This is a genomic window from Pseudoclavibacter sp. VKM Ac-2867, assembly GCF_015351275.1.
Taxonomy (GTDB): Bacteria; Actinomycetota; Actinomycetes; order Actinomycetales; family Microbacteriaceae; genus Pseudoclavibacter.
Genome location: NZ_JADKSL010000002.1, coordinates 1 through 57671, shown reverse-complemented (window position 1 = coordinate 57671; position 57671 = coordinate 1). Strand labels below are relative to the sequence as shown.

General features: G+C 69.5%; 51 protein-coding genes and 2 tRNA genes (1 of these 53 running past the window's edge). 26 read left to right on the top strand and 27 right to left on the bottom strand.

Going from position 1 to position 57671, the window contains the following annotated elements; translation table 11 throughout:
- The 12 genes from ITJ67_RS03280 to serS form a co-directional block, all read right to left on the bottom strand.
- A protein-coding gene (locus ITJ67_RS03280) for an ABC transporter substrate-binding protein (protein WP_194676733.1) crosses the window boundary here: on the bottom strand, positions 1-590 show its beginning. It extends 1069 nt beyond the left edge of the window; 590 of the gene's 1659 nt are visible here — the first part of the coding sequence; its start codon is at positions 588-590; the stop codon falls past the left edge of the window.
- A gap of 121 nt (positions 591-711) precedes the next feature.
- Complete coding sequence (locus ITJ67_RS03275) at positions 712-2154, bottom strand: FAD-binding oxidoreductase (RefSeq protein WP_194676732.1); 1443 nt, start codon at positions 2152-2154, stop codon at positions 712-714.
- Between the two features lie 504 nt (positions 2155-2658).
- Positions 2659-4071 carry a glycoside hydrolase family 1 protein gene (locus tag ITJ67_RS03270; RefSeq protein WP_194676731.1) on the bottom strand — a complete coding sequence of 471 codons (1413 nt, stop codon included), beginning with the start codon at positions 4069-4071 and terminating at the stop codon, positions 2659-2661.
- Positions 4072-4131: 60 nt separating this feature from the next.
- A complete protein-coding gene (locus ITJ67_RS03265; RefSeq protein ID WP_194676730.1) occupies positions 4132-5991 on the bottom strand; it encodes a beta-glucoside-specific PTS transporter subunit IIABC in 1860 nt (619 codons plus the stop codon).
- A gap of 187 nt (positions 5992-6178) precedes the next feature.
- The gene (locus ITJ67_RS03260) at positions 6179-7096 is read right to left on the bottom strand and encodes a PRD domain-containing protein (RefSeq protein ID WP_194676729.1); all 918 of its coding nucleotides are present in this window, start codon (positions 7094-7096) and stop codon (positions 6179-6181) included.
- A gap of 168 nt (positions 7097-7264) precedes the next feature.
- Positions 7265-7354: transfer RNA gene (locus tag ITJ67_RS03255), tRNA-Ser, on the bottom strand.
- A 229-nt stretch (positions 7355-7583) separates the two neighbouring features.
- On the bottom strand, positions 7584-8501 hold the full coding sequence (locus ITJ67_RS03250) for an LCP family protein (RefSeq protein ID WP_194676728.1): 918 nt from the start codon (positions 8499-8501) through the stop codon (positions 7584-7586).
- A gap of 488 nt (positions 8502-8989) precedes the next feature.
- Positions 8990-10339: an LCP family protein gene (locus ITJ67_RS03245; protein WP_194676727.1), complete on the bottom strand. Its 1350-nt coding sequence runs from the start codon at positions 10337-10339 to the stop codon at positions 8990-8992.
- Between the two features lie 29 nt (positions 10340-10368).
- A tRNA-Ser gene (locus ITJ67_RS03240) sits at positions 10369-10456 on the bottom strand.
- Positions 10457-10556: 100 nt separating this feature from the next.
- Positions 10557-12011 (bottom strand): LssY C-terminal domain-containing protein, encoded by a 1455-nt coding sequence (locus ITJ67_RS03235; RefSeq protein WP_194676726.1) that lies wholly within the window; start codon positions 12009-12011, stop codon positions 10557-10559.
- An 8-nt stretch (positions 12012-12019) separates the two neighbouring features.
- Entirely contained in the window at positions 12020-12856 is an 837-nt protein-coding gene (locus ITJ67_RS03230) for an HAD family hydrolase (protein WP_236558485.1), read from the bottom strand.
- On the bottom strand, positions 12853-14118 hold the full coding sequence (gene serS, locus ITJ67_RS03225; RefSeq protein WP_194676725.1) for a serine--tRNA ligase: 1266 nt from the start codon (positions 14116-14118) through the stop codon (positions 12853-12855). The genes ITJ67_RS03230 and serS overlap by 4 nt, the downstream gene beginning before the upstream one ends.
- An 85-nt stretch (positions 14119-14203) precedes the next feature.
- On the opposite strand from serS, the gene ITJ67_RS03220 reads away from it, so the two are divergent.
- The 3 genes from ITJ67_RS03220 (at position 14204) to ITJ67_RS03210 (ending at position 16243) form a co-directional block, all read left to right on the top strand.
- Positions 14204-15370: a diacylglycerol/lipid kinase family protein gene (locus ITJ67_RS03220; RefSeq protein WP_160072943.1), complete on the top strand. Its 1167-nt coding sequence runs from the start codon at positions 14204-14206 to the stop codon at positions 15368-15370.
- Positions 15371-15535: 165 nt separating this feature from the next.
- Positions 15536-15784, top strand: coding sequence for a helix-turn-helix domain-containing protein (locus tag ITJ67_RS03215; RefSeq protein ID WP_160072941.1), 249 nt, complete (start codon positions 15536-15538; stop codon positions 15782-15784).
- A 144-nt stretch (positions 15785-15928) separates the two neighbouring features.
- Positions 15929-16243, top strand: a complete 315-nt coding sequence (locus ITJ67_RS03210) for a DUF6907 domain-containing protein (RefSeq protein WP_194676724.1) — start codon at positions 15929-15931, stop codon at positions 16241-16243.
- On the opposite strand, the gene ITJ67_RS03205 is transcribed toward ITJ67_RS03210, so the two are convergent.
- On the bottom strand, positions 16240-16545 hold the full coding sequence (locus ITJ67_RS03205; RefSeq protein ID WP_194676723.1) for a hypothetical protein: 306 nt from the start codon (positions 16543-16545) through the stop codon (positions 16240-16242). The genes ITJ67_RS03210 and ITJ67_RS03205 overlap by 4 nt on opposite strands.
- Positions 16546-16796: 251 nt before the next feature.
- Between ITJ67_RS03205 and ITJ67_RS03200 the strand changes: the two genes are divergently transcribed.
- Positions 16797-17120: a DUF6907 domain-containing protein gene (locus ITJ67_RS03200; RefSeq protein ID WP_160072935.1), complete on the top strand. Its 324-nt coding sequence runs from the start codon at positions 16797-16799 to the stop codon at positions 17118-17120.
- Here the strand turns inward: ITJ67_RS03200 and pheA are convergent.
- Complete coding sequence (gene pheA, locus ITJ67_RS03195) at positions 17117-18064, bottom strand: prephenate dehydratase (protein WP_160072933.1); 948 nt, start codon at positions 18062-18064, stop codon at positions 17117-17119. The two genes, ITJ67_RS03200 and pheA, sit on opposite strands and share 4 nt — an antisense overlap.
- A gap of 67 nt (positions 18065-18131) precedes the next feature.
- On the opposite strand from pheA, the gene pgm reads away from it, so the two are divergent.
- On the top strand, positions 18132-19760 hold the full coding sequence (pgm, locus tag ITJ67_RS03190; RefSeq protein WP_160072931.1) for a phosphoglucomutase (alpha-D-glucose-1,6-bisphosphate-dependent): 1629 nt from the start codon (positions 18132-18134) through the stop codon (positions 19758-19760).
- Between the two features lie 104 nt (positions 19761-19864).
- Here pgm and ITJ67_RS03185 read toward each other — a convergent pair whose 3' ends face one another.
- The gene (locus ITJ67_RS03185) at positions 19865-22372 is read right to left on the bottom strand and encodes a zinc ribbon domain-containing protein (RefSeq protein ID WP_194676722.1); all 2508 of its coding nucleotides are present in this window, start codon (positions 22370-22372) and stop codon (positions 19865-19867) included.
- Positions 22373-22441: 69 nt separating this feature from the next.
- Positions 22442-23374: a M15 family metallopeptidase gene (locus tag ITJ67_RS20130; protein ID WP_194676721.1), complete on the bottom strand. Its 933-nt coding sequence runs from the start codon at positions 23372-23374 to the stop codon at positions 22442-22444.
- A 147-nt stretch (positions 23375-23521) separates the two neighbouring features.
- Here ITJ67_RS20130 and ITJ67_RS03175 point away from each other — a divergent pair, with 147 nt between their 5' ends.
- Positions 23522-23809, top strand: coding sequence for a GNAT family N-acetyltransferase (locus tag ITJ67_RS03175; protein WP_160072925.1), 288 nt, complete (start codon positions 23522-23524; stop codon positions 23807-23809).
- 948 nt (positions 23810-24757) lie between these two features.
- On the opposite strand, the gene eccCa is transcribed toward ITJ67_RS03175, so the two are convergent.
- The 5 genes from eccCa to ITJ67_RS03150 all read right to left on the bottom strand — a co-directional run bounded on the left by eccCa (position 24758) and on the right by ITJ67_RS03150 (position 32430).
- Entirely contained in the window at positions 24758-28729 is a 3972-nt protein-coding gene (gene eccCa, locus ITJ67_RS20125; protein WP_194676720.1) for a type VII secretion protein EccCa, read from the bottom strand.
- The gene (locus tag ITJ67_RS03165; protein WP_194676719.1) at positions 28726-29736 is read right to left on the bottom strand and encodes a hypothetical protein; all 1011 of its coding nucleotides are present in this window, start codon (positions 29734-29736) and stop codon (positions 28726-28728) included. The genes eccCa and ITJ67_RS03165 overlap by 4 nt, the downstream gene beginning before the upstream one ends.
- A 77-nt stretch (positions 29737-29813) precedes the next feature.
- Complete coding sequence (locus tag ITJ67_RS03160; protein WP_194676718.1) at positions 29814-31148, bottom strand: EsaB/YukD family protein; 1335 nt, start codon at positions 31146-31148, stop codon at positions 29814-29816.
- Positions 31149-31195: 47 nt separating this feature from the next.
- Positions 31196-31696, bottom strand: a complete 501-nt coding sequence (locus ITJ67_RS03155) for a hypothetical protein (RefSeq protein ID WP_194676717.1) — start codon at positions 31694-31696, stop codon at positions 31196-31198.
- Entirely contained in the window at positions 31693-32430 is a 738-nt protein-coding gene (locus ITJ67_RS03150) for an FHA domain-containing protein (RefSeq protein ID WP_160072917.1), read from the bottom strand. The genes ITJ67_RS03155 and ITJ67_RS03150 overlap by 4 nt, the downstream gene beginning before the upstream one ends.
- A 141-nt stretch (positions 32431-32571) precedes the next feature.
- Here ITJ67_RS03150 and ITJ67_RS03145 point away from each other — a divergent pair, with 141 nt between their 5' ends.
- Positions 32572-32919: a hypothetical protein gene (locus ITJ67_RS03145; RefSeq protein WP_160072915.1), complete on the top strand. Its 348-nt coding sequence runs from the start codon at positions 32572-32574 to the stop codon at positions 32917-32919.
- Positions 32920-32944: 25 nt separating this feature from the next.
- On the top strand, positions 32945-33253 hold the full coding sequence (locus tag ITJ67_RS03140) for a pore-forming ESAT-6 family protein (protein WP_160072913.1): 309 nt from the start codon (positions 32945-32947) through the stop codon (positions 33251-33253).
- 179 nt (positions 33254-33432) lie between these two features.
- On the opposite strand, the gene ITJ67_RS03135 is transcribed toward ITJ67_RS03140, so the two are convergent.
- From ITJ67_RS03135 to ITJ67_RS03115, 5 genes are read right to left on the bottom strand one after another with little or no spacing between them, the layout of a single operon-like run.
- Positions 33433-33939, bottom strand: coding sequence for a DUF6301 family protein (locus ITJ67_RS03135; RefSeq protein WP_194676716.1), 507 nt, complete (start codon positions 33937-33939; stop codon positions 33433-33435).
- A gap of 9 nt (positions 33940-33948) precedes the next feature.
- The gene (locus ITJ67_RS03130) at positions 33949-36459 is read right to left on the bottom strand and encodes a hypothetical protein (RefSeq protein ID WP_194676715.1); all 2511 of its coding nucleotides are present in this window, start codon (positions 36457-36459) and stop codon (positions 33949-33951) included.
- Positions 36456-36824, bottom strand: a complete 369-nt coding sequence (locus ITJ67_RS03125) for a DUF6507 family protein (RefSeq protein WP_160072907.1) — start codon at positions 36822-36824, stop codon at positions 36456-36458. The genes ITJ67_RS03130 and ITJ67_RS03125 overlap by 4 nt, the downstream gene beginning before the upstream one ends.
- 1 nt (position 36825) lies before the next feature.
- The gene (locus tag ITJ67_RS03120; RefSeq protein ID WP_194676714.1) at positions 36826-37161 is read right to left on the bottom strand and encodes a hypothetical protein; all 336 of its coding nucleotides are present in this window, start codon (positions 37159-37161) and stop codon (positions 36826-36828) included.
- Positions 37162-37163: 2 nt separating this feature from the next.
- Positions 37164-38261: a DUF6177 family protein gene (locus ITJ67_RS03115; protein WP_194676713.1), complete on the bottom strand. Its 1098-nt coding sequence runs from the start codon at positions 38259-38261 to the stop codon at positions 37164-37166.
- Positions 38262-38572: 311 nt separating this feature from the next.
- On the opposite strand from ITJ67_RS03115, the gene ITJ67_RS03110 reads away from it, so the two are divergent.
- The 18 genes from ITJ67_RS03110 to ITJ67_RS03025 are packed head-to-tail and all read left to right on the top strand — an operon-like array spanning position 38573 to position 56021.
- Entirely contained in the window at positions 38573-38872 is a 300-nt protein-coding gene (locus ITJ67_RS03110) for a phosphopantetheine-binding protein (RefSeq protein ID WP_160072901.1), read from the top strand.
- Between the two features lie 28 nt (positions 38873-38900).
- The gene (locus ITJ67_RS03105) at positions 38901-40115 is read left to right on the top strand and encodes a beta-ketoacyl-[acyl-carrier-protein] synthase family protein (protein WP_194676712.1); all 1215 of its coding nucleotides are present in this window, start codon (positions 38901-38903) and stop codon (positions 40113-40115) included.
- A complete protein-coding gene (locus tag ITJ67_RS03100) occupies positions 40112-41020 on the top strand; it encodes a hypothetical protein (protein WP_194676711.1) in 909 nt (302 codons plus the stop codon). Before ITJ67_RS03105 ends, ITJ67_RS03100 begins: the two co-directional genes overlap by 4 nt.
- The gene (locus tag ITJ67_RS03095) at positions 41017-42075 is read left to right on the top strand and encodes a DUF4872 domain-containing protein (protein WP_194676710.1); all 1059 of its coding nucleotides are present in this window, start codon (positions 41017-41019) and stop codon (positions 42073-42075) included. The genes ITJ67_RS03100 and ITJ67_RS03095 overlap by 4 nt, the downstream gene beginning before the upstream one ends.
- A complete protein-coding gene (locus ITJ67_RS03090) occupies positions 42072-42698 on the top strand; it encodes a 4'-phosphopantetheinyl transferase family protein (protein WP_194676709.1) in 627 nt (208 codons plus the stop codon). The genes ITJ67_RS03095 and ITJ67_RS03090 overlap by 4 nt, the downstream gene beginning before the upstream one ends.
- Positions 42695-43879 (top strand): ABC transporter permease, encoded by a 1185-nt coding sequence (locus ITJ67_RS03085; protein WP_194676708.1) that lies wholly within the window; start codon positions 42695-42697, stop codon positions 43877-43879. The genes ITJ67_RS03090 and ITJ67_RS03085 overlap by 4 nt, the downstream gene beginning before the upstream one ends.
- Positions 43876-44349, top strand: coding sequence for an acyl-CoA thioesterase (locus ITJ67_RS03080; RefSeq protein WP_194676707.1), 474 nt, complete (start codon positions 43876-43878; stop codon positions 44347-44349). The genes ITJ67_RS03085 and ITJ67_RS03080 overlap by 4 nt, the downstream gene beginning before the upstream one ends.
- Positions 44336-45781, top strand: a complete 1446-nt coding sequence (locus ITJ67_RS03075) for a phytoene desaturase family protein (RefSeq protein WP_194676706.1) — start codon at positions 44336-44338, stop codon at positions 45779-45781. The genes ITJ67_RS03080 and ITJ67_RS03075 overlap by 14 nt, the downstream gene beginning before the upstream one ends.
- On the top strand, positions 45778-46899 hold the full coding sequence (locus ITJ67_RS03070) for a beta-ketoacyl synthase N-terminal-like domain-containing protein (RefSeq protein ID WP_194676705.1): 1122 nt from the start codon (positions 45778-45780) through the stop codon (positions 46897-46899). Before ITJ67_RS03075 ends, ITJ67_RS03070 begins: the two co-directional genes overlap by 4 nt.
- Positions 46896-47657 carry a 3-oxoacyl-ACP reductase FabG gene (gene fabG / locus ITJ67_RS03065; RefSeq protein WP_194676704.1) on the top strand — a complete coding sequence of 254 codons (762 nt, stop codon included), beginning with the start codon at positions 46896-46898 and terminating at the stop codon, positions 47655-47657. Before ITJ67_RS03070 ends, fabG begins: the two co-directional genes overlap by 4 nt.
- Before the next feature lie 35 nt (positions 47658-47692).
- The gene (fabZ, locus tag ITJ67_RS03060) at positions 47693-48097 is read left to right on the top strand and encodes a 3-hydroxyacyl-ACP dehydratase FabZ (protein ID WP_201297740.1); all 405 of its coding nucleotides are present in this window, start codon (positions 47693-47695) and stop codon (positions 48095-48097) included.
- Positions 48094-48759 carry an ABC transporter ATP-binding protein gene (locus tag ITJ67_RS03055; protein ID WP_160072881.1) on the top strand — a complete coding sequence of 222 codons (666 nt, stop codon included), beginning with the start codon at positions 48094-48096 and terminating at the stop codon, positions 48757-48759. Before fabZ ends, ITJ67_RS03055 begins: the two co-directional genes overlap by 4 nt.
- Positions 48756-49472 carry a flavodoxin family protein gene (locus tag ITJ67_RS03050; RefSeq protein WP_194676702.1) on the top strand — a complete coding sequence of 239 codons (717 nt, stop codon included), beginning with the start codon at positions 48756-48758 and terminating at the stop codon, positions 49470-49472. Before ITJ67_RS03055 ends, ITJ67_RS03050 begins: the two co-directional genes overlap by 4 nt.
- Entirely contained in the window at positions 49456-50742 is a 1287-nt protein-coding gene (locus ITJ67_RS03045; protein WP_194676701.1) for an ABC transporter permease, read from the top strand. Before ITJ67_RS03050 ends, ITJ67_RS03045 begins: the two co-directional genes overlap by 17 nt.
- Entirely contained in the window at positions 50739-52214 is a 1476-nt protein-coding gene (locus ITJ67_RS03040) for a carotenoid oxygenase family protein (RefSeq protein WP_194676700.1), read from the top strand. The genes ITJ67_RS03045 and ITJ67_RS03040 overlap by 4 nt, the downstream gene beginning before the upstream one ends.
- The gene (locus ITJ67_RS03035) at positions 52205-53104 is read left to right on the top strand and encodes an ABC transporter ATP-binding protein (protein WP_194676699.1); all 900 of its coding nucleotides are present in this window, start codon (positions 52205-52207) and stop codon (positions 53102-53104) included. Before ITJ67_RS03040 ends, ITJ67_RS03035 begins: the two co-directional genes overlap by 10 nt.
- Positions 53101-53979 carry an ABC transporter permease gene (locus ITJ67_RS03030; RefSeq protein WP_194676698.1) on the top strand — a complete coding sequence of 293 codons (879 nt, stop codon included), beginning with the start codon at positions 53101-53103 and terminating at the stop codon, positions 53977-53979. The genes ITJ67_RS03035 and ITJ67_RS03030 overlap by 4 nt, the downstream gene beginning before the upstream one ends.
- Positions 53976-56021: a GNAT family N-acetyltransferase gene (locus ITJ67_RS03025; RefSeq protein WP_194676697.1), complete on the top strand. Its 2046-nt coding sequence runs from the start codon at positions 53976-53978 to the stop codon at positions 56019-56021. The genes ITJ67_RS03030 and ITJ67_RS03025 overlap by 4 nt, the downstream gene beginning before the upstream one ends.
- A gap of 37 nt (positions 56022-56058) precedes the next feature.
- Here ITJ67_RS03025 and ITJ67_RS03020 read toward each other — a convergent pair whose 3' ends face one another.
- A complete protein-coding gene (locus tag ITJ67_RS03020; RefSeq protein ID WP_160072867.1) occupies positions 56059-57108 on the bottom strand; it encodes a lipoyl protein ligase domain-containing protein in 1050 nt (349 codons plus the stop codon).
- Positions 57109-57671 lie beyond the last annotated feature (563 nt).

Here is a 57671-nt window from a genome sequence, read left to right as displayed (position 1 = left end):
AGCGCGATGACGGCCGGGGAGGTGAGGATCGAGCCGTGGTAGCCGAGCGTCGGGATGAAGCCGAGGGTGGGCTTCGAGAACTTCACCTCGACGGTCGCCGCATCGACCGCGGTCGCACCGTCGTAGTTCGCGGCGGGGAACAGCCCGATGCGGTTGATGCCGCGGTCGGGGTCGCCCTTGGCCCAGATGTCGAGGTTCGCGACGACCGCCGCGGCGTCGACGGGGGTGCCGTCCGAGAAGGTCACGCCGTCCTTGAGGTGCAGCGTGTACTCCGTCGCGTCGTCGTTCTGCTCCCAGCTCTCCGCGACCCACGGGCTGACGTTGCCCTCGCCGTCGACGTACACGAGCTTGTCGGTGACGTGGCCCCAGACGTGCCCCTGGTAGCTGGAGATGGCGCTGTTGTTGGGGATCCAGCTGTCGCCGAGGGAGTCGATGAGGAACGTGATGTCGCCGCCGTTCTTCGGCTCCCCCTCACCCGCAGCCCCTGGGGCGGCGTCGGAGGTCGCGCAGGCTGCGAGCAGCGACATGCTGGCGAGCACGCCGATGGCTGCGGCGAGTTTCCGTCGGAGTCGTGGGTGTCGTGTCGACATGATGGTGGCTGCTTTCTCGGGGTCTGCGTTGGGGAGAGCGGGTGGGGGGGTGCGTGCGTGTGCTGGTGCTGGTGCGTGTGCTGGTGAACGGATGCTCGGGATGGGGCGCTCGGGGCCCGGGTCAGATGGCCTTGCCCGGGTTGAAGAGCGCGGCGGGGTCGAGCGCGCGCTTGATGGCGTGCTGCGCCTCGCGGTTCCGCTCGGACAGCTCGAGGGCTGCGAGGTCGAGCTTCGAGGAGCCGATGCCGTGCTCACCGCTCACGGTTCCGCCGAGCTCGAGCGCGAACTCGGCGAGGGCGACGGCCGCGTCGTGCAGCTGCGGCGGGACGACGGCCGGGTCCGCTCCTTCCGGGATGCGGAGCGTGATGACGGGGTGCAGGTTGCCGTCGCCGGCGTGGGCGACAGCGCCCACCGTGACACCGAAGCGCTCCTCGACGACGGGGAAGTGGGCGAAGATCTCGGGGATGCGCGACTTGGGAACGGCGATATCGCCGCCCGCGAACCACTCGGCGGGATCGAAGCCGCGCCCTGAACGGCGCAGCTCCCACAGCGACTCACCGTCCTCGACGGTCTCCTCGGTGACGAGCCCGCCGACTGCTTCGAGCGCCGCGCGGAGGTCAGCGGACTGCTCGTCGATGCCGTAGCCGTCGAGCTCGATGAGCAGCAGGGCGCCGCCGCGGGCGGTGAGCGTGCTGCCGCTGTGCGCGTCGATGTTCGCGAGCGTGCGGGAGTCGAAGAACTCGACGACGCTGGGGCGCACCGTGCTGCGGGTGATGGCGGAGAGCGCATCCGCGCCAGCTGCCGTCGTCGCGAAGAACGCCGACACCGTGCGGCGGGCGACCGGGATCGGGCGGAGGCGCACGGTCGCCGCGACGACGATGCCGAGGATGCCCTCCGATCCGACGAAGAGGGAGACGAGGTCGAGGCCCGTGACGCCCTTGATGGAGCGGTGGCCGACGTGCACGAGCGTGCCGTCGGCGAGCACGACGTCGAGCGCGAGGATCGACTCGCGCGTCACTCCGTACTTCGCGCAGCGCAGCCCGCCAGCATTGGTGGCGATGTTGCCGCCGATGGACGAGATGTCCCAGCTGGCCGGGTCCGGCGCGTAGAAGAGGCCGTATGGCTCGAGGTGCCGGTTGAGGTCGGCGTTGATGACGCCAGGCTCGACCACGGCGACCTCGTCCAGCGGGCTCACCTCGACGACCCGGTTGAGGCGCTCCGTCGAGACGACCAGCTGCCGAGCGTCGGCGGTCGCGCCTCCTGCGAGGCCGGAGCCAGCGCCGCGCGGCACCACCGCGATGCCATGCTCGGCAGCCGTCCGCACGACCACCTGCACCTCAGCCGCCGTGCTCGGGAACGCGACGGCCGGGCCGAGGTCGATGCCAGCGAGGCGGCCCCTCGTGCTCGCATCCACCGCGTACTCGCGCGTCAGAGCCGAGGGCACGCGCACCTCGAGCTGCGGCAGCTCCGCCTGCAGCTCGTCGATGACCCGCTGCAGGGGCTCCGCTCCCTCGAGCGAGGAGAGCTGTGCGGTCGGCGCTGGGGTGGCGAGCTCGGTGGGCATGCTGGCCTTTCGACGGGGGGCGGGAAGGATCCCTCGAAAGGTACGGAAGCGCTGATGGCGTGAACAGGCGAGGCCGTCGCTTCCCTTCGCCGAACGTTGTGGGGCTTCAGGCAGCGTCACGTTGCGTCATCAACCACGTCAGAAAGTGGCGCACGCTCGACTCCGAGTTGCCTCACAGGCAACACGCTCCGGCTCTCGGGGCGGCGCTGCCCTTCCGGCCCGCCTCCCAGCGCGGCGCCCAGCCCGCCTCCGGCGCCAGCTCCGGCCCCGGCTGACCAACTTGCGGGACGAAACCGCAGCATCGGGCCCCTGGCGCATCCGAGCCCGACGTCCTCCCGGAGGTTGGCCTCGTCGCAGCAGTCCCCCGCCCGTTCGACAGAGCCCGCGCGCCCGCTCAATGCGAAAAGGCGGGCCGCGCGATATGCGCGACCCGCCTTCTGCGAGTGCCGGCCCCGGTATCCGGGCCGCAGGGACCGGTACGTTCGGAGCTCGGGATGCTGGCCGTTACGCCTGCAGGCTGCCCCCATTGGTGCGGATGACCTCGGCGTACCAGTCGAACGACTTCTTCTTGTAGCGCTCGAGCGTGCCAGAGCCGTCGTCGTTGCGGTCGACGTAGATGAAGCCGTACCGCTTGCTCAGCTGCGCCGTGCTCGCCGAGACGAGGTCGATGCAGCCCCACGTCGTGTAGCCGAGCAGCTCGACGCCGTCAGCGATCGCTTCGCCGGCCTGCACGAGGTGGTCGTTGAGGTAGGAGATGCGGTAGCCGTCATCGACGGTCTTCACGCCGTCGATCTCGACGAGCTGGTCCTTCGCCCCGAGCCCGTTCTCGACGATGAACAGCGGCTTCTGCCACCGCTCCCAGAACTGGTTCATGACGATGCGCAGGCCGGTCGGGTCGATCGCCCAGCCCCACTCGCTCTTCTCGAGCGTCGGGTTCGGCACGCCGCCCATGATGTTGCCTTCACCGGAGTCAGCAGAGGGGTCTGCCGTCTCGGCGATGCTCATGTAGTAGCTGAACGAGATGAAGTCGACCGTGTTCTTCAGGATCTCGAGGTCCTCATCCGTGATGTTGAGGTCGATGCCCTTCTCCTTGAAGAGGCGCAGCGCGAAGCCCGGGTACTCGCCGCGCACGTGCACGTCGCCGAACATGAGGTTCGAGTGGTCGACGTCCATGACCTTGAGCGCATCCGCGGGGCTCGGCGTGAGCGGGTAGACCGGCATGGCGATGAGCATGCAGCCGACCTGCGCATTCGGGGCGACCTCGTGCGCGATCTTCGTCGCGAGCGCCGAGGCGACGAGCTCGTGGTGGATGGCCTGGTACAGGTCCTGCTCGCTGAGCTGCTCCTTCGGCGTGAGGATGCCACCGCTCAGGAGCGGGGCGTGCAGCACCGAGTTGATCTCGTTGAACGTGAGCCAGTACTTCACTCGCGAGCCGTAGCGCTCGAACAGCACTCGGGCGTAGCGCTCGTAGAAGCCGATGAGCTCGCGGCTCACCCAGCCGTCGTACTGCTGCGCGAGGTGCAGCGGCGTCTCGTAGTGCGAGATCGTGACGAGCGGCTCGATGCCGTGCTTCTCCAGCTCGTCGAGCACGCGGTCGTAGAACGCGAGGCCCTCTTCGTTGGGCTCCAGCTCGTCGCCCTTCGGGAAGATGCGGCTCCAGGCGATCGAGAAGCGGAACGTCTTGAACCCCATCTCGGCGAAGAGCGCGATGTCCTCCGCGTAGCGGTTGTAGAAGTCGATGCCGACGTGCTTGAGGTTGTCGTCCGTCGGCCCCTCGGTCGGCGGCGCCATGATGCCCTTCGGCATGACGTCCTGGATGGAGAGGCCCTTGCCCCCGTCGAGGTAGCCGCCCTCGAGCTGGTTGGCTGCGGTCGCGCCGCCCCAGAGGAATCCGTCTGGGAAGTTCGTTGTCGTCATTCGCGTGTCTCCTTCGTTCTGCGATGCGTTGGTGCGTGAAGTCGTGCGGTGTGGATGCGGCTACTTGGCGAGTGCCACGGTCTCGACCGACTTGGCCAGGTACAGCGACTCTCCGTGCGAGATGGGGCCGGTCACCTGGCTCGTGATCTCCGGGTACAGCTCGGAATTCGTGATGATGACGGGCGTCGTGATGTCGTAGCCCGCCGCCTTGACGGCGTCGACGTCGAACTCGATGAGCAGCTCGCCAGCCTTCACGGCCTGACCAGACTCGACCTTCATCGTGAAGTGCTGGCCGCCCAGCTTCACCGTGTCGACACCGATGTGGATGAGCACCTCGGCGCCGTCCGCGTGGCGCAGGCCCACCGCGTGGCCCGTCGGGAAGGCGGCTGCCACGACACCGTCGAAGGGTGCGTAGACGGCGCCGGAGCTGGGGATGACCGCTGCGCCCTTGCCGAGCACACCGCCGGCGAAGACGGGGTCGGACACCTCGGACAGCGCAACCGCGGTGCCATCGAGGGGGCTGCGGATCTCGAGGTCGTTGCTTGCGGCCGTGACGGGAGCTTCCTCATCCACCGGGTCCTTGAAGCCGAGGATGACGGTGAGGAGGAACGACACCACGATCGCCGCGACCAGGCCGAGTCCGAGGAAGACCATGTTGCCGTTGCCGAAGAGCGCAGGCAGCGCCAGGCCGGAGGGAACGACGAAGGCGGTGGAGAAGACGCCGCCCATGGCGATGATCGCCCCGCCGAGTGCTCCACCGATGACGCCGAAGATGAAGGGGCGCTTGAGGGGCAGGTTGATGCCGTAGATCGCGGGCTCGGTGATGCCGGCGAGGAAGCCGGACAGCGTGGCGGGCGCAGCGAGCGACTTGAGCTTCTTGTCGCGGGTGCGGACCCACACGCCGGCGACCGCGGCGGACTGCGCGAGGACGGCAGCGAACACGGGGCCGATCAGCAGGATCTGACCTGTTGCCTGGAACTCGAGCGTGAACAGCGGCACGAAGCCCCAGTGGAGTCCGAAGATGACGAAGACCTGCCACAGACCACCCATGATCGCGCCGCCGAGCCATGGGACGTTCGCGAAGATCCAGCCGATGCCCTCGCCGAGCCATCCGCTCAGGAGCGCGGAAATCGGGCCGACGACGACGAACACGAGGGGCACCGCGATCAGCACGACGATCATGGGCGTCAGGAAGCGGCGGACCGAGGAGTGCAGCTTCGCGTAGAGGAACTTCTCCGCGTAGCTCTGCAGCCACACGATGAGGATGATCGGGATGACGCTGGAGACGTAGCTGACCATCGTGAACGGGATCCCGAAGAACGTCAGCCCCTCGGCTCCGACCAGTGGAGTGATCGTCGGGTAGACCAGCGCGCCGGCGATCGCGAACGAGGTCCACTCGGAGGCCTTGAAGTAGCGGGCCGCCGTGATCGCGAGCGCCATCGGCAGGAAGTTGATGAACGCGTCAGAGAGCGCGTTGAGGACGAGGTACGTCGTCGTGTCGGTGGCGATCCAGCCGAAGGTCGCCGCGGCGGAAAGGAATGCCTTCAGCAGACCGGTGCCGGCGAGCGCCCACAGCAGGGGGGTGAACAGCGCCGCGATCATCGAGATGAAGCGGTTGAAGAGGTTCTTCTTCGGCTCGTCAGGATCGACCGTCGCCGTCTGCGTGCCCGCGACGAGGTTCGAGATCTTGCCGAGCTCGGCGTACACCTCCGGGACCTCGTTGCCGATGACAACCTGGTACTGGCCGCCGGCCTCGGCCGTCGTGATGACGCCCGGGATGGCCTTGACCGCGGCCTTGTCGATCTTCGCGTCATCCCTGATCGCGAAGCGCAGGCGGGTCATGCAGTGCACGACCGACTTGACGTTCTCTTCGCCGCCGACGCCCTTGAGCACATCCGCTGCAACTCTTGAGTGATCCATGGGACCGCTCTCCTTCTCCCGCCATCGGCGGCAATTCGGTCTGGAGCCCCTGGGCCGAACCGGCAGATTTTGGGCAACAAAAAAACCTGAACTCGAACACCGCCATTTCGGCGATATGAGTTCAGGTTTTGCCCGCTTGACCGGTAACAATCCAAGGATTCCGCAGGACTTCATTGCCCTGCGGCAGTCACTCTAGCATCGGCTCCACGTCTGTGCCATAGGCAATGTGCTGCGCGAGCCGTTCGATGTGGACGGTCACGTACAGGAGCTCCTCGTCGGTCAGCTCGACCCCCGTCGCCTCCCGCACGTACCCCTTCACCTGCTCGGCGATCGCAAACGAGCGCGGGTACGTGCGCTTCGTGAAGTCGAAGAACGAAGAGTCCGTGGAGCGGAGCATGCTGCGCGACACGAGCCGCTGGAGGAGGAACTGGATGTGCAGCACGAAGCGCGCGTAGTCGTGGCTGTCGACGTCGAGGTCGACGCCGAGGCCAGCCTCGACGGTCACGACCACGTGCTGGACGCGGCGGAAGAGCAGGGCGGAGGTGCCGTCGGGCTCGTCGCGCGTCGAGTTCAGCACGTGCATCGTCAGGAACACGGCCTCCTCAGGCGGGAGCTCCCGGTCGAGGGCCGAGGAGATGACCTTCGCCATGTGCTTCGACGCCGCGAACTCCTGCGGGTGCAGCACGCGCAGCTCCGGCATCGACGTCGCCGGAATGCGGATGCCCCGATCGAGGCGTTCGAGCACGTACTGGATGTGGTCGATGACCGCGAGGGGAAGTCGCTTGCCGAGGTCGCGCCCCAGCATCCGCTCGGCCTCGTCGACCGCGCTCATGACCGCCTCGACCACGGGGTACGGCACGGCGCTCAGCAGCTGCAGGGCCTGGTCGCCCTCGCTGCCCGTCGCGAGCACAAACGTCTTCTCCACCCTCGAGGGGTCGATGAGGTCGCCCGGCTTCAACTGGAAGCCGAGACCGCGCCCCATCAGCACACGCTCCTGCCCGGCCCCATCGATCTGGATCACAACGTTGTTGTTGATGACCTTCGAGATGCCAGGAGTCGGGGAGCTGTCTGCCTTCGAGGAGCTCCTCCTGCGGGATTCGCCCATGATGGGCATTGTATTGCGCCGGGCTCGACGGGAAGCGCGGGCTGCGAGCCGGCTGGGCGCTGGATGCAGGTGGACGCACACGCATGCACGTTGACGCAGATGGATGCACGAAACCCCGGCTCCGAGCTGGGCTCGTACCGGGGCTTCATCTTGGTGTTCTCTGCAGAGCGGAGACGAGGGGATTTGAACCCCTGGTCCCCTCAAAGGGGACTCCACCTTAGCAGGGTGGTGCACTCGGCCGGACTATGCGACGTCTCCAAGACTCACCTATCGTAGCGGGTCGCGGCGCAACTTCCGAACCGAGCGCGAGATTTTGCAGGCCGAGCCCCACGGATAGGTCGATTTCACCCCGTCCTCGGCCGCAACACGGGGTGAAACCGCCCCATTCGAGCGGCTGGGCGGGGCGGGCGCGGACAGGCGGGCGGAGGCGGGCGCGGGCAGGCGAGCGGGCGGGGGCGAGCGCGGGCAGGCGGGCGGAGGCGGGGCGCTAGCCGAAGAGGGTCGTGGGGTTCGAGCAGGACTCCTGGTCGGCGGCCTGGCCCGCGAAGGTTGGCGCGGGGGTCGCGACGGGGGCGTTGGGGTCGACGGGCGGATCCGTCGCCGCATCCTCGCCGGTCGTGCCATCGCCGGCAGTCCCGTCGTCGGCGACCGCGCCTTCATCGCCCGGCGCACCCGCGACCGACAGCGGCTGATCTGCCGCCAGCAGGTCCCACATGGCCGTCGCATCCGGCTCAAGCGGAATGACCCGCGAACCGTCATAGTCAGCCGTCGGCAGCTGCACGAACGAGATCTTCGAAAGGTCGACCTTGTTGAGCGCCGAAGCCATGCCCATGAGCGTCGGGACGTCCGCGAGCGACTTCGTCATCTTCATGTTCTGCGTCGCCGCGACCCCGAGTCCGTAGAGCTTCGTCGGGTTCGCGAGCGTGCCAGCGCTCTTCACCTCGCGGATGAGGGACGAGAGGAACACCTGCTGGTTCGCGATGCGCTGCAGGTCGCTGCCGCCCACGCCGTGGCGGGTGCGGAGGAACTTCAGCGCATCCTCGCCCTGCAGCGAGTAGTTGCCCGGCTGCAGGTAGAGGCCGACGTAGTCGTCGCTGATCTCGTTCGCCACGCACACGTCGACCCCGCCGACGGCGTTCGACATCTCGATGACCCCGAGGAACTGCACCATCGCGGCGTACGGGATGTCGAGGCCGCTCATCGACTCGACGGTCTCGACGACGCAGCCCATGCCGCCCTCGCCGAGGATGCTGTTCATCGGCACCTCGTAGCGCTCCTCCATCTGCACCCCCTCGTCGTTGGTGCACGCTGGCTGGTCGACCATCGTGTCGCGAGGGATGCTGACGACGGAGGCGTGCGTGCGGTCCGCCGAGACGTGCAGCAGCATGTTCACGTCGTTGAGCACCCCGGAGGCCGCCTCGTCGCCTTCCCCGTACTCGGCACCCTGGCCCGTGCGGTCGTCGCTGCCGACGAGGAGGATGTTGAAGCCGCCCTCGATCTCGTCGAACGCGACGGGGGCTTTATCTCCGCCCGGGTCTGGCAGCAGCTGCAGGTTGCCCCGAGGTTTGCCGCCGCGATCCCGCCGATCGCGAGCAGGCTCACGAGCGCCGCGGAGAGGGCGACAAGCAGCCCCTTGCCGAGCGAGCGAGCGGCGGAGGTGACGGGCAGGCGGCCATGCTGGGCGACCCCGCCACGCGCATCCGGATGCAGGATGCCATCGTCACCGGCACGGTCGAAGCGCTGAGCGCTGCTTCCCCGTCGTCGAGAAGTCGTCACAGGTGCGGGCCTCCCCCGGAGCGTACGTCGAGTTCGTCAGCATAAGGCGCGCGAACATGGATCTCCTGACCCCGCGCAGGACGCCAGCAGACACGGGTGGTCAGGAAGCGTCGATGATCAGAACAGCGACGAGCTCGCGTTGGAGCATGACTCCTCGTCGGCCCGCTGGCCCGCCAGCGTGGGCTGCGGCACGGCACTCGTCGGCGGTGTCTCGACCGGCAGTCCCGTGGCGGGGTCGACGGGGATACCCGTTGCCGGGTCGATGGGGAAGCCGGTCGTCGGGTCGATCTCCCAGCCAGTGGCCGGGTCGATGGAGACCGTCGCGTTCGGGTCGGCCGGCGTCTCGGTGGGCTCTGGTGCGCCCGCGACCTCCAGCGACTGGTCGGTGCGCAGCAGCTCCCACATCGCGGAGGCGTCCGGTTCGAGCGGCTGCACTCGCGCCGAGTCGTAGGCGGCGGTCGGCAGCTGCACGAAGGTGATCTTGTCGAGGGGCACCTGCGAGAGCGCCATCGCCATGCTGACGAGCGTGTTCGGGTCGGTCAGCGAGCTCGACATGGTCATGTTCTGCGTGGCCGCGACGCCCAGGCCGTACAGCTTGACGGGGTTCGTGAGCGTTCCCGCGCTCTTCACCTCGCGGATGAGCGCCGACAGGAACACCTGCTGGTTCGCGATGCGGGTCAGGTCGCTGCCGTCGCCCACGCCGTGGCGGGTGCGGAGGAACTTCAGCGCATCCTCGCCCTGGAGCGTGTAGTCGCCCGGCTGCAGGTACAGACCCACGTAGTCGTCGCTGATCTCGTTCGCCACGCACACGTCGACGCCCCCGACGGCATTCGACATCTCGATGACGCCGCGGAACTTCACCATCGCCGCGTAGGGGATCTCGATGCCGCTCATCGCCTCGACCGTCGACACGACGCAGTTCATGCCGCCCTCGCCGAGGATGCTGTTCATGGGGACCTCGAAGGCCTCCTCCATGGCGACACCCTGGTCGTTGGTGCAGGCAGGCTGGTTCACGATCGTGTCGCGGGGGATGCTGACGACGGAGGCGCTCGAGCGGTCCTCCGCGATGTGCAGCAGCATGTTGACGTCGTTGAGCACGCCGTCCGCGTCGGCTTCGCCCTCGCCGAACTCCGCGCCCTGACCGGTGCGGTCGTCGCTGCCGACGAGCAGCACGTTGATGCCGCCCTCGATCTCGGCGAAGCTCGCCGGCTCCTCCGAGCCTGACGGGTCGGCGATGTCGAAGGTCGTGACCTTCGACTGCAGGTTGATCCACGCGAGCGCACCGACGAACATGACGCTGACGAGCGCGACGCAGAGGGCGATCGTCCCGGTCTTGACGACCGAGTTCGTGGGCGTCGTCACATGCTGCTTGCCGTGCCGCGCGGAGGTCACCTTCGGGACCTCCTCCTGCACGCCCTTGCCCGGAACGTAGCCGCGTCGAGCGCGGGATGGTCCGGGATGCGTCACAGGCGGTGTTCCTCACGTCAGGGTATTGGTGGCGGAGGGCGTGGGATTCGAACCCACGAGACATTGCTGCCCACTGGTTTTCAAGACCAGCTCCATCGGCCGCTCGGACAGCCCTCCAGAAGCACTCAGACAACGATTCAGTATCGTTTTCGAGCTCTTCGCGTGTCCATGGTAACCGAAAGTGAAATATCTGGTTACCCGGACGATACCCGCAGACTCACGAACGCTGCCGCGAGTACTGACGCGCCGGCTTCCCTGACAGAGCCAGCAAGGACAGGATATCCAGAGCGGTGAACGCGAGGGTAGTGCTGAACCTGATTTCCTCATCCCCAGCCCACCAGCCGCCGAACTGCAGGGCGATCGACCCGGCCGCGTAGAGCAGCAGCGTGATGCGCGCCCAGTTCACGCCACGCAGCACGAGGATGCCGAGCAGCAGCGTCGAGGAGACGACGATCCCGCCAACGACCATGCTGGCGATCCAGGCCGGCTCTGCGAGGGCCGCCGCGTCCGCCCCGGAGAGCTCGGCATCCTTCAGCACCTCGCGCATGCCATCGGGCCCGATGAGCGCGAGCACGCCGAAGAAGAGCAGAGCGAGCAGGGCACGACCGAAGACGACGATCGCGCCGAACGTGATGGTGATGGGGCGCCCGTGTCTGCGCACCTCCTCGGCGACCGAGCTCTCGATGGGGTTCGAGGCGCTCATCGCCTCGAAGGCGGCGCGCTTCTCGGTCGAGCGCGCCGGGAGAGTCGAGTCGCGGGGAGCGGGCTCGCGGCGATCGGGCTCGCGGCGAGCTCCGGGAGCGCCGCTGGCCGAGGGAAGCAGCACGGGCTCGGAGACAGACAGCGGCGCATCGGAGGTGCTCGGCAGCTGCAGCACCGGCAGGTTCCCGTCGGTGCGGATCGAGTCGCCGCCTCCGTTGCGCGAGTGGTAGCCCGTCGAGAAGTCCTTGAGCACCGCGACGGACGCCCGCGGTGTGCCCTCGAGCACTGTGGCGACGATATGGTCGCGCTCGATGTCGGTGTCGGCATCGATCTTGTGCGTCACCTGCAGCGTGAAGAGCGAGAAGCCGACAGCACGGTCGAAGGTGCCGGCCGCGAGCCAGTCGACCCGGGTGCCGCCGGGCAGCAGCCAGCCGTCCGGGCACTTCCAGAAGCGCACGTGGTGCCGCTTCGCCGGGTTCCCCGCGACCTCCTGCTGGTACGCGAGGTCCTGCTGCCGGCCGAAGAGGAACAGTGGGCTGACCGGCGCCTCGTGGTAGCTGCGACGGGTGACCGTCGAGGAGATGATGCCCAGGCTCGTGCGCAGCGAGATGTCGTCAGCGCGCGTCCAGCCAGCGGCGCGCATCGCATCGTGCAGCTCGGCCTCGTGTCCGAGCAGCCCCAGGTTGATGGGGTCGCCGAGCAGGCCGTCGCTGGTCCGCGCCCTGCCGATGAAGTAGTCGGGCACGTACACGGTCGTCAGGATGCGGTGGATGCGCGGCAGGACGAGGTACGCGAGCAGGCCCCAGAAGGCGAGCAGCAGGAGGATCCCCCACCAGCCGACCTGGAACGAGTCATCGGCGACGAGCACTGCGAGCCAGATCGCGGCGAGTCCCGCGAAGACGAAGAAGAAGCCGTCGAGCGCTTGGCCGATGGCGGCGAGCGGGCGCCTCCGCGGCACGTCAACGGTCATGCCGTCGCCTAGCTGAGCCTGCTCAGTGCCACGCCGAGGCCGTCGTGCGCGAAGTCCGGCGCGAGCACCGTGCCAGCGTCGATGACCTCCTGCGGGGCGTCGCCCATGGCGATGGCCGTGCCGCCGTTCGACGCCCACTGCAGCATCTCGATGTCGTTGCGCCCGTCACCGGCGACGACGACCCGGTTCATCGGGATGCCGAGCTCGCGGCGCACCCGCTCGAGCGCCGTCCCCTTGTTGACGCCCTCCGGCGCGATGTCGAGCCACGCGGTCCACCCGACGGAGTAGCTGACCTCGTGCAGGCCGAGGCGCTCGATGACCGCCGTGAACTCCTCGATCGAATGGTCCGGGGAGATGACGACAAGTCGCGTCGCCTCAGCGTTGAGGAGCCCTTCGAACGGGACCTCCTCGCCGCGCGCCTCGAAGCTCCCATCGGGGAAGTGCCCGCTGTACTTGAACACACCCTGCGGGTCCTCGACCGCGAACATCGCGTTCTCCAGTGCTCCCCGCAGGCTGACGAGCACTTCGGTGGGGTCGAACGTCTCGATCCAGCGAGTCGCGTACCCGCCCTGCGCGACCGCGTCGCGCTCGAGCGTCATGGCACCGTTCGCGGACACATGGAACTGCGAGTCGAGGCCGAGCCGCTCGGCGATGGGTCGCGTGTCAGCCCAGCTGCGGCCGGTGGCGAGCATCACCTCGTGCCCCGCGGCCTGCAGCCGCCGAACCTGCTCGAACGTCGCGTCCGGGATCGCACCGTCGATGCCGAGGATCGTGCCATCGATGTCGAGCGCGACGAGCATCCGCTCGCCCGCAGCGCCCTGCTGTGGCAGGTTCACCGCGCTCACTTGACTGGCTCCATGACCTCGAGGCCGCCGAGGTAGGGACGCAGCGGCTCGGGGATGGCCACAGACCCGTCGGCGCGCTGGTGCGTCTCGAGCAGCGCCACGAGCCAGCGCGTCGTCGCGAGCGTGCCGTTGAGGGTCGCAGCCGGCGCGGTCTTGCCCGACTCGGTGCGGTACCTCGTCGACAGGCGGCGGGCCTGGTACGTCGTGCAGTTCGAGGTCGAGGTGAGCTCGCGGTACGCGTCCTGGGTCGGAACCCACGCCTCGACGTCGAACTTGCGAGCCGCCGAGGAGCCGAGGTCGCCAGCGGCGGTGTCGATGACGCGGTAGTTCAGGCCGAGCGACTGCAGCACCTCCTCCTGCCAGCCGAGGAGCCGCTCGTGCTCCGCCTCTGCGTCCTCCGGCTTCGCGTAGACGAACATCTCGAGCTTGTTGAACTGGTGCACGCGGATGATGCCGCGCGTGTCCTTGCCGTGCGAACCGGCCTCGCGGCGGTAGCAGGTCGACCAGCCGGCGTAGCGCATCGGCGCCGCCTCGATGTCGATGATCTCGTCGGAGTGGTAGCCCGCGAGCGCCACCTCGCTTGTGCCCGTCAGGTAGAGGTCGTCGTCCTGCAGGTGGTACACCTCGTCGGCGTGCTCGCCGAGGAAGCCCGTGCCGCGCATGATCTCCGGCTTCACGAGCGTCGGCGTCGTGAGCATCACGAAGCCGTTGCGGATCGCGACATCGAGCGCATACGTCATGAGGGCCAGCTCGAGGCGGGCGCCGATGCCGCGCAGGAAGTAGAACCGCGCACCGGAGACCTTCGCCCCGCGCTGCATGTCGATCGCCCCGAGCAGCTCCCCCAGCTCGAGGTGATCGCGCGGCTCGAAGTCGAACGCCGGGCGCTCGCCCACTGTCTTGAGGACCTCGAAGTTCTCCTCGCCCCCCGCCGGCACGCCCTCGATGACGAGGTTCTGGATGCGCCCGATGGCCGCATCCGCAGCCGCGCTCGCCTCGTTCGCAGCCTGACTCGCCGCCTTGACGCTCACCGCCAGATCCTTCACCGAGGCGAGGATCGCCGGCCTCTCCTCTTTGCTGGCCTTCGCGACCAGCTTGGAGGCGGCGTTCTGCTCCGCGCGCAGCCGCTCGAACTCGGAGATCGCGGACCTGCGAGCAGCGTCAGCCTCGAGCGCCGCATCGACCGTCGAGGGGTCGTTGCCGCGCGAGACCTGAGAGCGCTTGAGGAGGTCGGGCTGGTCACGGAGAAGCTGGGCGTCGATCACGGTCCAAGCCTAGTCGTCGAGGGTGCCGCGAGCGGAGGAGCGCGTTCGCCGCAGACGCACACCGCCACTGACTTAGGCTCACTGCATGCCGCACACCGCCCGACAGGGTTCAGACAAGCTCGCCGCCATCGTCGTCAACCCAGTGAAGGTCGATACAGAGGCGCTTCGCGCGGCCGCTGCAGAGAGCGCGGAACGGTACGACTGGCCGGAGCCGCTGTGGTTCGAGACGACCGCGGATGACCCAGGAGCCGGGCAGACGAAGGAGGCCATCGAAGCTGGCGCGACGATGGTCATCGCCGCCGGGGGCGATGGAACCGTTCGGCTCGTCGCCGAGACGCTCGCGGGCACCGACGTCGCACTCGGCGTGGTCCCGGGCGGAACCGGCAACCTCCTCGCGCGCAACATCGGCATCGAGGTCGCGGGAGGCGTGACCGACACGGTGTCCGAGATGGTGCAGAACGCATCCACCCTCCTGCCCGGCGCGAAGCCCTCCACGCTCCCCATGACGACGCTCGCCCGCGCCGTCGAGGTCGCCTTCGGCGGTGTGGATGCGCGCATCGACGTCGGCTGGGCCGCCGTCGAACGCGAAGACAAGACCCGCGAGCGCATGGCCTTCACCGTCATGGGCGGCGTCGGCGTCGACGCCGGGATGATCGCGAACACCTCGGAGGACCTCAAGAAGAAGGTCGGCTGGGTCGCGTACCTCGGCGGCATCGCCCGATCCGTCGCCAACGGACCGAACTTCCACCTGCGCCTCCGCGTCGACGGCAAGACGCATGCGCGCTCGCTTCGGGCGGCCACCGTCATGGTCGGCAACTGCGGGCTCATGCCGGGCGGACTCCACCTGCTGCCCGACGCCGAGATCGACGATGGCAGGCTCGACCTCGCCATCATGCGGCCCAACGGCCTGATCGGCTGGCTGCAGATCTACGGTCGCCTCGTCGTGCAGTCCGGCATCATGCGGCGCACCGATGTCGGCAGGCGCATCCTCCTCGAAGGCCGCAAGCACGTGCGTGCCCTCACCTACGCGCAGGTCGAGGAGGTCACCTTCCGACTCGACTCCGGCCCGGAGGAGTTCGAGGTCGACGGAGATGCGGCAGGGCAGATCACCGCCGCTCGCATCTGGATCGAGCCAGCAAGCCTCACGGTGCGCACCCCGAAGCCCATGCCCGAGAACGAGGGGCTCCGCACACTCGCGCGTCGCCTTGGCATCACCGGCCCGGAGAACAGCCCGAGCCGCCCCTCGCTCTAGGAGCCGACACGCCCGGACCCCGCATTGATGGGCGTCAACTGCGCGTATCCCAGCTCACTTGTGCCACAGAACGGCCCGTTTCGCTTGACCATGGCCCGTTCGAGGCAGAGAATGCTACTTATAACTCTGTAGACTCATGAGTAGCGGCATTCCATCATTTGGGGCATGGTCGGTGAACTCCAGCGAAGCGTGGGCAAGAACATCCGTCGAATCCGCCTCTCGCGCGGTATCAGCCAAGAGGCGCTCGGCGATGTCGTGGGGCTGCACCGCACCTACATCGGATCTGTCGAGCGCGGCGAGCGCAACATCACGCTGCAGACGCTCGAGGGCATGGCGGAACTCCTCGGCGTGCCACCGATGGAGCTCCTCGCCGACGCAGCCGACGCCGGGCCGACAGCAACGCCGGTCGCCTAGCTCCGCACCTCAGGCCCCAGGCTCCGCGCCTCAGGCCCCGAACTGGCGGCCGACCGGACCCTGCTGCCGCGGGGCGAAGAGAACAGATCTGTGCCGGGTCTGCTCGACGCCCATCCGCTGACTCGCGAACACCTGGAGCGATCGATGAAGCACCCCACCGGCATGAGCCCTTGCCCCACCTGGTGCGTCTCACTGCACCTCGACGGCGAGACGCTGCACTACGGCGAGAGCGCCGCCATCGAGCTCCTGCAGCGACCGACCTCCGCCGAGCTGCGCTTCCGCCCCGAGGTGCCAGCCACCCCGACGACGCTCGAGCTGGTCACGCACCGGGAGGCAGGCGAATCGGAGACCTGGGTGGCCGTCCTGCGCGACGGGGCAGCAATCCTCGACCTCACCGCAGCCAGCGCCGCACGGCTCGGCAGCACCCTGCAGTCGCTCGCCGGGGACACCAGCGCCTAATTCGAGTCGACGCCGCCGTCGCTCCCCGAAGCGTCTTCGGAATCCTCGTCCTCGGCGTGCCCGCGCCGACGCATCCAGACGACGAAAGTGATGAGCAGCACGACGATGAGCGCCGAGAGGACTGAGATCGTGACGATGGCCGCCTGAGGAACAGACTGCTCAGTCGCCGTCTGAGCTGCCGCTATCTCGGTGGCATGCGCCGCCGCTGGCTCCCAGGAGACGAGCACGGCGGCGAGGGCTGCTGCGACGAGCAAGCACGCGGTCCGCAGCAGATGCCTCGGACGCAGAGTGGTGGGCGACATGGCTGTCTCTCCTCCAGACACGAGAATGCACGCGATCCCAGGCCGGGGCGGGCACCCAAGTCTCTCAGAGGCGTTCGCTCCGGACCTGGACCTGGACCTTGCGGCGCGGGGCCCGGCGCCCGGGCGGGCGCGAAACGTCGGTGGTCGCCTCTACGGTGTCAGGACAGACCGAGTACGCCACACGCGACGACTCTCCCGGCTGTGCCGGACCGGGAGCGAGATCGTCGCACGCAAGCAGGGAGACCCCACGCATGAGCACGACATCCGGCACGCAGCCATGCCCAGAGTGGTGCGTCGCATTGCACCTCGACGCCGACGAGACCCTGCACTACAGCCTCAGCCGCGAGGTGTCGGTCGTGTCGCGAAGGCCGCCCCGCGAATCCCCCGACGAGCGACAGCACGCCTTCGCGGTCGACACGCTTGTGCTCGTGCAGCATCAGGAAGCCAACGAGCGCGTCCCGTGGCTCGCGCTCCTCCTCCACGACGGGCCTGTCCTCGACATCACCGTCGACAGCGCACGACGCCTGGCGGCGAGCCTGCTCGAGAGCTGCGGCCCCGAACCCGGCTCGTGCTAGCCGCGCAGAGAGTGCAGCCAGTCGACCGCTTCCCCGAAGTGCTCGTCGCCCCACTTGGGGTCGACGACGACCGGCTTCCGGTCGGCACGCGGATACGAGCCGAGGAAGATGACGTGCGGACTGAACCGGCGGAGCCCGAGCAGCGCATCCGCGACCCTCGCGTCGTCGATGTGGCCATCCAGGTCGAGCACGAAGCGATAGGAGCCGATGCGGTCGGGCAGCGGACGCGAGGTGATCATCGACAGGTTCACGCCGCGAGTCGCGAACTGCTCGAGCATGACCATGAGCGATCCCGGGAACTCCTCAGGCAGCTCGACGATGAGGCTCGTCTTGTCGGCGCCCGTCCTGGCCGGCAGCTCGCGGCTCAGACTCACGAGCGCGAAGCGCGTGCGCGCCATCTTGTTGTCCTGGATGTTCTCCGACAGCACCGAGACGTCGAAGCGGTCCTCGACTCCCCGCGGCGCGATAGCGGCGTCGATGTCGCCACGCTCATCGAAGAGCGCATTGACGCTGGCGATGTTCGAGTTCGCGGCGACGTGCTCGTGGCCCGGGACGTGGGCGTGCAGCCACCTGCGGCACTGCCCGTACGCCACTGGGTGCGCCGAGACCGTGCGGACATCCTCGAGACGGGTTCCAGGGCGCACCACGAGACTGAAGGAGATGGAGACCTCGTACTCCCCCGCGATCCGGAGCCCCGGAATCGTGGCGAGCGCATCCTGCGACGCCGTGACCCCACCCTCGATGCTGTTCTCGATCGCGATCATCGCCGCGACGCTGCGACCCGTCGTCACGTCGGCGAGCGCCTCGCCGACGTTGCTCACCGGCCGCCAGTTCTGCCCCCGGGCCGCCTCGACCTGGCCGAGCGCAGCCTCCGTGAAGGTGCCCGCCGGCCCGAGGTAGGAGTACGTCTCTCGCTCATCTGGCACGGCACTGGCTTCGGTCATGGAGATCAGCCTATGCCGATGCTCGACTTCCTCCCCACGAGACACCTCGCGGTGCCAGACTGTGGACATGCACGATCGCGCTGGCAGCCTCGCCCTTGAATCTGACCTCATCGATCTCGACGCACTCATCGCTGCGTACGCCGAGAAGATCCCCGACCCCGCCGTCTCGACGCAACGCGTCGCGTTCGGCACGAGCGGCCACCGCGGCTCGAGCCTCACCTCGTCCTTCAACGAGACCCACATCCTCGCCATCACGCAGGCCATCGTCGAGTACCGCGAGGCGCAGGGCATCACGGGCCCGCTCTTCATCGGCCGCGACACGCACGGGCTCAGCGAGCCGGCCGAGCGCAGCGCCCTCGAGGTGCTCGTCGGCAACGGCGTCACCGTGCTCGCCGACCTCGACGACGAATGGGTGCCGACCCCGGCGCTGTCCCACGCGATCATCCGCTACAACGCGGACCCTGCCAACACCGAGCAGGCCGACGGCATCGTCGTCACCCCGAGCCACAACCCTCCCCAGGACGGCGGCTTCAAGTACAACCCCCCGCACGGCGGGCCGGCAGACAGCGACGCGACCGGCTGGATCGCGAACCGAGCGAACGAGCTCATCGAAGCGGGCCTCGACGGCGTGAAGCGCGGCACTCCCGACACGAGCAACGTGGGCCGCCACGACTTCAAGGGCGACTATGTGCGCGACCTGAAGAACATCATCGACGTCGACGCCATCAAGCGCGAGGGCGTGCGCATCGGCGCAGACCCCCTCGGCGGCGCCAGCGTGCGCTACTGGCAGGCCATCGCAGACGAATACGACCTCGACCTCACCGTCGTGAACCCGGACGTGGACGCGCGCTGGCCGTTCATGACGCTCGACTGGGACGGCAAGATCCGCATGGACCCGTCGTCGCAGTCCGCGATGGCCTCCGTGCTCGCGCGCCGCCACGACTACGACATCCTGACCGGGAACGACGCCGACGCGGACCGCCACGGCATCGTCACCCCGGACGCGGGCCTCATGAACCCCAACCACTACCTGGCCGTGGCCATCGACTACCTGTGCGCGCACCGACCCGAATGGTCGGTGACGGCAGGCATCGGCAAGACGCTCGTGTCGAGCACCATGATCGACTTCGTCGCCGCCTCGCTCGGCCGCACGCTCGTCGAGGTGCCCGTCGGGTTCAAGTGGTTCGTGCCCGGCCTCATCGACGGCTCCATCGTGTTCGGCGGCGAGGAGTCCGCAGGGGCCTCGTTCCTCCGCAAGGACGGCACCGTCTGGACCACCGACAAGGACGGCATCCTGCTCGCTCTCCTGGCGGCAGAGATCATCGCCGTCACCGGGAAGACCCCGTCGCAGCGCTACGAGGAGCTCGTCGCGGAGTTCGGCCGACCCGCCTACGAGCGCGTCGACGCCCCGGCCACGCCGGCGCAGAAGGCCGTGCTCGGCAAGCTCGACGGCGACGCGATCTCCGCGGTGGAGGTCGCCGGCGACCCCATCACGGCCCGCCTCAGCCACGCCCCCGGCAACGGTGCGGCGATCGGCGGGGTGAAGGTCACGACCGCAAATGCGTGGTTCGCGGCCCGCCCATCCGGTACCGAGGACGTGTACAAGATCTACGCAGAATCGTTCAAGGGGCCAGAGCACCTGAAGCTCGTGCAGGCAGAGGCCAAGGCGATCGTCGACGCGGCTCTGGGCTCCTAGCAGCACGTCCCCGCCACGAGGAACGCTGCCTGCGTCTCGCACCCCCGGTCAAGCTCGGGAGGTGGGAGACGCAGGCAGCGTTCCTCGTTGTGCCGGGTGGGGCGCTACTGGCCTGCGGCGGGGGTCGGGTTGGTCGCGCTGAGGCGTCCGGCCTGACCGACTCCAGCCGAGTACTCGACGCTGACGATGTCGCCCGATGCGTTGAAGCAGGTCACGCCGGTCTCGAACGTGATCTCGCACACGAACTCGCCGAGCACCACGGGTGAGTTGTAAGGCTGCACGACGGCACCCTCGGTCGGGATGTCCGCCGTGAGGCAGGGGAACGTGTAGCCGTTCGAGTCGAGACCGACCACGACGCCGGTCGCTCCTGCTTGGCAGGCCTGCTCCGGAATCGGGAAGTCCACCGTGTACTGCTGGCAGGTGACGCCCGTCTCCGGGGTGATCTGGCAGCGGATGTTGCCGGTCTCGCTTGTGAACGTGACCGGGGCGAAGTTGGTGTCGGCAACCGCGGCGGGGCCGGCGGGTGTCGTCGGGTCCTCGGTCGCTGGCTGTTCCGCAGCAGTCTCGCTCGCAGTCGGATCGCCGCCCGCCACCGGGTCGTCACGGTTCGCGCCGACGACGTTTCCGATCATGATGGCAGACAGGATCAGCAGGATCGAGCCGACCACCGAGAGCGCGATGACGCCGAGACGGCGACGGTTGCGGTTGTCGAGGCCGCGGACCGCCGCGCCCATGCGACCGCCGCCACCCCCATTGCCGCCGCCGAGGGCCGCGCCGACTCGGTCGAACGGGTTGCGCTCGGAGGGCTCGAGGTCGGGTCCATCGCCGACCGGTCCAGCGGAGGCGGGCGAGGTCGGCGGGGCTCCCGCGGGTGCGGCAGACGCCTTGGCGGCCCGAGCTGGCCGGCGAGGCGCGCGCGGTCCAGCGGATGCCGGTGTCGACGGCTGCTCGCTCCCGTCATCCTCATCGAACCAGCTCGAGAGGAGTTCCTTGGCCGGGTCCTGCTCGCGCTGGCCGTCGTCGGACCGCGGCGGTCGGGCCATGTCCTGCGAGGCGGGCGCTGATGCAGCTCCGGCGGCGCCGGCTGCTCCGGCGACACCCGCAGCAGCAGCGCCGGCGGCCCGCCGATCGCGGTCGTCAGCAGGAGCCTGCTCGAACCCCGGGTTCGCGCCCTGTCGCGGCAGCGCGCGAGTCGCCGGTTCGGCGTCTGGCTCGTTCCCGGCCACAGATGGCTGAGGGGCCTGGGGTGGCCGCGGGGCCGATGGCGCTGGCGGGGTCTGCGCGGCTGGCGCGCCGAAGAGATCAGCCGCATCCTGGCGCTCAGACTCTTGGGCCCCTCCGAAGCTCTCCCGGGTTCGCGAGGGCAGCGGCACGATGCCGGTCTGCTCGAAGTCGCGAGAGACGATGGGACGATCCGAGTCGTCGAGGACGCTGCCGTCGCTGCGTTCTCCGGCGAGGAGCTCGTCGAAGGCGCTGCTCGCGGCAGGCGCCGCACGCGGCGGCTCCCCAGGCACGACTGCCGGTCCGCTCGGGAAGACAGGGGCTGCGGATGCACCCCGGAAGGGGTCCCCGGTCGCCGGCATCGGCGGTGGAGAGGGGACGACTCTCGGCGAGGGAGCAGCCGGCGGGTCGGCGCGGAAGGACGGGATCTTGGGGCTGCTCACGGGAGCCTGCGGCGCAGCAGTCGTGGCCTCGCTCGGCTCCGCGTTCGCGGCTGCTGCCGGCGTGGAGTCGTCGGCACGCTCCGGTGGGCGTCCGAACTGCGGCGCCGCGCTTGTCGGCACCGAGGGAGCGGGCTCTGCAGGGGCTGCGGGCTCGGCCGGCGCGGCAGGCGCCGAGGCCACGGGAGCCGGATCGCCAGTGCCCTCGAGGTCGGAGAACCAGCTCGGGACTCGACCTCGGGACTCGTCGTCACTGCCAGAGGCAGCTCCGGTCGGGCCGGCGGCGCGTGTCGGCGTGCTCATAGGAAGCACGTCGAACTCCGTGGTCGGCGGCTCGAATGCGAACGCGTCGCGAACCGGACCCGTGGCGCCCGGCGCCGCGGGAGCATCCGCTGCGGCCGGCGTCGAAGCGGGCGTCGACTCCTCGACGGGGAGCTCGACCGCTGCGGGAACGGCTGGCTTCCGCGGAGCCGCGGGGGTCGGCGGGGTCGGAGGAACGATAGGCTCCGCCGCTACCGGGTTCGGGGCAACGATGTCCCGTTCACCCGTCGCACGCAGGTCAGGGTTGAACCGGCGGCGCGAGCGGAGGTACGACTGCGGCTCTGGGGCAGCCGACTCGGCGTCGTCAGCCTCGTCGTCGTCAGCCTCCGGTGCACTCGGCGACGCGGCCTTCGGCCGGTACCGTGCGAAGAAGTCATCGCCGTCGCTCGGCGGTGGGGTCGCCTGCTGCGCTTCCTCGCGAGCACGACCCACCACCTCGGAGGGCGGAGCGGGCGCGGAGGCGTTCCAGCGGAACCCGCCAGCACCGATATCCGCGGGACGGCGAGGCGCCGCGTTGCTGCCTTCGCCCTCAGTGGCGCGAGGACGCGCGACCGTCAGCTTGGTACCGCACTCGGCGCAGAATCTCTGTCCGACCTGCGCTTCGGCACCACACGTGGGGCACGTTGCCATCTCGACCTCCTGGTCTTGGAGTGCTTCTGCTTTCAAAGCTCTGGCAGAACTCTACCGAGCATCGTCTTCTCAGTAGCCCGGTGCCGCGGGAGCGGCAAGGAATTCCTCGTACGTCGTCGCGCCTGCCGCCTGCATAGCGGCCGATGTCTCTGTGCCCACGTAGCGGTAGTGCCAGGGCTCGAACTCGTATCCGGTGGTCGCCGTGGCGCCGTCGGGGAAGCGCAGGATGAACCCGAACCGGTGCGCGTTGGCGGCCAGCCACTGCCCCCCGGCGGTCGTCGAGAAGCACTGCTCGAGAACGCACCCCTCGCCCTGTGAGGAGATGTCGGCGGCGAGCCCTGTCTGGTGCTCGCTGTAGCCGGGTCGGGCCGAGGTGAGGTCGGCGGCCTCCTGCCCCAGCTCAGCGACGTAGCCGTTGTACAGCTCCGTCTGCAGCCCGTAGTCGCGGTACCCGCTGGTCATGTCGAGGGTGAGGCCGGCTTCGGCGCTGGCCGCCGCGAACATGGTCTGCACTGCGGTTGCCGCTTCCGAGCGGAGCGAGTGGCCGTTGGCGGAGGGGACGCCGATGTCGGACATCGCGACGAGGTCACCCGGCGCATAATCGGCCGGTGCGAGCGGGGTCTGCTTGTTGACGAGCACCGTGATGCTGTTGGGGTCCGTGATGTTCAGGGCCGTCGCAGGGGGCTGCGTCTCCGTCGGGGTGGGGTCTGCCGTCGGGGTGGACTCCGGTGTCGGTGTCGGTGTCGCCGAAGCAGAAGGGGTCGTAGGCGGCGTCGTGGACGCGATCGTCGGCACGTTCGCATCCCCGTTCGATGCCGCGGTGACGGCCCAGTAGACGAAGCCACCGCCGAGCAGGACGACCACGGCGAGCGCTGCCGCAGCGATCTTCCTGTTGCGGCGAACCCGCGCGGAGACTCCCCGCTTGGTGCGCTCCGTTCGCTCAGCGCGCTCCGCACGACGCCCCTGGTCGTCGGGTGCTTGGCCCTGCTGCTCCTCAGTCACCGGTCAACCCTCGCACAGCCTTGCGCACGCACCCCAGGGGCTGGCCGAGTGGCGCGGATACAAGGGACGGCCTCGCCGCGACCGGCGCACGGGTCGGACACAGCCGACATCGAGGTGGCTGTTCGCGGCACGGCGTAGCCTCTGGCCATGTCAAACACCGTCCAGCACCAGCAGGATCGCTCGCGCTTCGCCCTCAACGACGGCGACGGCAACGAACTCGGCTATCTGAGCTACGTCACGACGGCCGACGCGATCGTCATCGACCACACCGTCGTCGACCCCGCCTACCAGGGGCAGGGTCTCGCCGCCGTCCTGACGGATGCGGCGCTCACGACGCTCGGCGAGCAGTCGGCCCTCACGATCGTGCCGCAGTGCCCGTACGTCGCCTCGTTCATCCGCAAGAACCCCCAGTTCCAGGCCCTCACCACTCGCTGATTTCGGCGCGTCGTAGCCGCACGCGCATCCTGTCCGCACGCGCCGCCCGCCGCACCCTGTCCTCATCTGCTCTGCCCTGCCCTGCCCTGCTCTGCCCTGCCCTGCCCCGCTCTGCTCTGCTCTGCCCTGCTCTGCCCTGCTCTGCTCTGCTCTGCAAAAGTCAGCCAGACGCACCCTCCTGCCTCGGCCAACCTGCATCTGGCTCACTCTTCCCCGTCACCCCGTAACCCCGTCACCCCGCACGCCGCCTGCCGCCCGCCGACCGCCGCCCGCGCACACGGCAGCGCCCACGCCCGCTCCGGCCCAGCCCGCGCTCGCCACGCCCGCTCCTCTGCTCTGCCCTGCCCTGCCCCGCCCTGCAAAAGTCAGCCAGACGCACCCTCCTGCCCCAGCCAACCTGCATCTGGCTCACTCTTCCCCGTCACCCCGCACGCCGCCTGTCGCCCGCGCACACGGCAGCGCCCCGCACCCACGCCCGCTCCGGCCCCGCCCGCGCTTGCCGCAGCCACTGCCCTGCCCCGCTCAGCTCAGCTCAGCTCTGCTCTGCTCTGCTCTGCTCTGCTCTGCAAAAGTCAGCCAGATGCATCCTCCTGCCCCGGCCAACCTGCATCTGGCTCACTCTTCCCCGTCACCCCGCACGCCGCCTGCGCACACGGCAGCTCCCCGCACCCACGCCCGCTCCTGCCCGCTCCTGCCCAGCCCGCGCTTGCCGCAGCCACTGCGCTGTTCTGCCCTGCCCTGCCTTGCCTTGCCTTGCCCAGCTCAGCTCAGCTCAGCTCAGGTCAGGTCAGGTCAGGTCAGGTCAGGTCAGGTCAGCTCTGTAGAAGTCAGCCAGATGCATCCTCCTGCCCCAGCCAACCTGCATCTGGCTCACTTCTTCAGATGGCAGAGCAGAGCAGAGCAGGGCAGGGCAGAGGAGGGCAGAGGAGGGCAGGGCAGAGGAGGGGGTCAGAGGGACTCGGGGAGGTTCGCGAGCTGCACGACCGCGGGCGCCTCGCCGCGGCGTAGGTACTTGCCGCGCCCTGGGGGCATCCGCTCGGCGTAGACGCGAGGCGCGATCTGGCCCTCGCTGCGGTCGCCGGAGAGCAGCAGCAGCGCCCCGCCCGTGTCGCGCGTGCTCTGCAGGAACGGCGCGTACATGGCCCTCGTCGAGCCGGCAACGGGCCTCGTCACGACGATGTGGATGCCAAGGTCTCGCGCTGCGGGCAGGTGCGGCACGAGCGCGCCGAGCGGGTCCGTGCCACCCGCCGCGACGATGTCGTAGTCGTCGACGAGCAGCACGACCCTCGGCGTCTTGCGCAGCTGCTCGGCGGTGCGTCCGGGACGCTCGGCGAGCTCGCTCGCGATGGAAGCGGCGAGCCCGCTGGCCTGGGCGGCCGACCTGGCGTGCGCCGCGAGGTACTCCTCGGGGATGACGCTCGGCACCTTGCCCCGCGGGTCGACGACCGCGATGGCGAGCTCGTCCGGCGTGAACCGCTCGACGAGCCCCTTCGCGATGACGCGCAGCGCCGTCGACTTCCCGCTCTTCGCGTCCCCCAGCACAACAAGGTGCTGGTCGGAATCGAGGAAGTCCCAGAGGGCGGTATCCATCGTGTCCTGTCGGAGCCCCAGGGGCACGGCCGTCGGCTCGTCGGCGGCGTCCGGGAGCGTCGATGGGTCGATGGTGTTCGGCAGGAGGCGGATGGGGGCCGCCGCGGGCCCGCTCCAGGACTCCGCGGCGCGCGCCGCGAGCTCCTCGAGGGCCTCGCCGATCTGATCCGGGTCGACCGCTTCGAGCGCCGGGAGGGCGAACTGGGCGAGCGTCTTCGCGTCGGTGAGGGCGCGTCCACGGGAGTCGGCTGGCACGGACTTCGCGAGCTTCCGGTCGATGGCGGAGTCGGCCGGGTCGTTGAGACGCAGCTCGATGCGCGTGCCGAAGAGGGACTGGTGGGCCATGCGCAGCTCGCTCCAGCGACCGAGCGTCACGACGAGGTGGATGCCGTAGCTGGAGGCCTGCAGCATGAGCTTCGTGAAGGGGCCGTCGAGGTGTTCAAAGTCCTGCCGAAGCGCGCCGTATCCGTCGACGAGCAGCACGATGTCGGCGGTCGGGAGCTCCGGCAGCTTCCCGGCGGCGTGCATGGCCCGCAGCTGCGCCGTGCTGTCGATGCTGTGGCGTTTGAAGAGCTCCTCGCGCATGCGGAGCATGGCGGTGAGCTCCTCGACGAGGCGCACGAGGCGCGAGTCATCGCCCCGAGCGGCGACGCCGCCGACGTGCGGGAACGCTTCGAGCCTGCGGAGCCCACCACCCGTGAGGTCCATGCCGTAGATGCCGACGGCCCCAGGCGACCCGCTCAGCGCGAGGGACGCGGCGATCGTGCGAAGCCCGGTGCTGCGCCCCGATTGCGGCCCGCCGATGATGGCGATGTGCCCGCCGGACTTGGTGAGGTCGAGCACCCAGGGTTCCTGGCGCTGGTTCGCGGGCTCGTCCTCGACGCCGACGACGATGCGCAGCGGATGCCCGTCGCTCGGGTTGGCCAGGGAGGCCGTGCCGGCGGTCATCGACTCGGCGGCGGGCCCAGCCCCGGCGGCGAAGGCCTCGCCAAGCGAGATGCGCTCGGCGAGCGGCGGCAGCCACACCGGCCTCACCTTCTGCGGTCGGTCGAGCTGCGCGACGAGGTCGTCGATGAGGGTGCGTCTCGTCTCCGGTGCACGCAGCACGAGCGGCGCATCCGGGTCTCCCCCGCTCTCGATGCCGTTGTAGGCGGGGACCTCGACGATGCGCGGATGCTCGTCGTCGGAGGCAGGGCGCGCCTCGGCGAGCTCATCGACCGGCCCGGACACGTAGCCGGCATGGAAGCGCTGGTAGACGCTCGTGTCGACCTTCAGGTAGCCGTAGCCGGGGATGGGCGGCAGGTGGAACGCGTCGTTGGAGCCGAGGACCACCTGGGACTCCGCCTCGCTGAAGGTGCGCAGTCCGAGTCGGTAGGAGAGGTAGGTGTCGAGTCCCCGCAGCTTCCCGCCCTCGATGCGCTGGCTCGAGAGGAGCAGGTGGACGCCGATGGAGCGGCCGATGCGGCCGATCTGCAGGAAGAGGTCGATGAAGTCGGGTTCGGCGGTGAGGAGCTCGCCGAACTCGTCGATGACGACGAACAGGTGCGGCATGGGCGCCAGCTCGGGGCGGGTGCGGCGCAGCTCGCGGTAGTGGGAGATCGAGGGCGATGAGTCGGCGCTCTTGAGGAGCTGCTGGCGGCGCACGACCTCACCCTGCAGGGAGGCCTTGGCGCGGACCGTGAGCTGCGGGTCGTCTGCGAGGTTGTCGATGAGGCCGGCCAGGTGCGGCAGGCCTTCGAACGGGGCGAAGGCGGCACCGCCCTTGTAGTCGACGAGGATCATCGCGAGGTCCTCCGGCGGGTGGGAGACGGCGAGCGACAGGATGAGGGTGCGCAGCATCTCGGACTTGCCGGACCCGGTGGCACCGATGCAGATGCCGTGCGGGCCCATGCCCTGCTGCGCGCTCTCCTTGAGGTCGAGGTGCACGGGTCGCCCTTGATCGTTGACGCCGAACGCGACGCGGAGGAACTCCGCTGGCTGCCGTGGCGCCCAGACGCGGTCGAGGGAGACGGGCCTGTCGAGGGGCACGCCCAGGATCTCGGCGATGTCTGCGGCTGGGCCCTCGTCGTCGCGAGCGCCTGCTGCCGCGAAGGTGCGTTTCGCGGCGAGGGTCCTTGCGAGGCCGTCGAAGGCGGTCGCGGTGAGCTCGTCGGCGTCGAACTGCACCGTGCGCTGTCCGCTCCCGCCGGCATCGTGGGTGAGGCGCGCGGGCCCGTCCGCGTCGAGCTCGATGCGGACGTCGACGTCGTCGGGCTCGTCGAGGCGATCGTCGATGAGGTGGATGACGGTGACGCCGATCTCGCTCGGCGTGTAGCTGCGGTCGGGCAGCTGCAGCGGGCGGGCGGGCTCGCCGTGGCGGTCGTCGATGACGACGAGGCTGGTCAGCGCGGTGGCCTTGCCACCTCGGCGCCTCGCGGCGGCCGCCGTCTGCGTGCGGTCGAGGAGCTCGCTGCCGAGCACTGCGGCGAGCTGCCGCAACTCGGGGGCGACGCGTCGCGCGGGCACGGGCCCGTCGAAGAGCCGAGGGTTCTGCGCGTGCGGCAGCAGGTCGAAGCCCCGCCAGTCGTCGCCGCGATCTGGGGCGAAGGCGGCCGCGAGCTGCACGTCGTCGGGCAGCTGGTGGCTTGCGAGCTGGGCGACGACGCCCCGCGCGAGGGGCACGGTCCGCTCCCGCGGGCCGATGACGGCGACGACGGATGCGCCCCGCAGGTCCGCGATGGCGGGCATGCCGGGGATCTCGCTGTGCGTCTCGGCGAGCAGCTGCGCTTCGCGGAGCAGGATGGGGTCGGCGGGTTCGGTGGGTGAATCCTCGGCGGCGACCGCGAGCTGGAACCACGGCACTGTCGCTGTTCCCACGCGCGCCTGCAGGTGGTCGGCGTCGCCTCTTCGGCGGTCCCAGAGGCGCGCGGGGTCGTGAACGAGGGAAGCGAGCCCGCTGCGGTCGGGGTGCACGAGCCTCGCGGCCCGCACCGCATCCGTCGCCTCGTCGCGCAGCTCGCTGCGCTGCCGTTCGAGGTAGTCGAGGTAGCGCTTGCGGCGGATGCGGAGCGCGCGCCCGGCGCGGCCCCGCGCGGAGACGGCGAAGCCGACCCCCGAGACGATCGCGACGACGAACACGATGCCCGCGATGAAGAGGAACAGCGGCTGCCCGTTGCGCATGACGACCATCATCGTCACGGAGGTGAGGGCGCCGACGACCGGCAGGAGGAACTGGAACGGCGTCGCGCTCGCCTCGTCGCTGAGCGTCGGGGGCGAAGCGAGCTGTCTCGCCTCGGGCCTGGGCGCGGGGAAGACGGTGCGCGTGGGGCGGTGGGCGTCGCGGATGCTCACGGTCGCGCTCCTGGTCGGTCGGCGTGGGGTGCTGGCGGGAACACCTGGGCGTGTGCGGGGGCGTGCGGGGGCGCCGACGGGGAAGCCTGAGTCGCATGAGGCGGAGCCTGAGGCGAGGCTTGGGTCGGGGCTTGAGGCGGGGCCGGGACGCGAGGTGGAGCCTGGGGCGAGACCCGAGGTGGAGCCTGGGGCGAGACCCGAGGTGGAGCCTGGGGCGAGACCCGAGGTGGAGCCTGGGGCGAGACCCGCGGCGAGGTCGGGGCCTGGTGCCGCGCCGAGGCCGCGGCCGGCGCCAGCTCAGGGGCGGACGCTGACCCGGGAGCGGGAACAGGCGTGGTAACAGGAGCGAACATGGCCGTTGGAGCAGGCACAGGAGCCGGCACAGGCACAGGCGGCGCGGAGATGCCCGCGGCGGCGTCGATGACCCTGGCGCCGAGGCGCAGCATCCGCACGCCGTCGAGACCGCGCGCCGCTCCTGCTCCCAGCGCCCGGTCGTGCCGAATGAGCACCGCGGGGAACGGCAGCCTGCTGACGAGCTTCTCGGCCGCGATGCCGGCCCTCCGATGCACGTCGACGGCGACGAGCACGACGCGTGTGCGCTCGCCGATGGCGGCGGCGATGTCCAGGGCGTGCTGGATGCTCGCTCGCTCGGCGGTCGTCACGAGGCAGAGCACATGCGAGTGCTCGGCGAGGTCGCGGATGCGCGCGAGCGGGGAGGTGCCCCAGTCGGTGACGGTGAGGTCGTACCGGTCGCTCGAGGCGCGGTGCAGCCGCCACCACGCCTCGACGTCCGCCGGCCACTCGGTCGGTTCGAGCTCGAGGGTCTCGACGCTCGTGCCCTCGAGGCCGCGCTCCGGTCGTGGGCTGGGACCCTGGGCGCTGACGAAGCGGACGCGGTCGTTTCTCGCGGAGGACAGGAAGCGCGCGAGCTCGACGGCGACGGTCGTGCATCCGGAGCCCGGCACCAGCGAGGCGACGCCAACACGTCGGCGGAGCGCGAGGGGCACGGCGGCCCGCTCGCGCAGGTCCTGCAGCTCGGCCGCGCCGCGAGCCGTGAGCGCCTGCCGGAACCCGTCGAGGCGACTCAGCGGAAGGCCTCGAGGAGGTCGGCGAAGACGCCGAACGAGCCGAGCGCGAGGGGCACGACCGTGAGCACGACAAGCAGCTCGAGGATGTCCGCCCACTTCCGGAGCTTCGCGGCGACGACCTCGCTGGGCTCCCACGCCGCGGCGGCGACGGCGACGAGCGCCGCGACGCCCGCGATGAGCGCCTTCCCCTCGTCGCTGACGAAAGTCGTCGAGAGCAGCCACAGGGCGGTCGGCACCGCGGCCGCCACCAGGAGGGCGATGCGCGGCGGCGCGAGGGGGAACGTCCGCATGCGGAGCAGCGCGATGACGGCGAGGGACGCGGCGAGTCCCTGCCGCCACGGGTCCTGCGAGAGCAGCAGCTCGGAGAGCGAGAGGAGCGCGACGAGCGACACCGCGATGACGGTCCAGGTGAGCTGCGCGAACGACTCCGCGATCGCCGCCCTGACATCCGACGTCGTGGCACGCGCGCCGCGCATGATGCGGTCGTCGTAGGCGGTGAGCCCGCTCAGCGACAGCGCCGCGCCGGGGAGGAGACCGAGCACAGCGATGGTCAACACGGAGGCGAACACGGCCACGCCGCCGCGGTCGAAGCCCGCCAGATCGACGAAGAACAGCCCCGCGCTGAGCAGCAGCCCGACCCCAGCCCCGTACCTCGCGGAGGTCCGCTGGAAGCCGACACCCCAGACGAGGCCGAGCACGAACCATGCCGCCATCGCCGCGACGAGCACGACGGTCGGCAACGCATCCCAGCCGGCCTCGCGGCCACTCGCCGCTCCGATCTCGGCGGCGAGACCGAAGGCGGCGGGCACGGCGAGGCCGAGCGCAGCGCTCGCCACCCCAGCCACCGCAGCCCGCTGCCCAGACCGCGCCAGACCCGCGCCGGCGGCGGCGAGCAGCGCGACCGCAGCGAGCATCCACTCGGCGGGGAGCGCGAACGCGCCCATGACCCAGAGACCAGCTCCAGCGGCGGCGAGGCCGGCGGCCACCGCGAGCACAGAACGTGTGTGCGCCTGCGTCCAGGCGTCCCGCCTCGCAGCGCCAGCCTCGGTGATGGCGTCCGTGATGTCGATGACCTCGGGCGCCTGCGGCGCATCATCGACGGTCGTGACCCGCAGCAGCGCACCAGGCCGCACGCCCTGCTCTTCGAGGGTCGCGTCGAAGTCGAGGGATGCTCCCGTCAGCGTCGTCAGGGTCAGCACGGCGCCCCCGCTCGGGGTCTCCTCGAGGAGCTCGAGCACGTGCGGCAGCAGCACCCCGACGGGCTCGCTGTTCGGGAGGGCGAGCTCAGCCTTGCGTTCGCTGCCGATGACGGTGAGTCGCGTGTACGACACTCAGTGCTCCTCAGGGGTCGTGCGACGGGTGGTCATCCGGAAGCCGCTCACTCGACGACCGTCAGCGTCTGCGGGTCGATCGTGATGCCGCTCGTCGGGTTCGTGTAGTAGCCCGTCGCCGGGTCGATGTACCAGCCGATCCTCGTGTCGATGAGCTTGCCCTCCGGGTCGGTGGCGTAGCCGGTCACGGGGTCGACGACGAACCCCGTCCGAGGGTCCGTGTACTCGCCCGTCGCCTGGTCGAGGAGGAAGCCCGTGGCATCATCTTTCACGACCGTGCCGCCGGGCAGAACGGGGTTCGCCGCAGCCGCAGCCTGGAACGCGGAGATCGCCTCCTGCTGCTTTCGGTCCTCGAGGAGGTTCACGACGAAGCTCGTGCCGAGGCACGCGCAACAGATGACCGCCCCGAGGATGACGGAGCCGAGCAGGCGCCCCACGTTGGTGTTGACCGAGCGCCGCGTCGCCTGCGGTCCGTGCGCGAGCGCGCCCAGCATCCGCTCCCGGTGGGCGCGAGTCGTGTCGATGAGAGTGCGGTCGGTGTCGCTCAAGCCGCCACCCCCGATCCTGGGATGCTCGCGCCGGGCCGTCCGAGACGCACGCGCCGCGACCCGAGGGCGAGCACGGTGCCGAAGGGAACCGTGATGGCGGTCTCCGGCTGAAGCCTCCTCGGGTCTCCGCCAGCGAAGGCCCACGTGCCGCCGACGCTGCCGAGGTCGGTGACCAGCACGCCGTCGAAGTTCGGCTCGAGGCGCACATGCGTCGGCGCGAGACTCCGCGAGAAGTCGGGGACCGCGACGGGCCGCTGCCCCCTCGACGTGACCTGCGGCGCACGACCCACGATGATGACGCCGCGGACGACGTGACGCGAGCCGTCGTCGAAGTGCAGCTCCAGGTCTGGACTCGAGAAGCGCTGGGGAACACGCGTGGGCGGTGCGAGCTCGATGGGAGCCGGCATCAGCGCGAGCGGGTCGAGACCCTTGCGGATGTCGACCGTCATGCGCGCGCCAGCAAGCGGTCGAGCGGGCATCCCCGTCGAACGTGCGACGGTGCGCAGGCCGAGCAGCGCGTGGCCGGGGCTCGTGCCGAGGGCCGACCGCAGCCACCACCAGAGGCCCAGCAGCACCAGAGCTGCGGATGCTCCGACAAGCGCGGCGAACCCGCCGCTGATCCGCGCGGCCAAGAGCGACAGGCAAGCCACGACGACAAGTCCGAGCGCGACATCGACCACGACCGACCAGGCGCGCTGGCGGGTCGCCGCTGGGAGATCGGCCTGTTTCCACACGAGTGGCAAGGCTAGTCGGACGAACCGGACCCTGGGAGGGGAGAACTCCCCTCGAAAAAGTTGGACGAGGGCGGGGCGATCATGCTGAACTGACGTCTCCGGAGGACAACGCGCGCCGACCGCGGTGCTGGAGAGGATGCCATGAAGTTCGCAATGGAAGACCAGACACTGGTCACGCTCGGGAACAAGTCGCAGACCGAATCGGACGACCTCGGCGAGCTCGTCAAGCAGCTCTTCGACGCGGCAGAGCCACTCTCGTCCACCTTCAACGGACCGGCGAAGGCCAGCTTCAACAACTTCAAGGCCAAGACGGACGACATCTCGAACGCCCTCAACTCGGCGCTCGGCGGCATCGTCACGTCGATCAGCGGCCAGAACAAGGCGTTCGTCGCGGCCGCCGATGACGGCGCGGCAACCCACGAGGCGTCGTCGAACTCGACCGACTTCAGCTCCGAGTCCTTCCTGTCGCGCATCCGCCCGCAGGCCTAGCCTTCCCGAGAACCGGAGAACACGCATGTTCACGAACCAGATGGATCGCAACGACTACAACATCGGCTCCTCCGAGGCCACGCAGGCGAACTTCGAGCAGGTCGCCGCACGCCTCGAGTCGGCGCTCGACCGCCGCGACGCCGACGTCAAGCAGGCCATGGCCGACTACCAGGCAGACGGCGTCTCCGAGGAGTACGCGCACCTCGAGCAGCAGTGGAACTCGGCCGGCCAGCAGGTGCGCGACGTGATCGCCGCCATCCGCAACTCGCTCGTCGAGAACGACGACGTCGCACGCCGCGCTCTGTCGGCGGCACGCGCCTCGATCCCAGGCTAGGCCGCACCTCCGGACCCGGCCGCGCCTCTGCACGGCAGAGCACCGGACGCTGGCAGCCAAGACGGCGGCACGCTTCACGCGTGCCGCCGTCTTTCGTCGTCTCGGGTCGCTGCGTGTCGGACAGTCTTGAGCCGTCCAATGTCGAGCGTTGGGAGGTGCGAGGTGCGCAGTGAGTGCGGTTACCGGTTGTCGTCTGCGGTGCCCGGATTGCGGCTCGGGTCGATGCCGAGACGCTCCTCGGCGCGTTCGACGTCGGCGAAGCGCTGTTCCTCGACAACGAGGAGCACCTTCTTCGGCACCGACTTCAGCCAGACGCGTCCGCCGTTGCCGAGTTCCCAGTAGGGGTCTCCCTGCTGCTGGCCCGACGGCGCCCCGAGCTGCGATTGCACCGCGTCTCGAAGGGCGATCGCCGCCTGAGAGAGGGCCGCGGAGTCGTCGCTCTTGTCGCTCACGGCGATCGTGACCTGCGAGATCGCCTCGTCCGCGACGAGCGAGCGCACGGTCGGGAGGCTCACCGGGTAGCTGGAACGGTGCTGCACGCCGCTCGACGTCTCCAGCTTCGGCTGCCAGCCGAGTTCCTCAGCCAGCGCCGCGTAGCCGTCCCGCCCAAGCGGCCACTCGACCGCGTCGAAGGCCGCGCAGACCGCACGCACCTGTTCGTCTGTCGCGCGCGAAAGTGCATCCATGGGCTGATCCTATCGAGGCAGGCCGAGGTTCAACTCGGCCGGGTTGAGGCCGAGCCGCTGGACGGAGATGCTGCCACCCGGGCTGGCCTTGACGAGCTGGTAGTCGACCCTGACCGAGCCGTCGGCCAGGCCAGCGGCGAGGGCCGGGTTGTCGCGCAGGTACGCGGCGAGGTTCGCGTCGTTGCGGAACACATCGTTGAAGTACAGTGTGGACCCCTGAGCCGCACGGCTGCCGTTCGGCAGCACGGTGCCGTCAGCCAGCGTCGTGCCGTCTGGGAGGATCCGGCCCGTCGTGCTGAGGCGCGCGCTGCCGCCCTTCGCCTCGGCGACGATGAGCGTCTGCGTGCCGTCCTCGCCGACGCGCAGACCGATCTGATCGAACGTCCCGGGGCCAGCCCCGTCGCCGTCAACCACAACCGTTCCGCCCTGCGTGGCGATCGCGTCGCGTGCCGCCTGGTCGCCCATCTGCTCGGACGCGTCCACCTGCGCCACGAAGGCCTCACGCTCGGCGCGGGCCGCGACCTCGAGGTCGGTGATCCGCTGCGACGCAGCGGCGTGCTCCTCCGGCGGCAGGTCCAGCTCATCGAGCTGATCGTTGAGCTCGTCGATGGTCGCCGTGATGTTGTCCTTGTTGAGCGCTCCGCCGTCGACATCGACCGTGAGATCGAGGTCGTTCAGGGCCGCGACCTGCTCGTTGCGGGTCTCGAGCGCCTCATGGCGGATCGCCTCCTGCTCGGAGCGCGTGCTGTGGTGCCCGTCGAACTCCGCAGAGCGGTCGACACCGATGTCCGTCGGAGTGCGGTGCGCGGAGTGGGCGTCGATGTTCGAGGGCTCCACGCCGGGCGAATTGACCGGAGCACCCGTCCGCGGGGACTCGCCGCCGGGCACATCGCCGCGAGGCGCATCGCCGCCTGGCACATCGCGTCCAGGCACATCGCGGCCAGGCGCGGCCGAACCCGGCCCATCCGGCGCGTGCGCAGGCGGCGGGTCGAAGACGGGCGCGGTCGGCGACCCCGGGCCGGTGCCCGGCACGGTTCCAGTCCCGGGCACGGTTCCAGTCCCGGGCACGGTTCCAGTCCCGGGCACGGTTCCAGTCCCGGGCACGGTTCCAGTTCCAGGCACGCCGCCCGTTCCCGGCACGGTTCCCGTTCCCGGCACGGTTCCAGCCCCAGTTCCCGGCACGGTGGTCGAGCCGGGCGCCTCGAGACCGAACGCGTTCGACACGGGAGGGACACCTCCCGTGGGAGCGAGCGCATCCACGACCCCGGTCGCGCCGACGTACGGCGTGATGCGCAGGCCATCCGGTGAGAACCGGATGCCCCTCGTCGCGAGACCGACGGCAAGCGAGCCGCCGGGGATGGCGAAGTCGGCGGCGAAGGCACCGGCACGCGTCACGATCGACCCGACCCGGCCCGCCGTGGAGACGCCCTTGGCGATGTTCGCCCCTGGTATGAAGAACGTGCCGATGTTCGCAAGCGTCTCGGTGCCCGTCGCGACGGCGTCCTCCTCCCAGGCGTGGAAGCCGTTCTCTCCCGCGAGCGCCGCCTGGTGGTCCCAGCCGATGAGGCTTCCCCAGCCGGTCGCGGCGACATTCACGCGATCGTCGAACCACTGGTCCGCCTCCGAGCCTGGAGCGACGAGCTTCACGGCCCAGGTCGTCGGCGACAGCACGACGGCCGTCGAGAGGGCGAAGTTGCCGAGCCCTCCCCAGGCTGCGCCCGCCTTGTCCCAGCCCCAGTCGCCGGAGACAGGGTCGCGGCCGATGAGCGACGCCGCGCCCGTCCACGTGCCGTGCCAGAAGTTGCCTGCGCCGTGCGCGACCGACTCGGAGCAGTTGCGGTCCTCGTCGGCGGGGTAGCCCCAGGGCAGCTCCGTCGACGCCATGATCGCCTCGGCGGTGATCGCCTCGTCTTCCGTCACGTAGCTGCCAGTGCTGAGGGTCTCGAGGCCGGCCGCGCAGGTCGTCGCGGCGGCGGAGACGGTCTCGATGATCGCGGCGTACTCGGCGAGCAGCTCCTCGTTCTTGTCCCGTGCGGGGCCGTGCTCGGTCCACGAGATGTGCTCGGTCTTGTCGCCCAGTTTCGTGATGTCGGTCGTCGCCCACTCCCACGACAGCCCGTGCGCATCCCACACCGTGACGTTGTAACCCCGGAGAGCCTCCTGCCGGAAGGCGGCGGCTCGATCCTCGAGGTCCTTGAGGGTCGTCTTCACACCCTCGAGCTCCTCAGCGTAGGTGCGCAGGTAGCCGGCCGCGCTCGAGAAGCTCGTCTCGACGTCGGAGGCCGCGTTGGTCGCCGGCGAGATCGCCGCATACACGGACTCCTGCTCTGGGGCCTGGTACGAGGCGCCGATGCCCGCCCAGGTCGTGCTGATCGTCGACACCTTATCGACGAGGCCAGTCCCCATGCCCTCGAGCGAGGTCGCCGAGCCCTCGATGACCGACGTGTCGAGGTCCGCGCTCTTGCAGACGAACGCAGACGGGTCGATGAGCCCGTCGCCGGTGCAGACTTCGATCGTCACGCGTCCCCCTGGTATCCGTGCTGCTCGAAGAAGCTGAAGTCGCCGTCCGAGCCGTCGGCGATCGCACCCTGGAACTCGAGCGCCATCTGCTCCTGCCCGTTGTTGTAGGCGTAGACGGCGTTGGCGACGCCCGCGACGCTCGCGTTCACGGTGTTGCCGACCGCGGTGACGTTCGACTGCTGCTCCGTGAGCAGCCCGGCGAGGGCCTCGGAGACTCCGACGGTGATACCGCCGCCCCACGCGACCCCGGCCATGACGCCGTTCATGCCGGCCTCCGTGATCACGGTCGCGAGCTCTCCCTGCGTGGCCTGCACGCTCGTGAGCACGCCCTGCACGCCGGTTGGATCGATCTTCCAGTCGGACACGTCACACCCTCTCTGTCACTGAGCCGCCGATCGCCGAGGCGAGCCGCTCGGCGAGCTCACGCCCCCGCTGTGCCGCGCCCCTCGGCACGGTCACCTCCGTCCAGAGCCCGAACGCGGCAGGCGGATGCGCCAGCGCCGCGGCCGCGCTCGTCGCGTCCACGATCGGCTGGCTCTCGAAGAGCGTGAGCAGCGATGCGCCGTCGCCGTCGACCGCGTGGCGGACCGCGCCGCCCTCGAACGAGATGAGCTGCCCTTCCGGATGCGTGCCCGCGATGGCTCGCGCGACGGCCTCGTCGCTCGGCGCGACCTCACTCAGCAGGACCAGTTCGATGGGCATGCTCAGCTCCTCCCGACCTTGGTGTCGCCCGTTGCGAATTCCAGGGCGAGTGCGGACGCGAGGCGCTCCTGATCGAGGTCGGAGGCGAACGCGCGCAGCTGGTGCCACAGCGGGTCGCCGCCGGAGAGACGGACGACCAGCGCTGGAGCCCTGCGGAGGCCGACGGTCGTGACGTCGTGTCGCTCGGCGAGCGCGTCGACGTCGACCGCGAGATCGCGGACGGCGCGGGCGCCGAGGAGGACAGCCAAGGGCTGCTCTGGCCTGCGCACGCCAGGGAGCCGCCCGGAGGAGCCAGCTCGCTCCTCGACCTCGCCGCAGGACAGGAGCGCGACATTCACGCGTGCCCGCTCTGCCAGCGCCTGCAGGGTGTCGAGGACCCGCGGATGCGCGGCGAGCGCACCCCCTGGCGCGTCGGCGAGCGTGGAGAGCTCCGCGTCGCGAATCGGCACGATGCCCCGCACGTGCTCGAGCAGGCCCGTCTTGGTCCGGGACGCTGCGAGGCTCACTGCCGAGCCGTCGTCACCGGTTGCGTAGTGGCGCTCGGTGACGGGCATCTGCCGCCGCATGGACTCGGTGACGGCAGCATGCGACCAGCGCCCGGCGAGCGGTTCGACCACACCCCACCGTTCGAGCCCGGACCCGCCGAGACCCGCGACGAGCTGGTCGGCGACGCCGCCGATCAGAGTGCGCTCGTCGGCGCGGTCTCGCACGTACACGTCGAAGACGAACGAGGGGTCGGTGTGCTCGCGAAGGTGAGCGAGCGTCGGGTGCGCTTCTGGCACTCGGTCGGCCCGTGGCGCCCAGAAGTCGCCGAAGCTGGAGATGCGTGTTCCCCGGAAGGCGTCGAACATCGCGCCCTCGAAGGAGACGGCCCAGTAGCCTCCTGCGGCCTGGAACGCATCCGCGACGAAGGTGGACACGTGCGCGTGGTCGGTCGTCACGAGAATGGGCCGCAGGCGTGCGGCGTGGGCGTCCATGAGGAAGCGCTGCAGCGGCCTGGAGAGCGTCACGCGCTCTGCCGACGCCCAGTAGACCGTGTAGCCGCCGCCGGCCCCGTCAGCACCTCGTTCGTCGGAGAGCGGGTCGATGAACGCGGTCACGCGGTCACCGCCTGGCAGGCTCTGGCCTTGCTGAGCTGGCACGGCACGTGGAACTGGTGCGGCACTTGGGAACCTCCGGGGCACTCGGACGAATCGCCAGATTATCTGGAGAACGGCGACACCCGAAGGGCAGTTCTCCCCTGGCGACCGATCGCCTCACGCGAGCAGTGCCACCGCCGCTCGACTGCCCCGCACAGCTCGGCCTCCTCCACAGACAGCAAGACGGGTTTGTTACTCGTGATTCCTCCTGCTACTGTCCGAAGTGCTACTTAAACGTAGCTCCCTGGGCGACGGACAAGAAGGAAATCATCATGGCGAACACTGACCTCGAGAACGACATCGTCGCGGCGATCGTCACCCGGCTGGGCTTGGAGATCGAGACGGCTGACGTCGACGTCAACGCTCCGATCTTCGCCGCCCTGGCCGAGGGAACCGAGTTCGAGGAGAGCTCCCTGAACCTCGATTCCATCGACATCCTCGAGGTTGTCCTCGCCCTCGGCAGTGCGTTCGACGTGGAGCTGCCGGACGACCAGCCTGAGATCTTCGGCTCCGTGCGGGCCATCGCCACCCATATCAGCGAGCAGCGTCCCCTCGACGCGCCCTCGTCCTAGACTGCGCCGCCCACCGACTGGTCCAGCAGTGCGCATCCTCATCACCGGCGTCGGGCTCCTCAGCCCGATCGGCAACAGCTTCACGGAATTCAGCGAATCGCTTCGAAACGGCGACTCGGGATTCGCGCCGATCACGACCTTCGACACCACCGAATTCCCGTACGACCGAGGCGCGATCATCAGAGAGCTGCCGGACGCGTTCGCGGCGTTCGCCCCGAATCGACCGGGATGGGAGACGGCCCAGCACTACGGAGCATTCTGCGCGAGCCGCGCCCTCGCAGACGCCGGCCTGTCCTCCGAAGAGCTCGACCCGTTTCGCACCGCGGTGGTCGTCGCCTCGTCGAACGCTGGCGTCGAGACCAGCCAGGCGTACGCCGAGCAATCGCTGGCGGGAACCCTCGAGACGGGGGCGACCATCGTGCGGACGCCTGGAACCGTCGCGGCGTCGATACGATCCGAGTTCGGGCTCCGCGGCCCCCAGGCATCCGTGTCGACGGCCTGTGCCGCAGGAAGCAACTCCGTCGGACTCGCCTGCGACCTCATCACAGCTGGCCACGCCGACCTGGCTCTCGCCGGCGGTGCCGAACCGTTCTCGATGCTGTCCTACTCCGGCTTCACGCTCCTCAAGTCCTTGACGCACGATGCGCTCCGGCCGTTCGATGAGCTCCGAGACGGCACCGGGCTCGGCGAGGCCGCCTGCATGTTCGTGCTCGAGTCCGAGGCGTCAGCCATCGCACGAGGCGCTCGAGTCTACGGCGAGGTCGCAGGGTACGGGCTCTCCGACGACGCGCACCACGCGACGGCCCCCGACCCGAGCGGACGAGGGGCGGAGCTCGCGATCCGGCAGTGCCTCGATCAGGCGGGTGTGCTGCCCGCCGATGTCGACTACGTCAACGCGCACGGCACAGGCACGCGGTACAACGACGTCATGGAGCTGACCGCGCTGCGGAGCGTCTTCGGCGACGGGCTCCGCGCCATCCCCGTGAGCTCGACGAAGCCGCTGCACGGCCACACGCTCAGCTGCGCGGGCAGCATCGAGCTCCTCGCCTGCCTCGCCGCGATGGAAGGCGGCTTCGTACCGGGCAACTTCGGCCTCCGAGAGGCCATGAGCGGCTTCGAGGACCTCAAGCTGCCGACGCGCACCCTCGAGGATCACGGCGTGGACGTCGCCATCTCCACTTCGTTCGGCTTCGGCGGCAACAACACCTGCATCGCCGTGCGAAGCTTCCGGCCGCCGGCATGATGACCCACGGTCAGCCGGTCAGCCCCGCGAACCCGGCCGCCGCGCATCCCGTCGTCGCACCAGCGCAGCTCATCTTCGGCCACCTCGGCATCGAGATCGAGCCGCTCGCAGTCCGCGCCATGGCCTCCGCGTTTCGCTACGTCCGGCCCATCGCCGACGGTCGAGACGAGTTCGGTGGACTGGAGGCCGCCTTCGACCTGTTCGAGGCTTCGGGGTTCAACTGCGAGCAGTTCCGGACCACAGACAGCGCGCAGTTCCTCGAAGCCGCACGGCGCGAGCACACACTGACGGAGCGACGCTGGCGAGCGGCGCCGATGTACGCAATTCACCCCGAGACGGATCCGGCGACGGGTTCGAGGACTCTCCTCCCCGTCGCACTCAGTGAGTTCGACGCCGCATCGGTCCGCGTCACCTCGATCTACGCCGACCGTTCGCTCAGCTACCGCGAGCTCAGCAGCGCGTCCATGACGTCCTGGGGGTACGCCGCGCCTGTCCCCTCCCTCAGCGCGATCATCTCGCCGAGCCGATTCTCGTTCACGCGGCGGGCCGCACGTTCCCTGGGCCTCGCGCTTCAGCGCATGAGGGTCGCGGAGGATGGCCTGTCGATGCTGTCGGACTGGCTTGACTCGCACCCCAACCGGGGCGACGTCGCCGCGTACCGCCGCCGACTTCGCGCGGTCTCCTGCGGTGACAGCGCCTACGGACGCACGCAGCTCGTCGACGCCCTCGACACCTACGGCGGCGCCAATGCGCACGACGCCACGAGGCTGGGATTCCTGCGGTCCGCCGAACTGCACCGGGCATTCCTCGACGGCGACGACACCGCGCTCACCGCGATTGTCGCGGTCGAACGAGCCGCGCTCGAGACGGTCCGCGTCTGGCGAGAAGCGGAGCCCGAGTCGTGAGCCTCACCGCGCGCACGAGCTGGCCGGAGACCTACCGACGCGGGTCGCACTGCTTCTCCACGATGCTCTCGAACGTCTTCGAGGGCACCGGGTTCGACCTCGACGAGGAGCTCTGCTTCGTCATAGGCGGCGGCTTCGGGTTCCTCTTCCACCGCGAGGAGAGCACCTCCTACGTCAACGCCCGCATGCACGACCTCGAGCACTTCTTCGCGCGACGCACCGGCTCGCGCATCGAGTTCGTCTCGCATCCGGACGCGGACGCGATGACCGAGCGTGCACGTGACTGGTCGGAGCAGGGACTCCTGCCCTACCTCTACTGCGAGGCACGAGAGCTCCCCAGCTTCGCGGGTGTCCTCCCCTGGGACGAGGTCCACGCGTTCGGCGAGCACGCGCTTCCCGTCAGGACCGTCCTGCCGAACGGCGACCTGATCTGCAACGACTACCTGTGGTCGACGCCGCTCCCGGTGTCCGCCGCGAGCGCGGCCGCCGCGGCCTCGATGCCGAGCGATGGCTCCCTGCTCATGGCGGCGCCGGCACGGAAGTTCGCCGTCGGGCGAATCGTTCCGCCGAGGCTCGTCCCCGACCTCGACGAGGTGCTGACCGTCTCGCTCGCGGAGAGCGCCGAGCTGTTCCTCAACCCCGCGAACAACACGCAGGGAGAACGGGCCCTGAAGGCACTCGAACGCGAGCTGTCCTCGATGTCCGACGTGCTCACGACTCAGCAGATTCGGAGAGAGCTGCTGTCGATCTCGACCATGCTCGAGAAGATCGGGACCGGCGGCGGTGCTGGTCGACACCTCTTCTCACGCGGGCTGCGCGCAAGCGCGCGCCACCTCGGTCACGGAGACCTCGACGCGGTCGCAGACAGGTACGCGAGCCTCGGACGAGGGTGGCGCGCGTTCGCGAGTGCGCTCCGCGCCCATGCCAGGGCCGAAGACCCGAGAGAAGGCTGGGGCGACCTCGTCTCACGGATGCGCGAGCTGCGCCGCGCGGAACTCGAGGCCGTCTCCCGGCTCTCGTCTCTCGCCACCTCCCTCCTTCGAGGCACCTCGTGATCGCGGTCAGCTGGCTGGACAGGACGGAGACGCGGCGTGCAACGTCGCCGACCGCGGGCTGGCAGCTGCGCCGAGCCGCGGGGCGTGCGCTCCTGACCGAGACGCTCGCTGAGTTCGGCGTGCACGACGCGCGGGTGACCCGTCGGCCTCCCGAGAAGCCTCGGCTCGAGACGAGCGGGCTCCACTTCTCGACGTCGCACTCGGGCGAGCTGTCCGTCTGCGCGGTCGCCCGCGAGCAAATCGGCATCGACCTCGAAATCGTCGGCTCACCCAGGGAGCACCGGCTGGCCCGTGAGCTGCCGTCGCTGCGCTCGGGGTTCTTCACCCCCGCAGAACGCCGAGAGCTCGCGACGTCACCGGCTCGGCTGCTCGAGATCTTCGTCCTCAAGGAGTCCTGGGGCAAGCGTGCAGGGCGCGGGCTCGGCATCGGCTTCGGCGCTTTCGACGAACCCGGACTGCGCGCATCCCACCCTGATGTGGAGTTCACGCGGCTCGCCATCCCGGGTGCCGTCTGCATCCTGGCCCACCCCGTCGGCACCGAGATCAGCGTCCTCCGGCGCACGCCGACCGCTCTTCAGCTCGCTGCCGCGGCTGCCACCGATCGAAAGGAACGAGCCGCATGATCAGACTGGCGCTGCACGACGTCGTCCACTACCGGCGCGAAGCTGCAGGAGTCGTGAGCCAGGTGGCCATCGGCATCGCGCTGTTCGTCATCGCGCTCTCCTTCGTCGGCTCCATCGGCCAGAACGCCGACCGGCTCGTCTTCGGGAGCGTCGGAGCGACGTGGCTCGTCGAGCCGAGCGCCGACGCCGCCCTCAGCTTCGACGCTGCGACGGCGCAGCGCTTCTCGTCCGCGAGCGGCGCGGAATCGGTGCGGCCCCGGCTGCAGCTCACCGCGAACATCTCGAACCCGAACGGCACGAGCGCACGCCCCGAGAGCGCATCGGTGAGCCTCATCGGCGCCGATCTCTCCGCAGAACCGCAGCTGGCCGACAACCTCGGACTCCCCGCGGAACGCATCGGCACGCAGCACATCGAACTCCATGAGAAGACCGCGAGCCGCCTCGGGGTCACAGCGGGAGACGAGGTCAGCGTCTCCGTGGCCGGCGTCGAGATCAGCTACACCGTCGATGACGTCGTCACCCCAGACATCCAGAGCTTCCTCATGGAGAGCTGGGCGATCGTCGACCGCGTCAGCCTCGCCGAGCGTGTGCACGGCGACCCTGGCAGCGTCAACACGATCCTCGTCGACGCCGATGACGACGAGTCGGCGCGAGCCGGGATCACCGCCGCTGCCGCCGAACTGGGCACCCCGAGCACGGTGTCCTCCTGGTCGGAGACGAGCTGGTCGGCCCTCATGCTCGGCCCGAAGATCTGGGGCATCCTCCTGGTGTCCATCTTCACGTTCACCTACGTCGTCATCTGCATCGGCCTCACCTCGCTCATCTACTCGGCCATGCTCTCCCGCGTCGGCGACCTTGCCGTGCTGAAAGCCGTCGGAATGCGCGGTGGGACGCTGCGGCGGATGTACCTCGCGGAGGTGGTTGCCCAGTTCATCGTCGGATACGCCGTCGGCGCCCTCCTCGCCGTCGCCACGGTGGCCGTCGTGAACTTCCTGGAGGTCTCCTCCACGGACTCGGCCTTCGCGTTCGCCGTGGGGTCGACGAAGCTCCACCTCGACCCGAGCTGGTGGGCATTCGCGGCCCCCTTCGCCATCGGCATCACGTTGACCGGGGCAGTGCTCTGGTTCCCGGTCCACGGAGTGTCGAAGCAGCCCGCGCTCACCTTGCTGGAGCTCCGATGAGCGGCCGCAGCGTGAACGAGACTCGGTTCTCCATCCGCTTCAGCGAGACCGACATGGCCGGCGTCTTCCACCACAGCAACCTGTTCACCTGGTTCGAGGTCGGACGCTTCGCGCTCATCGACGAGCTCACCCGCGGCGGGAGCCTGCTCGAAATCGAGGGAGACACGCTCTTCGTCCCGGTCACCAAGACGCGAGTCTCGTTCCTTGGCCTCGGACGCTTCGGCGACGAGCTTCGCCTCGAGACCTTCCTGAAGCCGCAGGCGACCACGAAGCTCGTCTTCTACTACCGCCTGACCCAGGTACGCGACGGCAGCCCCGTGGCGATCGGCGTGACCGAGCACGTCGTACTCCGGGGCACCAACCGGTTCCTCTTCAGATGGCCCGAGTCGACGAGGCACCGCATGGACAGCTTCTTCGCGGAGCACCCGGACGCGGTCACCGACGGAAGGGAATTCGATGCCAAGCTCTGAGTGCATCGTCGTCGGCAGCGGCATGGCCGGCCTCGTCGCGGCGGCCCGCCTCACGGCGCACGGCCACCACGTCACGGTCCTCGAGCAGCGCGAGCAGGCCGGCGGCTACTTCGGAGGGTTTCGGAACGACGCCGGCGACCACTTCGACCTCGCCGTCTCGCACCTCCTCGGTGGCCACCCCGGAGGGGCACTCCACACCCTGCTCCACGAGCTCGGCCTCGAGCACGCCGTGCACCTCGAACCCGTCGACATCGCCGACGTCATGGTCATCGGCGACCGACGCATCACCCTGCCGACCGGCCTCGACCGGCTCCAGAAGAGCCTTGGAGTCCAGTTCCCGGAGTCCACGGCAGATCTGACCGCGTTCTTCGGCTTCATGCGCGAGTTCCTCGGCGGTGCCGACGACGACGGCTCGCAGGACAAGGGCCGATTCATGATGCGGAACTACCGGCGAGGCTTCGAGGAGTTCTGCACGGCCACCATCGCCGACCCGCTGCTGCGCACTGCGCTCGCCATGCGCATCCAGTGCGACGAGTCGTCACTCTTGATCATGGCCGGGTTCTTCACCGAGTGCTACGCGAAGGGGATGGTCTCCCTCCGAGGAGGCGTGCGCACGCTCGTCGACGCCCTGGTCGGGTACATCACCGCGTCGGGTGGCGAGGTGCTCCTCGGCGCGGAGGTGACCGCACTCCTCGCCGCCGACGGAATCGCGCGGGGCGTTCAGCTCGCGGACGGCTCGACGAGAGCAGGGGACGTCATCCTCTACAACGGCGACGTCTTCGCGCTCGAGCGGATGCTGTCCGAGCACGGAGGCACGGGCATCGTCGTCGAGGGTCGACGACGCGGGCACTCCTCGCTGAGCCTGTTCCTCACGCTCGAGGGCGTCGACCTCTCACGGTTCGCGGGCGCCGCCCGCCACTACCTCACGGACACCGACGACGTGTTCGAGACCTATCGGGTGCTCGAGACCGGCAGGCTGCCTCACCACCCGGTGATCAAGCTGCACTTCCCGAGCCGGATCGACCCCTCCCTAGCGGCACCGGGCCGAGACCTCATGCGCGTGGAGGTCGACATGTATCACGACGAGGAAGCCCACGACGAGGCCTTCTACGACGAGTATGCGCAGGCCATCGAAGGCCTCGTCGCGAGGCTCCTGGTCCCAGAGCTGCGCGAGCACTGCGTGTACCGCAGGGTCGCGACCCCGCTCGACTACCTGCGCTGGTTCGGGCACCGAGGCGGATCGGCGACGGGCTGGGCCCACGACGTCGACAACTACCTGGTGCGCCGGATCAGCCAGCGCACCAGCCTGCAGAACACCTTCATCACCGGCCAGTGGGGCGAGCACGGATCGGGCCTGCCGCAGCTGATCGCGTCCGCAGCGAGATCCATCTCCCTGGCAGAGAACTGGCTGAGAAAGAGAGCACAGCAATGACGACACCCACGCTCATCACCGGCCTCGGGGCGATATCGCCCCTCGGCCTCCACCTCCAGGACCACGCGGCGTCCACCGACGCGCTCGACCGATTCGGCTGGGCCTTCGCCGACATCGACGAAGCCGAGGGCCTCGCGTCGCGTGGAACGACGCAACTCGGACACGAGACCCGGCCGATTCCGGAGGGCTTCAGCATCACGGACTACGTGAAGCCCGTGGGACTCCGCCGCAAGAAGCGCTTCAGCCAGGTCGCCATGGCGGCCGCCACCGATGCCTTCACCTCGGCGCGGCTCGGCGAGCGGCCAGCCGACCTCGAGCGAGTCGGCGTGGTCACCGGCACCGAGTACGGACCGCAGAGGGTCGTCAGCGAGTACCTCGAGGGTCTCCTCGGCGGCGGGCTCCAGCAGGCGAGCCCCGGGCTCTTCACGCAGACCGTCTACAACGTGGCCAACGGCCAGGCGAGCCTCGCCCTCGGCCTCAAGGGAGCCAACTCGACCCTCGTCGGAGGGTCAGCGCTTGCCTACGCCGAGCTGCTGCTCACCTCAGGAAAGGCGGAGGTGATGCTCGCCATCTCCCTCGACGAGACCAACCGGATCATGACCGAGTACTTCGACCGCGTCTTCGAGGACCCCCGAGGGGTCGCCTTCACCTTCGCCACGGGGGAAGCGGCAGCCGTCGTCGTCCTGGAGTCGGCCCGGTCGGCCGAGGAACGCGGTGCGACGCCGCTCGCGACGCTTCTGAGCACGGCCTCGGCTTCGGCCGCAGGCGCAGGCGTCAGCTATCTGGACTGGCAGGCCGACGACACGACCATCGAGCATTCGATGCGGCTGGCGCTCGAACGCGCGAACCTCGCCATCGACGACGTCGACACGGTCGTCGGCACCGCGAACGGACTCGAGGGGCTCACGCGGAGCGAGCTCTCCGCCATCCGCGCCATCGGCCACCGCGGCAGCGTGCTGCTGCCGAGACTCGCGACCGGCGAGTGCTTCGGCGGCAACGAGGCGATCGCCCACATCATCGGCCTGCAGGCATCCGCGCCCGGCTCGAGAATCCTCACGACCGTGGCGACCGTCAACGGCGGCGTCACCTCGACGATCACTCGGAAGGCGGCAGCGTGAACGCCCATCGTCACCTCGCAGGCACCACACGCGTCTGCGTCACCGGCGCAACCCGCGGAATCGGACTCGCCGTCGCGGAGCGATTCCTGCACAGCGGGGCTCGCGTCGCCGTGAACTACCGCAGCGCTCGGAGCGAGACCATGTCGGTGCTCGAAGGCCTCGAGCACCGCTACCCGGGCCAGGTGCTGCCGGTCAAGGCGGATGTCTCCTCCTTCGCCGAGGTGAAGGCCATGTTCGCCGAGATCAAGGCCGCGTGGGGTGGGCTCGACGTGCAGGTCAACAACGCGGGCCACGCCAAGGACGGATACGCGCTCATGATGAGCGAGCAGTCCTGGCGTTCGGTGGTCGACACCGACCTGTCCGGGACCTTCTCCTGCTCGAGGCAGGCAGCCTGGCTGATGGCCGCCGCCAAGCACGGGACCATCGTGAACATCGCCTCCGTGAGCGCCCTCACGAGCCCCATCGGGCAGGCGAACTACGCGGCAGCGAAAGCCGGCGTCATCGCCCTCACCAAGACCCTCGCGAAGGAACTCGCGACGTTCGGGATCCGGGTGAACTCAGTCGCTCCCGGCTTCATCGACACCGACATGCTCGATTCGCTGCCGCAGCCGACTCGCGACGACTACCTGAAGCTGATCCCCCAGGCTCGCTTCGGGCGGGCGGAGGAGATCGCGGACGTCGTCCAGTTCCTTGCGGGGCCGGGCGCCTCGTACATCAACGGGCACTGCCTGGTCGCAGATGGAGGGCTCACCGCATGAGTGGCATGAATGGCGCCGCGACCACGCGCGACCTCATGGCGAGGCTCCCCCACCGGTACCCGTTCCTTCTGCTCGACAGGATCGAGGAGCTCGTGCCCGGAACCTCGGTTCGCGCGATCAAGAACGTCACGGTCAACGAGCCGCACTTCGCGGGCCACTTCCCCGGGAACCCGATCATGCCCGGAGTCCTGATCCTCGAGGCGATGGCCCAGGCAGGGGGCCAGCTGTTCGACATCGGGGATCGGCTCTGCGTCCTCGCCCGAATCGACACCGTCCGCTTCCGGAACGCCGTCGTCCCCGGCGACCGACTCGTCCTCGACGCACGGGCGATCGCGATGCTCGCCTCCATGGGGAAGGTCGAGGCGACCGCGACCGTCGACGACCGCATCGTCGCGAGTGCCGACATCACCTACAGCTTCCTCGAAGGACGTACCGCATGATCACGACGCAGGACCTGACCAAGACGTATGGCGAGGGCACGAGCGAGGTGCGCGCGAACCGCGGCATCTCTCTCGAGATCGCGGCCGGCGAGTTCGTCGTGCTCGCGGGCCCCTCCGGATCGGGCAAGACCACCCTGCTCAACCTCATCGGCGGGCTCGACACAGCGACCTCAGGCTCGATCAGGGTCAACGGCGCTGAGCTGACCCGCCTCTCGCCTCGTGAGCTCTCCGACTTCCGCCGCGATCAGATCGGCTACGTGTTCCAGAAGTCGAACCTCGTCGGCTCCCTCTCCGTCTACGAGAACGCCGTCCTGCAGCTCCGAGTCCAAGGTCGGCTCACGCGAGGAGCCGCAGCCAGGACCCGCGAGCTGCTGACCGCTGTCGGCCTCGGCGACAAGCTCACGGCGCTTCCGCGCCAGCTGTCGGGAGGCCAGCAGCAGCGCGCGGCGATCATCCGCGCCGTCACGAGCGGAACCGCGGTCGTCGTCGCCGACGAGCCGACGGCGAGCCTCGACGGGCGCAACGCGGACGGGGTCCTCGATCTCCTGCGCCTGCTCAACGAGCGGGACGGCACGACGATCGTCGTCTCGTCTCACGACGACCGAGTCCTGGCAGCGGGGAGACGCATCGTGCACCTCGTCGACGGGCGGCTCGCGGCGTGAAGATCCTCGCCATCCACTCCAGCCCGCGGCCGAGCAACCTCAGCCACACGGCGGTGATGCTCGAAGCCTCCCGCGCGTACCTCGCCGAGCAGCGCCCGGCCTGGCGGTACGAGGAGACCGCGCTGTGGAACCTGGACATCACGACGTGCGACGGCAACGGCCGCTGCTTCCGTCGAGATGGATGCACGTTCGTCGACGACGCGGAGACCCTGATCGACGCGATGCTCGCCGCGGACGGCGTCATCCTCGCGAGCCCGAACTACTGCGCGAACGTCAACTCGACGATGATGCGCTTCATCGAGCGGACGACGCGCCTGAGCCACCGGCAGCTCCTGGCGGGCAAGGGGGCGCTCGCGATGTCGACGTCCGCGAGTCCGTTCGATGCCCCGTACGCGGCCGAGTACCTCAGGCGAGTGCTCGGGAGCTACGGTGCCAGCGTCGTCGACGTCTGCAACATCGGCAGCCCCATGATCGTGTTCGACTACGGCGACACTGCGCCGGGCAAGGCCATGCGGGCATCTCTCGACGCCTTCATCTCGGCTGTCGAATCGCCCAGCGAGCACGTCCCCGCAGAGACCTTCGGCGTCGACATCCGGCGATCGCTTCGAGAGCACCCGGACGTCGCGAAACGGCTCTTCCGCAGCGACGAGCGGTACTTCGCGGAGCAGGACCGAACCACGAAGGAGAGGGCGACAGATGATGCGAGCCAATGACCCAGAGCCGACCGAGCGCCCCGGATCGACCGCAGGGCGCGAAACGCCAGGGGAGAGTGCGAGCCTCGACCTGCGCTACAAGCTCCACATGGCGGTGTCCATGATCCGCGCGAACCCCCGCAACGCCCGGACCTTCACGAGCGTCTCCGTCGCGACGTTCGGACTGCTGCTCTCGTTCGCTGCGATCACCGCGATGGGCACCATGATGACGCAGTCGGCCAGCGACATCGTCAGTGGCGACGTCTCCGCGTTCGCGGACGGGTACGAGTACTCGATGCTCAACCCCGAGTCCGACGTCGTCACCTACATCGCGGACGCCGAGTCCACGCTGGAGCGCGTCGCGGGAGCCGAGGGCGTCGAGCAGGTGCGGCCGCGTCTCACGGCCGGCGCGAGCATGACGGTCAAGGCACAGGATGCCGGGGTTGTCCTCGTGGGCTCGGACATCGCCGCGGAAGGCTACGAGATCGTCGCAGGGCAGGCCCCGGCAGGCGCAGCCCAGGTCTGCATCAACATCGCTCAGCGAGACGAACTCGGCATCGACGTCGGCACGAGCGTGCGCCTCTCGGTCGCTGGCGCGCCCGTCGATGCCGGTCCCATCACCGCCGACGTCGTCTGCGTGTACGACAACAGCCGCTTCGGGCTCTTCCGCTCCAGCTCCGTGGTCATGGACATCGCCGGCATGCAGCAGATCCTGGATCGGCCAGACGCCATCACGCAGATCCTCATCACACTCGCCCCGGGTATCGACCCCGCGACAGCGGCGGCGTCCCTCGGCGCTGATGCTCCCGGGCTGCAGTTCCTCACGTCGAAGGAGACGGCCGGCCTGATCTTCACCGTCCTCGCCGCGCAGCAGGCGATCATGTGGGCGCTCGTGATCGTCGCGGCGCTCATCTGCGCGGTCCTCATCGGCAACGTCGTCGGGTTCTCCCTGCGTCGCGACCGACGCGAACTCGCGACAATGCGGACGATGGGGTTCAGCGCGAAGGACATCGAGACGGTTTACGCCGTGCAGGTCCTGCTCATCGGGCTCGGGATGGTCCTCATCGGCACTGTCGCAGCCATCATCGCCGTCGTGATCGCAGGTGCCGTCGGCATCCCGATCGGCGACGGGCAGCAGCTGTTCGGGGGCGACACCCTCCGGCCCTCGCTGAAGGCCTCGGACGTCCTGCTCACCGGGGGACTCATGATCGCCGCACAGCAGGCCGCGAACGCCCTCGCCGCTCGGAAGCTGCTCTCCCGCTCACCGGTGCAGATGGCGGAATCCGCATGAGGAACACGGCGGCTCGTTCCCCGTTCCGGAAGGGGTCGTTCGCGCCGGTCGCTGAGGAGGTGACCGCCTTCGACCTGGCGGTGACCGGATCCATCCCGACCGACCTCGACGGCCGGTACCTCCGAAACGGGCCCAATCCGATCGGCGTCGAGCACGCGAGGTTCCACTACTTCCTCGGTGCCGGCATGATCCACGGCGTGCGCCTCAGGGACGGCCGCGCCGAGTGGTACCGCAACCGCTGGGTCCGGCAGAGCCCCGTCACGCGAGCGCTCGGCGAACCCCGACGCGCGTATTCGGTGCTCGGCGGCGTCGACACTCCCTCGAACATCAACGTCGTCGGGCACGCTGGCAGGATCCTGTCCCTCGGCGAAGGCGGGACGCTCCCGTTCGAGCTCGACGCGAGCCTCGAGACGGTGGGCCCGTACGACTTCGACGGCAAGCTGCGGGCCGGCCTGTCCGCGCATCCGAAGACGGACCCAGAGACCGGGGACCTCCATACGGTCGGCTACTTCTCCGGGTCACGATCCGTCGAGTACTGCGTCGTCTCCGCGCCCGGTCAGCTGGTCCGCTCGCAATCGGTCGAGCTGCCCACGGCCACGATGATGCACGACTTCGCGCTCACGAACGAGCACGTGATCCTCTTCGACCTGCCCGCCAAGTTCAGCGCGCTGGCCGCCGCCGCTGGAGACCCCTTCCCGTTCCGCTGGAGCTCGGCGGCGCAGGCGCGGCTCGGCGTCTTTGCCCGAGGCGACGAGCGCGCAGGCGTGACGTGGTTCGACCTCGACCCCGTCTGGATCTACCACACGGTCAACGCCTTCGAATCGGACAACGTCATCACCCTCGACGCCATCACGCACCCCTCCATGTTCGCCACGCGTCGCGGTTCAATCGAAGGCCACGGCACCCCGTCGCTCGAGCGATTCACGCTCGACCTCACCCGCCGAAGCGTGGTCCGGCGCCGACTCGACGACACCCCGCAGGAGTTCCCGCGCATCGACGACCGCCGCTCCGGCCGCCGGAACCGTTTCGCCTACACGTCAAGCGCCGGTGAGCTCGTCGCGACCTGGCGGACCGGGCCGAGAGAGCTCGACGACGTCCCCGACTCGGAATTCGACAACGTGCTGTTCAAGCACGACCTGGACCGCGGCTCCGCGCAGGCGCGGCGGCTCGGCACCGACGCGGCAGTCGGCGAGGCGATCTTCGTCCCACGAGCCGGGAGTGCCCAGGAGGACGACGGCTACCTGCTCTGCTACGTCCACAACCCGCAGCGGAACGCCAGCGACCTCCTGATCCTGAGCGCCCAAGACTTCGGCGGCGACGAGCTCGCGCGCATCCACCTCCCCGCGCGCATCCCGCTAGGTCTGCACGGCAGCTGGATCCCCGCCCACGACGACGGCCCGCAGGCAGGGCCGGACCGCCGCGAGCACCACACGGCCAAGGCGCAAAGCACGAAGGAGAACTGGTGTCGGTAGAGGTCGAGAGACTCAGCAAGACGTACGGCGAGCTCGTCGCAGTGGACGAGCTATCGCTCTCCGTCCCCGGAGGCTCGGTCTTCGCCTTCCTCGGGGAGAACGGCGCAGGCAAGTCCACGACCATCGGGTGCATCACGACGACGCTCACCCCCACCTCGGGCACGATCACCGTCAACGGCTTCGACGTGCAGACGGAAGCGCAGCGGGTGAAACGCACCATCGGAGCCGTCTTCCAATCGTCCCTGCTCGACCCGCTCCTGACCGTGCGGGAGAACCTCGAGATCCGGGCGGGCTTCTACGGGCTCAGCAAGCAGGAGAACAGAACCCGCACCGCCGAGCTCGCAGGCCTCGTCGGCATCGAGCCCATCCTGAACCGACGGTACGGCCCCCTCTCCGGCGGGCAGCGGCGCAGGGCGGACATCGCGCGGGCACTCATGCACCGACCGACCGTGCTGTTCCTCGACGAACCCACCGCCGGACTCGACCCGCAGTCGCGAGAGCTCATCTGGTCGACGATCCACGACATCCGCCGAGATCAGGGCACCACCATCTTCCTCACCACCCACTACATGGAGGAGACAGAGAACGCCGACGAGGTCTGCGTCATCGACAAGGGGCGGATCGTGGCGGCCGGGACACCGGCCCAGCTTCGCGCCGAGTTCAGCTCGAGCGTGCTGACACTCCGCGTCGACGACCCCGCGGAGGCCCTCCGCCTCTGCGCGGCCTCCGGCATCGACGTGCGCCGAGAGGGCGACGACCTCCGGGTCACCGTCTCGTCATCGACGGAGGCGCTCGACCTCCTGCGTCGCCTCCGAGTCCGAGACTTCGAGTTCCGACACGGCACCATGGACGACGTCTTCCTCGCCCTCCTCAAGGGGGTCGCCGCATGAGCAGCATCTGGCTCCTCACGGGACGCAACCTCCGTCTGTTCTTCCGCGACCGGATCGGCGTCTTCTTCTCGCTGCTGTCCGCGATCATCCTGATCGCGCTCTACGCGCTCTTCCTCGGCGGACTGCAGGTCGACACCCTCCGAGCCTCGTTCCCGCAGGCCGCCGACGCCGACGTGCGCTGGTTCGTCGACTCGTGGGTCTTCGCGGGCATCACGATGATCACCACCCTCACGACCGCCATCGCCGGCCTCGGCGTCTTCGTCGACGACAACGTCACCGGTCGCTTCCGGGACTTCATGGTGTCGCCCCTCCGACGCTCCCAGGTGGTGCTGGGCTACCTCATCGCCGGATTCATCATCTCGGTGATCATGACCACGGTCATCATCGTGATCGGCCAGCTCTACCTGCTCACGCAGGGGCACCCGCCCCTGACACCGGGCAACCTCGGGACGACCTTCGCCTTCGTCCTCCTCTCGAGCGCGACCTTCTCGGGGCTCGGCGCCTTCATCGTCACCTTCCTGCAGACGGCCGGCGCCTTCACCGCGGTGTCAACCGTCATCGGGTCGCTCATCGGGTTCTTCTCCGGCGCGTACGTGCCGGCCGGCACGCTGCCCGCCGGAGTCGTCACGATGATCAACACGCTGCCCTTCGCCCAGGCCGCCATGCTCATCCGGCGTCCGTACACCGAGCAGGCAGCCAGCGCCCTGGCCGGCGGCGACCAGGCCGCGCTCGACGGGATCCGGGACTTCTACGGGATGACCGCGAGCATCGGCTCGCTCGAGCTGACCGCCAGCGTCGCGAGCCTCGCCCTCGCCGCTGTCTTCGCGCTCTTCCTGAGCCTCGGAGTGTGGCGCCTCTCCGCGAAAATCCGATGACCACCAGGATCAGGCCCTTCGACGCCGCCACGGACGCGGACCGGGTCGCCCGCTTCATCAACGACCACGGGACCGGGCCCGCCGTGACGGGACTGCCGCTTGACGGCGCATCCCTGCTCGCGAGCATCCAGGAGACCGGAGTGCGCCTCCTCCTCGTGGCGGAGAGCCGAGGCGCGATCGTCGGCACCCTCGCCTACGCGCGCATGTCCGGACGCCGGGTGGCGCCAGAAGGCCACCTCTTCGCCGTCATGTTCGTCGTCGAGCGCACACTGCGAGGCGGCTTCCTCGTCGGCGAGCTGTTCGCCGAATCGTTCCGGCGCTTCCCCTCGCTCGGCCTGCGCACCCTGCGACTCGAGGTCGACCCCGCCAACCAGCGAGCGTTCCCGCTCTACGTGCGCGTCGGCTTCCGCAACGTGGCCTCCCCGAGACCAGACGAAGACGGCTACCTGGAACTCGTGAACCACCTCCCGGGGATCTCATCGACCCTCGTCCCCGGAGAGTCCGGCCTCGTGGGCCCGAGCGGGCCGGGATCCGAGACACGATCACTGCGGGCGGCTCGGGAGGAGTCGCTCACCGGCGGTGTCCGCATCGACGGAGCCGGACGGACTCTCATCGACTACCAGCTGCGCATCGGCACGAGCCGGATCGAGGCGGTCGTGCACGGCCAGACGGGCGAGCTCGTCTCGGGGAGCGTCGACGGCGAGCCGGCCGAGATTCCGGATGCGGAAGTCGCCCCTCAGTCGCGAGCGGCGCATCCGCCGCTGCGCCACGAGCACGGCGGGTTCCGCGCCGAGCTGGACGTCGAGACGGGCACCCTGACCGTTCGGCACAGGGACCGGCTCGGCCCGGTGCTCGTCGACGCGTTCCCCGTCTGCGGCGACACCCCGGCAGGCGTGCGGCGGCCAGCGGTCACGCGGGTGAGCGTCAGCCAGCACGGCGGCGCCTGGACCACCACCTCGGAGCACCTCACCCGGGTCGTCACCGTCCGGCGCGGGAGCATCGAGCTCAACGTCACGCAGAACTGCGGCCACCTCCTCACCGCCTCACCCTGGAGCGGGTTTCGCGACGCCGAGCTGACGGTCTCGGCGCGCGGCCGAGACGAGCGCTCGGCCCACGTGGTGCGCGGGATCTGGCCTCCCGAGGCCACCGACTTCGAACCCGCCGTCGGCCCTGCCCACACGTACGAAGCGCTCGGCGTGCGAGCGAGCTGGCACGAGAAGCACCACGGAATCGGCATCGACGTGACCGGACTCACCTCGGGCATCTGGCGAGTCGAAGGACCGCATCTAGCCCGAATCAGCGGGCACGGCACGATCGCCTACCGCATCGAGCTCCGCGACGGGCAGCAGAGGCGGATGCCCATGCCGACACCGACACCGATGCCCATGCCAACGCCGACGCCCCGAGGGCCGCGAACGCGCGCCCCACACGAGGCCGAGGGCCTCACTCCTGGGGGCGGCCTCGACGTGTCGGCCGCGACGGGCCTCCACGCCTGGCGGCATCGCGGCATCCACGTGCTGGAATCCTCCCAGCCACGCAGTCGCTCCATCGGACCCCTCAACCGCCTGCCAGCAGCAGCCTGGGTCGCACGCCTCCGCGACCGGACGACGCCAGACCACGGCGTCGAATGGGCGCTCCACGACGCCAGCTTCGCCCTCGACGGCTCCAGCGGAGACGAACGACGCTGGAGCGTACAGCCGAACGCCGACTTCTCCGCGATCGACATCTCCCTGAGCGATCCGACCCGAGCACCCGGCACCGACGACCTCGCGGTCTTCGTCTTCGTGCCGGCGACCGCCGAGCACATCGACTTCGGCGACGGACCGGACGCGAAGCGCCTGAGCATCGCGGGAGCACCCTGGCGCACCTGGACGCGTGCGTTCCGGTTCCCGACCCCCGCCGGCGACGTGCTGGTCGAACCCACCGACGGTGACCACACGGAGGTGCTCCTCCGCGCCGGACCAGCCGGCGTGCTCGCGACGCTCCTCGCACGCCCAGCAGGCGAGGAGCGTCACGCCCGCTGGCGCCTCACCCTCGTCTGACCCCGCAAGCGCACGCGTACGCGTACGCGTACGCAGGCTACGGAACCCGGTGCGTCCACTCCCGCGAAGCGAACTTCGACTCCGCCAGCTCGCGCGCACGCGCCAGCTCGTCCTCGGTGAGCTCACCCGGTGTGCCCCCGTAGTGCTCCACGAACGTCTGCTTGAAATGGTCGATGATCACCGAACGCTCAAGTCCTGTCTGCGAGCGAAGCGGGCTCACCCGCTTGTTCGCAGACTGCGTGCCCTTGTCGCTCAGCTTCTCCCGGCCGATGCGCAGCACCTCCGTCATGCGGTCGCCGTCGATGTCGTAGCTGAGCGTCGCGTGATGCAGCACCGCACCCGAGCCGAGCCGCTTCTGCGCCGCCCCGCCGATCTTGCCCGACGGGCTCGCGATGTCGTTGAGCGGCTCGTACCTCGCGTTGATGCCCAGGCCGTGCAGCGCATCCAGCACCCACGAGTCGAGGAACGCGTACGACTCCGCGAACGACATGCCATGCACCAGATCGCTCGGGACGTACAGCGAGTACGTCACCACCGACCCGGCCTCCATGAACATGGCCCCGCCGCCCGTGATGCGTCGCACCAGCTGCACCCCGTACTTGTCGAGGTTCTTCTGGTCGACCTCGTTCTTCACCGACTGGAATGAGCCGAGCACGACTGCCGTCTCATCCCACTCCCACAACCGCAGCGTCGCTGGCCGACGACCGGCGCCGACCTCCTCCGTCAGCACCTGGTCGAGCGCGACGTGCTCTCGGGGAGACAGAGGGCCCGGATGCAGGATCTGCCAGTCGTACGCGCGCCAGTCTCTGGCGCCGAGAACGGCACGGCGCACGACGACGCCGACCGCCTCCGGCGTGACACCGAGCAGCGTCGCGTCCTCCCGCAGGCCGTCCCGAACCGCCGCCGAGATGTCCTCCGCCGACGAATCGGCGGCGAGCCCCCGCAGCGCGCTGTTGATGTCGTCGAGCGCCTCATCGGGCTCGAGGAAGAAATCACCGGCGAGGTGCGGATCGACGATGCGACCGCCCTCCACCTCGAGGTCGACTGTGACGAGCTTCCCGCCAGGAACCTTGTACTCACCGTGCATGAGAGCACTCTACGGCGCTCCGCTCGCACCCGACCAGCGCCTGCCCCCTCCCGCCTCCGCCATCGCCGTCGCCATCGCCTCCGCCGTCGCCACCGCGCCACCCCGAATAGGTCAGTCTCACCCCATCGCAGCCCCGAAAACGGGGCAAAAACGCCCCATCCGCTCGCACCCGACCACCGCCTGCCCCCCTCCGCCACCTCCGCCACCACCACCGCCACCGCCACCGTCTCCGCGCCACCCCGAATAGGTCGGTTCCTCCCCATCGCGGCCCGGAAGACGGGGCGAAAACGCCCCATCCGCTCGCACCCGGCCGCCGCCTGCCTCCTCCCGCCCGCGCCGTCTCCACCGCCACCGCCTCCGCCTCCGCCTCCGCCGAATAGGGCGGTTTCACCCCATCGCAGCCCCGAAAATGGGGCGAAAACGCCCCATCCGCTCGCACCCGGCCGCCTGCCTCCTTCCGCCTCCGCCATCGCCGAATGGGTCGGTTTACCCCCTTCGCAGCCCCGAAAACGGGGCGAAAACGCCCCATTTGGCGGTGGGGCGGGCGCGCGGGCGCGCGCCCG

Excerpts from the sequence above, each read along its gene's own strand:
- ITJ67_RS03275 (WP_194676732.1), bottom strand. The coding sequence starts at position 2,154 with ATGCCCACCGAGCTCGCCACCCCAGCGCCGACCGCACAGCTCTCCTCG.
- ITJ67_RS03270 (WP_194676731.1), bottom strand. The coding sequence starts at position 4,071 with ATGACGACAACGAACTTCCCAGACGGATTCCTCTGGGGCGGCGCGACC.
- ITJ67_RS03265 (WP_194676730.1), bottom strand. The coding sequence starts at position 5,991 with ATGGATCACTCAAGAGTTGCAGCGGATGTGCTCAAGGGCGTCGGCGGC.
- ITJ67_RS03260 (WP_194676729.1), bottom strand. The coding sequence starts at position 7,096 with ATGGGCGAATCCCGCAGGAGGAGCTCCTCGAAGGCAGACAGCTCCCCG.
- ITJ67_RS03235 (WP_194676726.1), bottom strand. The coding sequence starts at position 12,011 with ATGACCGTTGACGTGCCGCGGAGGCGCCCGCTCGCCGCCATCGGCCAA.
- ITJ67_RS03220 (WP_160072943.1), top strand. The coding sequence starts at position 14,204 with ATGCCGCACACCGCCCGACAGGGTTCAGACAAGCTCGCCGCCATCGTC.
- ITJ67_RS03215 (WP_160072941.1), top strand. The coding sequence starts at position 15,536 with ATGGTCGGTGAACTCCAGCGAAGCGTGGGCAAGAACATCCGTCGAATC.
- ITJ67_RS03210 (WP_194676724.1), top strand. The coding sequence starts at position 15,929 with ATGAAGCACCCCACCGGCATGAGCCCTTGCCCCACCTGGTGCGTCTCA.
- ITJ67_RS03205 (WP_194676723.1), bottom strand. The coding sequence starts at position 16,545 with ATGTCGCCCACCACTCTGCGTCCGAGGCATCTGCTGCGGACCGCGTGC.
- ITJ67_RS03200 (WP_160072935.1), top strand. The coding sequence starts at position 16,797 with ATGAGCACGACATCCGGCACGCAGCCATGCCCAGAGTGGTGCGTCGCA.
- pheA (WP_160072933.1), bottom strand. The coding sequence starts at position 18,064 with ATGACCGAAGCCAGTGCCGTGCCAGATGAGCGAGAGACGTACTCCTAC.
- pgm (WP_160072931.1), top strand. The coding sequence starts at position 18,132 with ATGCACGATCGCGCTGGCAGCCTCGCCCTTGAATCTGACCTCATCGAT.
- ITJ67_RS03185 (WP_194676722.1), bottom strand. The coding sequence starts at position 22,372 with ATGGCAACGTGCCCCACGTGTGGTGCCGAAGCGCAGGTCGGACAGAGA.
- ITJ67_RS03175 (WP_160072925.1), top strand. The coding sequence starts at position 23,522 with ATGTCAAACACCGTCCAGCACCAGCAGGATCGCTCGCGCTTCGCCCTC.
- ITJ67_RS03145 (WP_160072915.1), top strand. The coding sequence starts at position 32,572 with ATGAAGTTCGCAATGGAAGACCAGACACTGGTCACGCTCGGGAACAAG.
- ITJ67_RS03140 (WP_160072913.1), top strand. The coding sequence starts at position 32,945 with ATGTTCACGAACCAGATGGATCGCAACGACTACAACATCGGCTCCTCC.
- ITJ67_RS03135 (WP_194676716.1), bottom strand. The coding sequence starts at position 33,939 with ATGGATGCACTTTCGCGCGCGACAGACGAACAGGTGCGTGCGGTCTGC.
- ITJ67_RS03120 (WP_194676714.1), bottom strand. The coding sequence starts at position 37,161 with ATGCCCATCGAACTGGTCCTGCTGAGTGAGGTCGCGCCGAGCGACGAG.
- ITJ67_RS03110 (WP_160072901.1), top strand. The coding sequence starts at position 38,573 with ATGGCGAACACTGACCTCGAGAACGACATCGTCGCGGCGATCGTCACC.
- ITJ67_RS03100 (WP_194676711.1), top strand. The coding sequence starts at position 40,112 with ATGATGACCCACGGTCAGCCGGTCAGCCCCGCGAACCCGGCCGCCGCG.
- ITJ67_RS03085 (WP_194676708.1), top strand. The coding sequence starts at position 42,695 with ATGATCAGACTGGCGCTGCACGACGTCGTCCACTACCGGCGCGAAGCT.
- ITJ67_RS03080 (WP_194676707.1), top strand. The coding sequence starts at position 43,876 with ATGAGCGGCCGCAGCGTGAACGAGACTCGGTTCTCCATCCGCTTCAGC.
- ITJ67_RS03075 (WP_194676706.1), top strand. The coding sequence starts at position 44,336 with ATGCCAAGCTCTGAGTGCATCGTCGTCGGCAGCGGCATGGCCGGCCTC.
- ITJ67_RS03070 (WP_194676705.1), top strand. The coding sequence starts at position 45,778 with ATGACGACACCCACGCTCATCACCGGCCTCGGGGCGATATCGCCCCTC.
- fabZ (WP_201297740.1), top strand. The coding sequence starts at position 47,693 with ATGGCGAGGCTCCCCCACCGGTACCCGTTCCTTCTGCTCGACAGGATC.
- ITJ67_RS03055 (WP_160072881.1), top strand. The coding sequence starts at position 48,094 with ATGATCACGACGCAGGACCTGACCAAGACGTATGGCGAGGGCACGAGC.
- ITJ67_RS03045 (WP_194676701.1), top strand. The coding sequence starts at position 49,456 with ATGATGCGAGCCAATGACCCAGAGCCGACCGAGCGCCCCGGATCGACC.
- ITJ67_RS03040 (WP_194676700.1), top strand. The coding sequence starts at position 50,739 with ATGAGGAACACGGCGGCTCGTTCCCCGTTCCGGAAGGGGTCGTTCGCG.
- ITJ67_RS03030 (WP_194676698.1), top strand. The coding sequence starts at position 53,101 with ATGAGCAGCATCTGGCTCCTCACGGGACGCAACCTCCGTCTGTTCTTC.
- ITJ67_RS03025 (WP_194676697.1), top strand. The coding sequence starts at position 53,976 with ATGACCACCAGGATCAGGCCCTTCGACGCCGCCACGGACGCGGACCGG.
- ITJ67_RS03020 (WP_160072867.1), bottom strand. The coding sequence starts at position 57,108 with ATGCACGGTGAGTACAAGGTTCCTGGCGGGAAGCTCGTCACAGTCGAC.